The sequence below is a fragment of the Parahoeflea olei genome, assembly GCF_001703635.1.
Classification (GTDB): Bacteria; Pseudomonadota; Alphaproteobacteria; order Rhizobiales; family Rhizobiaceae; genus Hoeflea; species Hoeflea olei.
Genome location: NZ_LQZT01000048.1, coordinates 198,047 through 255,717 on the forward strand (window position 1 = coordinate 198,047; position 57,671 = coordinate 255,717).

Here is a 57,671-nt window from a genome sequence, read left to right on the forward strand (position 1 = left end):
GGGCCGAGGCGATCTGCGGTGTTCCCGCAAGCGAGATCCGGGCGCTGGCCGAGGAAGCGGCGCGCAAGCGCACGCTCGTCACCGTGGGCTACGGCCTGCAGCGCGCCGAGAACGGCGAACAGCCGATCTGGATGGGATTGGCGCTTTCGGCCATGCTCGGCGGCGGAAGCCGCAAGGGCGCGGGCTTCACCTATGCGATCGGCTCCATGGGCAACCATGGCAAGCCGCAGCTTTCCGTGCCGCTGCCGACGCTGCCGCAGGGCTACAACAAGTCGGGCGACTTCATTCCGGTGGCCCGCATCTCCGACCTGCTGCTCAACCCCGGCGCGGACTACACCTATCGCGGCAAGACCCGCCGCTATGCCGATATCCGGCTGGTCTACTGGGCCGGCGGAAACCCGTTCCACCACCACCAGGATCTCAGCCGCTTGCGCCAGGCATTTTCCCGGCCCGACACGGTCATTGTCCATGACAGCGTCGGCACGGCGACGACGGCCCATGCCGACATCATCTTCCCGGCGACGATCACCGCCGAACGCGACGATATCGGCGCCAGCGCCGGCGATCCCTATCTGATGCCGATGCAGCGCCTTGCCGCGCCTTTCGGCGAGGCCCGCGACGACTACGACATTTTCTGCGATCTCTCCGCGCGGCTCGGCTGCCGCGAGGCTTTTTCCGAAAACCGCAGCTCGCGCGAATGGCTCGCCCATCTCTATGGCAAGACCGAAGAGGCGATGCGCCGCCGCGGGTTCGACGTGCCCGATTTCGACGGGCTGATGCAGGGCGGTCCGCTGCCGCTGCCGGTCTCGGACACGCCGAGCATGATGGAAGCTTTCCATACCGATCCGGTGGCCAAGCCGCTCGACACCGAAACCGGAAAGATCCTGTTTCATTCGGAGCTGGTGGCCAGCAGCGGCCTACCGGGCCACCCGGCCTGGATCGAGCCGCAGGAATGGCTGGGCGGCGCGCTGGCGCAGACCCATCCCTTCCAGCTCGTCGCCAACCAGCCTTTCGGCCGGTTGCACAGCCAGCTCGATTTCGGAGCGACCAGCATGGCGGGCAAGATCGACGGACGCGAGGTCGCCCGCCTCAATGATGCCGATGCCGCCCGCCTCGGCATCGCCGAGGGCGACGTGATCCGGATCTTCAATGCCCGTGGCGCCACGCTGGCCGCCGCACGGCCGAGCGCCGAGGTCCTGCCCTCGGTGGTGCAACTGTCGACCGGCGCCTGGTACGCGCCGCGCGACATCGACGGCACGGGGCTCGCCTGCGTGAACGGCAACCCCAATGCCGTGACCGCCGACCGCCCGGCCTCGCCCTTCAGCCAGGGCTGTGCGGGGCAGATCTGCCTGGTGTCGATCGAAAAGCTGACGGGCGATATCCCGCCCGCCGTGCCGCATGAAGAGATCCTGCGCAAGCGCGGCGCCTGAGCGCGCGCGGCTGACTTCTGCAGCACGGGCAAAGACCCATGCAAAACGGCCCGCCCCATAGGGCGGGCCGCATTGGCCGAAGCAATGGATCCGAAGACCGCCGGGATCAGTCAGCGTCGTTAGCCCAGCCGGAAATTGCCTTGGCTTCGAGGAATTCCTCGATGCCCCAGACGCCGCCTTCGCGCGCCCGGCCCGAGGCCTTGACGCCGCCGAAGGGCGAGCCGGCGCCGCGGGACTTGCCGTTCATCTCGACCATGCCGGAGCGGAGCCGGCGCGCCATGCGGTTGCGCTTCGCGCCGTCCTGGCTCTGCACATAGTTGGTCAGACCATAGATCGTGTCGTTGGCGATCTCGACGGCGTGATCCTCGTTGTCGAACGGGATGATCGACAGCACCGGTCCGAAGATCTCCTCGCGGGCAATCGTCATGTCGTTGCTGACATCGGCGAAGATCGTCGGGCGGACGAAATAGCCGCGGTTGAAGCCTTCGGGACGGCCGGTGCCGCCGGCGACCAGCCGCGCGCCCTCGTCGATGCCCTTCTGGATCAGGCCCTGGATCTTGTCGAACTGGGCAGCCGAAACCACCGGGCCGATGTGCCGGCCGGGCTGGTCGGCGAGGCCGACCTTGACGGTCTCGGCGATCTGAACCGCCTTTTCCACCGCCTGGTCATAGACCGGGCGCTCGACCAGCATGCGGGTCGGCGCGTTGCAGCTCTGGCCGGAATTGTTGAAGCAGCGGCGGACGCCGCGCTCGACCGCCTTTTCATCCGCATCGGCGAAGATCACATTGGCGCCCTTGCCGCCGAGTTCCAGGCAGACGCGCTTGAAGGTGTCGGCCGCGGCCTTGGAGATCGCAGCGCCTGCCCGCGCCGAGCCGGTGAAGCTGATCATCTCCACGTCCTTGTGGGTGGACAGATCCGTACCCACGCCGACGCCGTCGCCATTGACCATGTTGAACACGCCCTTGGGCAGGCCGGCGGCGTGGACGATCTCGGCAAAGACGATCGAGGAGAGCGGGGCGACTTCCGAGGGCTTGAGCACCATGGTGCAGCCCGCGAGCAGCGCCGGGATCACCTTGAGCGTGACCTGGTTCATCGGCCAGTTCCACGGGGTGATGAGCCCCACGACGCCGATCGGCTCCATGGCGATCCGGTCCTCGGGCGCATGCGGGCCGAGCGGACGGATGAATTCGATGTGATCGAAGGCCTTGATGAAGTTGTCGATGTGCCAGGTTCCGGCCGGAACCTGGTCGCTGCGCGCCATGTCGATCGGTGCGCCCATCTCCATGCTGATGGCCTGCGCCATGTCCTCGGCGCGCTCGGCATAGATCTCGCGGATCTTCTTGACGTAGCCGAGCCGGACCTGGGGGTCGGTCTGCGACCAGTCCTCGAAGGCGGCCTTGGCAGCGGCCACGGCCGCGTTGGTGTCGGCGGTGGAGCCGAGCGAGATCACCGCGCAAGCTTCTTCGGTCGAGGGGTTGATGACCTCGCAGTCCCGGGTGTGGGTCGGCGCGACCCATGCCCCATTGATGTAAAACTCGCGCTTCTCGATCATGTCCTACTCCACGTTGCGGTGACACGGCCGCACCTGCCGGCGGGCCGCCAATATTCGTCGTCATACCGGACCCACATATGTGGTTCCGGAACTCATGCAAGGTCCAGACAGCCCGGCATCGCAATGCCAATTGCGCAGCATCGCCGGATCGCATGCTGATGTTTAGAGGGCGAGCCGAGGCGATGGCAACCACCCGCACGGAAAATTCGCGGGCTGACGGCGGGCACGGCAGCTCCCGCAGTCAGTCAAGCGACTTGAGCAAGTCGGGGCTCGGGAAGCAGGTGGGCTTCAGGCCCTTCTTCCCCTGCCACTCGCCGATCGACCGCCGGGTCTTGTAGCCGGGCAGGCCGTCGGCGCCGCCCACGTCATAGCCCTGCCGTTCGAGCGAGGATTGCAGTTTCGCGATATCCGAGCGCAGCATCGTACCGGTGTTGCTCCACGGCGTGACGAAGGCGCCGCCGCCATGGGCGATGCGATCGGCCAGATTGCCGATGAACAGCGCGTAGAGATCGGAATTGTTGTATTCCTTGATCACGTAGAAATTGGGCGTGACCACGAATTCCGGGCCGAAGTTGCCGGCCGGAACCAGCACCATGCCGGGCGCGGAACGCTCGTGCTCCGGAAACGGCCGGCCGGAAATGCGGATGATCCCCATTTCGGTGAGCTTGCCGATCGGCTGCGCCCGGTCGGGGCCTTCGAGCGCACAGGTCACCCTTTGCGGGATGACCGCCTCGAAACCCCAGTCGCGGCCGCGCACCCATCCCTTGTCCGCGAGATAATTGGCGATCGAAGCCAGTGCGTCCGCCGTGGAGTTCCAGATGTCGCGCTTGCCGTCGCCATCGAAATCGACCGCATGGGCGAGATAACTCGACGGCAGGAACTGGGGCTGGCCCATGGCGCCCGCCCAGGACCCCTTCATCGCCGAAGCCGGGACATCACCTCGTTCGAGGATCTGCAGGGCGGCGAGGATTTCCTTTCGGAACAGCTCGGGCCGGGTCGACATGAAGGCCTTGGTGGAGAGAACCCGAACCGCCGAATGCGGGATCTTGGCGCGACCGAAGCCCGATTCCCGGCCCCAGATCGCGACGATGATTGATGCCGGCACGCCGTAGCGCTGCTCGATCTTGCGCAACAGGCTGGAATGGCGCTGCATCAGCGAGCGGCCGGAAGCCGCCAGCCCCTGCAGGCTCTTTTCACTGAAATAGGCGCCGGGGCTCTTGAATTCGGCCTGGCTCTGGGCGCGCTTTTTCGGCTTCGGAAAGCCCGGCGGCGCCAGATCCGGCAGGTCCCAATCGAGAGAGACGCCCTGAAAGGCTTGCTCGAACACGGATTTCGAGACGCCCAGACGCTTCGCCTCCGGCCACAGGTCAGCGTCGAGCCACTGGCGGAACTGGGCCTCGACACCGGCCTTGGTGGCGGCATGGGCCTGCAGCACCCCTCCGACGGGGAACGTCAGGGCGCAGAGGAGAATCACGAGCGAGGCGAGATGCGGGAGGCGAATCATGGCGTCAGCCTAACCCGGCCGGTCGCACAGGAAAACGGCCGTTGCCGCCTGCCACGGCATCAATCTTGGCGAAACGCCTCGACTTCGATCTCGGTCAGCAGGTTCTCGTGCGCGAGCCCCGCGACAATCACATAGGTCGACGCCGGGGCATGTCCCCCGAGCATGCGGTCGCGGATCTCGCGGTAGGCGGCGACATTGCCGGGCGCGACGTCATAAACCCGGATGGCCACGATATCGGCAATGTCGAAGCCGGCAGCGGCAACAGCCGCCAGCGCATTGCGCCAGGCCTGCTCGGTCTGGGGGCCGTAGCCTTCAACCATCCGGCCCTCGGGCGTCACGCCGATCTGGCCGGAGACGATCAGGCGGCGGCCGGGGCCCGACATCTCCACCGCCTGCACATAGTTCGACGCCGGCTTCGGCAGGCTGTCGGGATTGAAGAAACGCGGCATGGCGGGCCTCGCTAAAATGCGGTGCGGGCGCGGATGGCGGCCGCGAGCGTGCCTTCGTCGAGATAGTCGAGTTCACCGCCGACCGGAACGCCATGGGCGAGACGGGTGATCTTGACGTCGAAACCTGCCAGCTGATCGGTGATGTAATGGGCGGTGGTCTGGCCTTCGACGGTGGCATTGACCGCGATCAGGATCTCACGCACGCCGCCCTGGGCGACGCGATCGACGAGCTTGCCGATCGTCAGGTCGTCGGGGCCGACGCCATCGAGCGGCGACAGCGTGCCGCCGAGCACGTGATAGCCGGCATTCATCGCCGCGGCCCGTTCCAGCGCCCACAGGTCGGCGACATCCTCGACGACGATCAGCACGCTCTGGTCGCGCGTCGCGTCACAGCAGACCGCGCAGGGGTCGGAGGTGTCGGCATTGCCGCAGGTCGAGCAGATGCGGACCTTGTCGAAGGCCTCGGTCATGGCCAGCGCCAGGGGACCCATCAGCTGGTCCTTCTTCTTGATCAGGTGCAGCGCCGCGCGCCGTGCCGAACGCGGCCCGAGCCCCGGCACGCGGGCAAGAAGCTGGATCAGGCGCTCGATCTCGGGGCCGGTCACACGTTTTTGCATCTTTACCTCCGGCCTCGGCCCGTCGCCGTCAGAACGGCAGCTTCATGCCGGGGGGGATCGGCAGGCCGGCGGTCAGTTCCTTGGTGCGCTCGGCCATCGCCGTCTCGACCTTGGCCTTGGCGTCGTTGTGGGCGGCAAGGATCAGGTCCTCGAGGATCTCGACATCGTCTTCCTTGAACAGCGAGCGATCGATGGAAATGCCCTTCATCAGGCCCTTGCCCGACAGGCGCACGCTGACCATGCCGCCGCCGGCCACGCCTTCGCATTCGAGTTCGGCAAGCTCTTCCTGCATGCGTTCCATCTTGGCCTGCATGTCCTTGATCTTGCCCATCATGCCCATGATGTCTTTCATCGCAATCTCTCCTTGTTGAATTCAGGGATGGCCGGCGCCGGCCATGCGCGCTGCCCGCGTCCGGGCCGCCTAGTCCGCCTCGTCGCCGCCATCGGGGTCGTCCGGCAGGATGTCACCGTCCTCGGACGGGGTCACCGCCCCGTCGAGCAGCGTTTCCTCGGTGACGGCAATGCGCACGTCGGTGATGCGCGCGCCGGGGAATTTCGCGAGAATCGCCGCAACATCGGGGTCCTGGCGGGCGTCGCTCACGAGCGCGTCGCGCTTGGCGGCCTCGCGCTCGGAAATCGTCGGCGCGCCCTCCTCGCGGCTCAGCGCCACGCTCCACTTGGCTCCAGTCCAGTCGGTCAGCTTCTTGACCAGTTCGCCGGGCAGGCTCGAGCTCGCATCGGGGGTCAGGCTGATTTCCAGCCGACCCGGCTCGATCCGGACAAGCCGCACATTGGTGCGGATCTGCACCTTCATGGCGATGTCGCGGTATTTCTCCGCAAGCGCCACCATGTCCTCGAGCGAGGCGACGGCAATGGTTTCCACCGGCTCGGCCACGGCCGGCGCGGCGATTGTGGGTTCGGCGGAATGGGCGAGACGCATCGACGGCTGCCCGGCGGGGCCGGCGCCCTGCGGCATCCGGCGGTCGCCGACAGCGCGCGCGGTGGCGCCTCCGCCCGATGGCGCCTGACCGCCTGCCGGGCCAGGAGCGCCGGTCATCGAGCCGCCGGCATTCTGTGCCGCCTTCGCCGCGTCCTCGGGCGAGGGCAGGCTCGCGGCATGGGCGATGCGGATCAGCGCCATCTCGGCCGCGGCCGCGGGCCGGCTCGAGGTGTCGGTCTCGGTGATGCCCTTGAGCAGCATCTGCCAGACGCGCGACAGCACCACGGTCGACAGCCTGTCGGCGAAATCCGCGCCGCTTTCGCGCTCGGTTTGCGTCAACGACGGGTCTTCGGCCGCTTCCGGCACGAATTTGAGCCGGGTGACGAGATGGGTGAAATCCGCCAGATCCGTGAGGATCACCGGCGGGCTGGCGCCCGAATCATACTGGTCGCGGAAACTTGCAAGCGCGGCCGCCACGTCCCCCTCCATCAGCGCGCCGAACAGGCCGACGATGCGCGACCGGTCGGCAAGGCCGAGCATGGAGCGGACAGCCTCGGCATCGACCGCGCCGCCGCCATGGGCGATCGCCTGGTCGAGCAGCGACAGCCCGTCGCGCACTGACCCTTCGGCGGCGCGGGCGATCATGGCCAGCGATTCGTCGTCGATGGAAATGCCTTCCTGGGCGGAGACATTGCGGAAATGGGTGACGAGCAGGCCCGAATCGATACGGCGCAGATCGAAGCGCTGGCAGCGCGACAGCACCGTGATCGGCACCTTGCGGATCTCGGTGGTGGCGAAGATGAACTTCACATGCGCCGGGGGCTCCTCCAGCGTCTTGAGCAAGCCGTTGAAGGCCTGGTTCGAGAGCATGCTGAAGGTCGACGGCCGCGCCAACCCGAAATCCGCCTTCACCGTGATCGGCCATGACTTGCGGCTCGGGCAGGTGATCACCAACCTGATCGAGAATGCCCGCTCCTTCGTGCCCGAGACCGGCGGCCGCATCACCATCCGCCTCGGCCGTCGCAAGTCGACGGTGCGGATCCTGATCGAGGACAACGGCCCCGGCATCCGCGCCGAGGTGATCGACCGGGTGTTCGAGCGGTTCTACACCGACCGCCCCGACGGCGAGGATTTCGGCCAGAATTCGGGCCTCGGCCTGTCGATCAGCCGCCAGATCATCGAGGCCCATGGCGGCCACCTGACCGCGGAGAACATCCCCGGAAAGGAAGAGGGCAAATGGGCCGGCGCGCGCTTCATCATCGAGCTTCCGGGCGAGCGGACGTGACCGGAGAGGCGGCGTCCGGCACGGTCAACCTGCATGCGACCGCGATCGTGGTCGGGGCAACCGGGCTTCTGTTCCTGGGGCCGTCCGGAGCGGGCAAGAGCCGCACCGCCTTTGCCTGCCTCGCCCAGGCGCGGGCGCGCGGCTGGCATGCGGCGCTGGTCGCCGACGACCGCACCCTGGTAACGCCCATGCTGACACCTGGCCGCACGCCCGGCGCCGGCCGCCTGATCGCCTCCTGTCCGGCGCCGCTCGAGGGGCTCGTCGAGCTGCGCGGCACCGGTATCGTCACCGTGCCCCGGACCCCGCGGGCGGTGCTCGACCTTGCCGTGGCGCTGGAGGCGCCGTCGGCCGAGGGCAGGCTGCCGCCCGAAAATGAAACCTTTTCGTGCGCCGGGACGGCCTTGCCACTCCTGCGTCTGTGGGCTGACGGTGCTGCCGATCCGCTTTCGCGGATTCTGGCCGGCCGACCGGCGCTGTTTTCGGCACGATGACGCGCCATTGCACATTATTGCTGCAAATCCGGCGTTTTTTGGCTTGAACTTCGCCGGCTTCTGGCCAAGATGAAATCTTGAAGATTTCGCAGCTGCGAAGCAAGAACCGGCGCCTGGTGATGGACGGGCCGGTCGAAATGCTGCTGGAGGCACTATGATCGGATTGGTGCTTGTCACCCATGGCAAGCTCGCGGAGGAGTTCCAACATGCGCTGGAGCATGTGGTCGGACCGCAAACCGCAATCGAAACAGTCTGTATCGGGCCCGAGGATGACATGGACCAACGGCGGCTGGATATCGTCGGCGCGGTGTCGCGCGTCGATTCCGGCCATGGCGTGATCATCCTGACCGACATGTTCGGCGGCACGCCGTCCAACCTGTCGATCTCGGTGATGGATGCCGGCCGCATCGAGGTGATTGCCGGCATCAACCTGCCGATGCTGATCAAGCTCGCCGGCGTGCGCGGCTCCAACGACATGCAGAAGGCGCTGGCCGACGCCCAGGATGCGGGCCGCAAATACATCAACGTGGCAAGCCGCCTGCTGACGGGCAAGTGATGGACACGCCAGTGGCCAGGTCGCGATCCTTCATGATCGTCAACAAGCGTGGCCTGCATGCCCGTGCCTCCGCCCGCTTCGTCCAGACCGTGGAAGGTTACGACGCCATCGTCCGCGTCACCCGCGAAGGCTCCACCGTCGGCGGAACCTCGATCATGGGCCTGATGATGCTGGCCGCCAGCCCCGGCTGCTCGATCCATGTGGAAGCCGAAGGCCGCCAGGCCGACGAGGTGCTCGATGCGCTCGGCGCCTTGATCGCGGACCGGTTCGGCGAAGACGCCTGAACAGCACATAAAGACATCTTTATATCGTGTTGCCAGTTTCGGCGATTTCTGCTATGGCAGCGGCCATGCAATCCAGCCTGTCCTGTCTGGATCTCAAAACGTTCGGGAAAATCATATGACTGACACGCAAGACTACGTCGTCGCCAATATCGACCTGGCCGATTTCGGCCGCAAGGAACTCGACATCGCCGAAACCGAGATGCCGGGTCTGATGGCGCTGCGGGAGGAATTCGGTGCGGCCAAGCCGCTCAAGGGCGCGCGCATCGTCGGCTCGCTGCACATGACCATCCAGACTGCGGTGCTGATCGAGACGCTGACGGCGCTGGGCGCCGATGTGCGCTGGGCATCCTGCAACATCTTCTCCACCCAGGACCATGCCGCCGCCGCGATCGCCAAGAGCGGCGTGCCGGTGTTCGCGGTCAAGGGCCAGTCGCTCACCGAGCACTGGGATTATCTCGACCGCTCCTTCATGTTCCCCGAAGGCGCCAACATGATCCTCGACGATGGCGGCGACGCCACGCTCTATGTCCTTCTGGGCGCGCGCGTCGAGGCCGGTGAGACCGGCCTGATCGAGACGCCGACCTCCGAGGAAGAGGAAGTCATCTTCGCCCAGATCAAGAAGCGCATGAAGCAGAGCCCGGGCTGGTTCACCAAGACCCGCGAAGCGATCAAGGGCGTGTCGGAAGAAACCACCACCGGCGTGCACCGGCTCTACGACCTTCAGAAGAAGGGCCTGCTGCCCTTCCCGGCCTTCAACGTCAATGATTCAGTCACCAAGTCGAAATTCGACAACAAGTATGGCTGCAAGGAAAGCCTGGTCGACGGCATCCGCCGCGCCACCGACACGATGATGGCCGGCAAGGTCGCCGTGGTCTGCGGCTACGGCGATGTCGGCAAGGGCTCGGCAGCGTCGCTGCGCGGCGCCGGCGCCCGCGTCAAGGTCACCGAAATTGACCCGATCTGCGCGCTGCAGGCGGCGATGGACGGCTTCGAGGTGGTGCTGCTCGAGGATGTGGTCAAGACCGCCGACATCTTCATCACCACCACCGGCAACCGTGACGTGATCCGGCTCGAGCACATGCGCGAGATGAAGGACATGGCGATCGTCGGCAATATCGGCCACTTCGACAACGAGATCCAGGTCGCAGCCCTCCGGAACCACAAGTGGACCAACATCAAGGATCAGGTGGACATGATCGAGATGCCCTCGGGCAATCGCATGATCCTTCTGAGCCAGGGTCGCCTGCTCAATCTCGGCAACGCCACCGGCCACCCGAGCTTCGTGATGTCGGCCTCCTTCACCAACCAGGTCCTGGCCCAGATCGAGCTGTGGACCCGCGGCGAGCAGTACCAGAATCAGGTCTATATCCTGCCCAAGCATCTCGACGAAAAGGTCGCACGGCTGCACCTCGACAAGATCGGCGCCAAGCTGACGTCGCTGCAGCAGAACCAGGCAGACTATATCGGCGTCACCGTCGAAGGCCCCTACAAGCCGGAACACTACAGGTACTGATTTTCCGTTCAGTACCCACAACATATTGAAGCCGCATCCTTGACATTTCGGGTGCGGCTTCTTTTTGCGCATCTTTCCCCTTCACCGTGATTCGTGAAGCAGCTATGTTTTGAGCGTTGATTCGTTTTGCGTTGTGGCGGCGCGACGGCGGGTCGGGATGTCTGGTCAATAGGACGGCAAGGGGACGAGGACATGCCGGTGAACACAGATTCACACGGTCCGGACCGGACGGTCGGTATCGGACGCTCCGTGACATCGACCCTCGCCCTCTTCCGCCGCAGGATTCTCACCGCAACCGCTCTGGTCGGCGGAATTTTCGGCTCCGCCGGCGCCGCGCTGGCCCAAACCACGGTCGTGGGCGGGCTGTCGGTCTCCTCCCTGGAAGTGATCAATTTCGCCATGGTCATCGGCGCCATCTCGGCCGCGATGATCTCGGCCATCTGGCTGATCCGCGAGCGCGCCAAGATCGACCTCGAAAATGCCGGCCTGCGCACCGCGCTCGCCGACGTCAATGCCAAGCTGTCGCGGCACCAGGCGCTGATCGTCGATCGCGACCGGCGGATCGTGGTCTGGGATGGCGTCGGCCTGCCGGCGGAAATGCTCGGAAACCTCGCGCCAGAGACCGGCGCACCGGACAAGCTGAGCGATTTCCTGGCCTTCGGCCGCTGGCTGGAGCCCCGGTCCGCCGCCAGCATCGACGACGCCATCGACCGACTCCGGGCCCAGGCCGAAAGCTTCGACCTGATTGTCGAAACCACGCGCGGCCACGTGATCGAGGCGCAGGGCCGGGTTTCCGGCGGCCGCGCCTTCGTCCGCTTCCTGACGCTATCGAATGTCCGCGCGGAACTTGCCGAACTCCAGACCGAGCGCGAGCGCCTGCTCAGCACGCTCGATACCTTCCAGTCGCTGTTCGACGTCATCGACATGCCCGTCTGGCTGCGCAGCCCCGACGGGCGCCTGCTGTGGGTCAACAATGCCTATGCCCGCGCCGTCGAGGGCGAGGATCGCGAAAGCGTGCTGAACCGCGGCCTGGAGCTGCTCGGCACCGCCGCGCGCGAACGCGTGCGCGCCACGGTGACACCGGAGCGGCCGTTTCTCGACAAGGTCTCGACCGTCATTCACGGCCATCGCCGTTTTCTCGAGGTCGCCGACGTCAAGACCCAGGCCGGCACCGCAGGGATCGCGCTCGACGTGTCTCTCGAAGAGGATCTGCGCGAGGAACTCAGGCGCACGATCCAGAGCCACGCCGAAACGCTCGACCATCTGGCGACCCCGGTGGCGATCTTCGATCGCGACCAGCGGCTGCAATTCCACAACCAGGCGTTCCAGCGCCTGTGGGAACTCGACACGCCGTTCCTCGCCCGCAGGCCCGACAATGCCGAATTTCTCGAGCGGCTGCGCGCCGAGGGCAAACTCCCCGAGCCGCACAACTGGCGGGAATGGAAGGAACAGATGCTCTCGGTCTACCGGGCGGTGGAGACCACGCCGCATCTGTGGCACCTGCCCGACGGCCAGACGCTCAATGTGTTTGCCAATGCCCATCCCCAGGGCGGGGTGACCTGGGTGTTCGAGAACCTGACCGAGAAGGTCGATCTCGAGACCCGCTACAACACGCTGCTGCAGGTTCAGGGCGAAACCATCGACAATCTCGCCGAAGGCGTGGCGGTGTTCGGTCCCGACGGCAAGATCAGGCTGTCGAACCCGTCCTTCCGGGCGCTCTGGGGCTTGAACGATCAGCAGGTCAAGCCCGGCACCCATATCCGCTCGATTGCCGAAGCCTGCGAACCCTCGCACCGCGAGCCTGACGGCTGGAAACTGTTTGCCGCCGCCATCACCGGCTTCGAGGACGAACGCCGCACCCGCGAGGGCCGCATCGAACTCACCACCGGCCTGATCCTCGACTACGCGATCGTGCCGCTGCCGAACGGGCAGACCATGATCGCCTTCGTCAATGTCACCGACAGCGTCGGCGCCGAGCGCATGCTCACCGAGAAGAACGAGGCGCTGCGCAAGGCCGACGCGCTCAAGAACGAGTTCGTCCAGCACGTCTCCTACGAGCTGCGCTCGCCGCTCACCAACATCATCGGCTTCACCGAACTGCTCCGGACCCCCGATTTCGGTGCGCTCAACGAACGCCAGTCGGAATATCTCGACCATATCTCGACCTCGTCCTCGGTGCTCCTGACCATCGTCAACGATATTCTCGACCTTGCCACCGTGGATGCCGGCATCATGCGGCTCGAACCGGAAGAGGTGGATATCCCGGCGCTGTTCGCGGAGGCCGGCGCGCAGATTTCCGACCGGCTCAAGGAAAGCGGCCTCACGCTCGAAATCGACACGGCGCAGGCGCCTGGCCACATGACCGGCGATCCGCAGCGCCTCAAGCAGATCCTGTTCAAGCTCCTGATGAACGCCGCCAATTTTGCGCCGGATGGCTCGGTGGTGCGGCTCGCCTGCACCCAGGACGACGAGGCGATCGTCTTCTCCGTCTCCGACCAGGGGCCCGGAATCCCCGAAAACGCCCGCAAGGACGTGTTCGCCCGCTTCGAGACCAACGGCCAGTCCGGCCGCCGCCGCGGCGCGGGGCTCGGCCTGTCGATCGTCCAGAGTTTTGTCGGATTGCACAATGGCACCGTCGCCATCGAAGGCGGCGACAGCGGCGGCGCGACCGTCGTCTGCCGGTTCCCGCAATCCCGCCCGCTTGCCCGCGACGCGGCGGAGTAACGGCCCGTGGGTCAGGCCCCCTTGCGCGTCGAACTCACCGGTCTGGATGAAACCCGGCTCTTTGCCGAAGACGTCGCGCTCGCGCTGAAGCCGGGCGACTGCCTTTGCCTGTCGGGTGACCTGGGTGCCGGCAAATCGACCTTCGCGCGTGCCCTGATTCGCGCGGTGGCCGACGATCCTGAACTGGAAGTGCCGAGCCCGACCTTCACCCTGGTGCAGAGCTACAGGTTCAGGTTGCCGATTGCCCATCTCGATCTCTACCGCATCGGATCGCCCGAAGAAGTCGACGAACTCGGTCTCGACGACGCGCTCTCGGAAGGGGCTGCGCTGATCGAATGGCCGGAACGGGCGCTCGAGGCCTTGCCGGAGGACCGGATTACCTTCGGCTTCGAAGGCCTTGGCGACAGCCGGGCTGTGACCGTGACGGCGCCCTCGGGTTTCGCGGCCCGGCTCGCGCGCTCGCGCGCCGCGCGCCAATTTCTCGCTGACGCCGGCTATGGCAGCGCCGCCCGCCGGCACCTGCAGGGCGATGCCTCCGCGCGCAGCTACGAGACCATCCGGTCCGAGGGGCGTGAGCCGGTGATCCTGATGAATTCGCCGCGCCAGCCCGACGGCCCGCCGATCCGCGACGGCTTGCCCTATTCGCAGATCGCGCATCTGGCCGAGGACGTGGTGCCCTTCATTGCGATCGATCACTGGCTCAGGGCGCAGGGCCTTTCCGCGCCCGAGATCTTCGCCGCCGATGCCGCCCAGGGGTTCCTGCTGATCGAAAACCTCGGATCCGAAGGGGTTGTCGATGCGGACGGCCACCCCGTTCCCGAGCGCTATGGCCTGGCGATCGATTGTCTCGCCGACCTGCATGGAAAGTCGCTTCCGCCGGTGCTAGCCGTGGGCGAATCCCGGCATCGTGTGCCGGCTTACGATCCGTGCGCCATGCAGATCGAGGTCGAGCTTCTGACCGACTGGTACCTGCCCCACCGACGCGGCGCAGCCGTGCCCGACGCGGAGCGCGCGGCCTATTTCACGATCTGGCAGGATCTGTTCGCGCGGCTTCAGGGCGCGGAACAGGCGCTGGTGCTGCGCGACTATCACTCGCCCAACCTGATCTGGCGCGGGGACCGCGAAGGCCTCGACCGGCTCGGCATCATCGATTTCCAGGATGCGATGATCGGCCCCTCGGCCTATGACGTGGCCTCGCTGTGCCAGGACGCGCGCGTGACCGTGCCCGAAGCGCTCGCCGACCAGCTGCTCGCGCGCTACATCGCCGCGCGCCGCGCCGCCGATCCCGGCTTCGATGCCGACAGCTTCCGCGAGGCCTATGCCATTATGGCGGCGCAGCGGGCGGCGAAGATCCTCGGCATCTTCGTGCGCCTCAACAAGCGCGACGGAAAACCCGGCTATATGCGGCATCTGCCGCGAATCGAGGCCTATATCGCCGCCTCGCTCGCCCATCCGGTGCTGCAACCCTTGCGCTTCTGGTTCACACAGGCTGGTATCGGCGAACCCGAATCATAATCCGGAACCGCCGCGCCGATGACCGTTCAATCCGCCATGATCCTTGCCGCGGGGCTTGGCACCCGCATGCGCCCGATCACCGAGACCCTGCCCAAGCCGCTGGTCGAGGTCGCGGGCAAGCCGCTGATCGCCTACAGCCTCGAAGCGCTCGACCGGGCGGGCATCGGCCGCGTGGTGGTCAATGTCCATCATCTGGCGCCGCTGCTGATCGACTGGCTCGCGCGTCGCGCGGGCGCCGAAATCCTGATCTCGGACGAAACCGAAGCCCTGCTCGATTCCGGCGGCGGCGTGGTCAAGGCGCTGCCGCTGCTCGGTTCCGGTCCGCTGATCCTGCTCAATGCCGATACGTTCTGGATCGAGGATCATGCCTCCGGGCGCGATAATCTTGCGGAGATGGTGGATCGTTTCGATCCCGAATCGATGGATATGCTGCTGATGACCGCGCGCCTCGACCAGGCCACCGGTCACACCGGCGGCGGCGATTTCACTCCGGACAGCGAAGGCCGGCTCACCCGCTATCGGGGCACGGGTGATGGCGTGATCTATGCCGGCGCGCTCGTCCTGCATCCGCGCATCTTTGCCGGAATCTCGGAGCCCAAATTCTCGCTGAACCGCTGTTTCGATGCCGCCGCCGCCGCGGGCCGCCTGTTCGGATACGCGATGCGCGGCCACTGGCTCACCGTCGGCACGCCCGAGGCAATCGGCGAGGCGGAAGCGGCGATTGCCGCCTATCGCGGCGAGCACGCCGGCGGCGAAAGCGAAGCCGCGCCGTGACGCGCGCCGCGCCCCGGATCGTCACCATTCCGCCGGGCGCGGCCTTCCTGCGCACGCTGGCCGATGCGATCCTGTCGGGCGGTCTGGTGCCGGGGCTCTCCTATCGTGCTGACGATCCGCTGTCGCTGGCGAGCGCCACGGTGTTCGTGCCGACCCGGCGCGCCGCGCGCGCGCTGCGCTCGGAACTCACCGACCTGATCGGCAAGGGCTCGGCGCTGCTGCCGGCAATCCGGCCGCTTGGCGAGACCGACGACGACACCGGTTTCTTCGAGGCGGAGGACCCGGAAACGCTCTCCCTCGATCCGCCGATCCCGCAGCTGGCCGCCACCTTGCGGCTTGCCGATCTGGTGCTCGCCTGGAAGCAGGCGCTGCCGCAGGCCGTGCGCGATCATCTGGGCGGCATGCCGCTGGTGGCGCCGGCCAACCCGGCTGACGCGATCTGGCTCGGCCGCGCGCTGTTCGACCTGATCCAGGCAATCGAGATCGAGGAACGCGATTTCGCCGGCCTCGACACGGTGGTTTCGGAAGACCTGCAGCAATGGTGGCAGCTGACCGGCGAATTCCTCAGGATCGCGCGTGAATTCTGGCCGGCGCTGCTGGCCGAGATCGGCCGCTCCAGCCCCGCGTATCACCACAACCGCATGATCGATGTCTTCACCCGCAGCCTTGCGGCCGCGCCCGCCGGCCGTCCGGTGATCGTCGCGGGCTCGACGGGCACGCGACCTTCGACCGCAAGGCTGATTGGGACCGTGGCGCGGCTCGACCAGGGCGCGGTGGTGCTGCCCGGGCTCGACCAGGTGATGCGGCCCTCGCATTGGCGCGCGCTGGCGCTCGCCGCCGGCGGCCCTGCGCCGCAACCGGGTTCGATCCCGGCTTCCGGTTCGCCATCTCCGGACGTGGCGATCCGCAGCCATCCCCAATACGGGCTGTTGCGGCTGCTTCAATCCTGCGGGCTTGGGGCGGATCAGGTTGCCGACATCCCCGCACTTGGCGATGTCGCGCCCGCCCTGGGCGACCGCCGGGCCGTGGTCTCGGCGGCGTTGTTGCCGGCGGCCACCACCGAGGCCTGGGGCGAGCCCGGGTTCCTGCCCGATGTCGCCGCGATCAGCCGCGGTCTCGACCATGTGAGCCTGATCGAGGCCGCCAACGAGCGCGAGGAGGCGGCCGCGCTGGCTGCGGCAATGCGCCGGGCGCTGGAGCCGCGTGAAGACCTTGCCGAACCGACCGCGGCGCTGGTGACGCCCGACCGCAACCTCGCCCGCCGGGTGGTGATCGAACTCGCGCGTTACGGCATCGAAGCCAATGATTCGGGCGGCATTCCGCTCACCTCGAGCCCGCAGGGCAGCCTCGCGCGGCTGGCGGTCGAGGTGGCCTTCGCGCCCGGCGACGCCATGGCGATCGCGGCGCTGATCAAGCATCCGCTCTCTCGTTTCGGGCTGTCGCGGGAGCGTGCCCGGACCGGCGCCGGTCTGGTCGAGCGCATCGGCTTGCGCGGTGGCAGCGGCTCGGCGGCCATCGCCGATCTGGTGAGCCTGGTAACGCAGCGCCAGTCCTCAAGGCTCGAGCGCCACGCGCCGCGCTGGCTTGCGCGCATCGGCGAGAAGGACCTCGACCTGGCGCTCGATTTTGCCGGGCGTGCGGCCGACGCGCTCTCGCCGCTCACCTCGGCGTTTTCAGCCGCTCCCGGCGAGGATACCCCCGCCCCCCTTCCGATCGGGACGCTCGCCGATGTCACCGCCAGGGCGCTGGAACGGATCTGCGCCGATGACACCGGCGCGCTTGATGCGCTCTGGGGCGACGAAGCCGGCTCCGACCTTGCCGGGCTGCTGCTCGAAACCCGCGACAGTGATTCGACCTTGTCGCTCGGGGGCCGCGAATGGATCGGCGCGTTCGAAGCGCTGGTTTCGGGCCGGATGGTGAAACCGCGCGGCGGCGGCCATCCGCGCGCCTTCATCTGGGGCGCGCTCGAAGCGCGGCTGCAGCATGTCGACACGTTGGTGATGGGCGGGCTCAACGAAGGCGTCTGGCCGCAGGCCGGCCAGGAAGACCCGTTCCTGTCGCGCTCGATGAAGGCGGCGATCGGGCTCGAACCGCCCGAACGGCGCATCGGCCAGGCCGCCCATGATTTCGAAATGGCGATGGGCGCGCCTGAAGTGGTGCTCTCTCGCGCCTTCCGCTCCGGCAAGGCGCCGACGGTCGCTTCGCGCTGGCTGCAACGGCTGCTGGCGGTCGCAGGCAAGGAGCCCGCAGCCGCGATGCGGGTGCGCGGCGCGGCGCTGCTCGCCCATGCGCGGGGTCTCGACCAGGGGCCGTCCACGCCGGCGGCGGCCCGGCCCGAACCGCGCCCGCCGGCCGAACTGCAGCCGGACAGCTACTCCTTCTCGGAGGTCAAGACGCTGCGCCGCGATCCTTACGCAATCTATGCGAAACGGGTGCTCAGGCTCGATCCGCTCGATCCCTTCCTCGCCGAGCCCGGCCCGCGCGAGCGCGGCACGCTCTACCATGCGATCCTGGAGGATTTCGTTTCGCAGGCGCAACAAGGCCCGCGAACGCTGGAGGTGCTTCACGGGATCATGGATCGCCACTTTGCCGCAGCTGAGCTGCCCGATGCGCTGGCGCTCACCTGGCGGCTCCGCTTCGCCAAGGCGGCCGAGGCCCTGATCGCGTGGGAAGAGACCCATGCCCCAACGCTGACGCGTTCGCTGGTCGAGGCACGCGCCGCGCTCGACTTGCCGCTCGCCGGCGTCCGGCTCACCGGCATGGCCGACCGCATCGACCTGCGCGCCGACGGCTCCGCCTGGATCATCGATTACAAGACCGGCAGCGGACCCTCGCGCAAGGAAGCGCGGGTTCTGCTCGACCCGCAGCTGGCGCTCGAAGCCCATGCGCTGATGCAGGGCGGCTTTGCCGATCTCGGCAAGCTGCCGGTTTCGGGCCTCATCTACCTGCGTCTGACCGGCAAAGCGGAGATCGCCGACCGGGTCGAAGACGATCCGGTAAAGAAGGGGAAGGACGAGCCGCTCGATGCGGCGACGCTCGCCGACAAATCCGTCGAGGAACTGGGGCGGCTGGTGGCCCTGCTGCGCTCCGGCAAGCGCGGATTCCTCTCGCGCGCGATTCCCGAAAGCGCGCGCTCGGTCGGCGGCGATTACGATCATCTGGCGCGCGTGGCCGAATGGCAGACCGCGGTCGATGCCGAGGGAGGCGACGGCGATGACTGAGCCGGGCGGCATCAGTACAATTTCCGATACCACGGCACGGCAGAACCTCGCGGCGACGCCGACGCTGTCGGCCTGGGTGTCGGCCAATGCCGGCTCGGGCAAGACCCATGTGCTCTCGCGCCGGGTGATCCGGCTCTTGCTGCGCGGCGCCCGCCCCTCGGCGATCCTGTGCCTGACCTACACCAAGGCGGCCTCTGCCGAGATGTCGAACCGGGTGTTCCGCACGCTCGGCGACTGGGTCCGGCTCGACGACGAGGCACTGGCCGAAAGGATCTCCGAGCTCGAGGGCGGCGGGCCGGTCGAGCCGCAGCATCTCACGCTTGCCCGCAGGCTGTTCGCGACCGCGCTCGAAACCCCCGGCGGCCTCAAGATCCAGACCATCCACGCCTTCTGCGAGGCGGTGCTGCACCGGTTTCCGCTGGAGGCGAACATTCCCGGTCATTTCGCCGTGCTCGACGACCAGAAGGCCGCCGAACTGCTGGCGGAAGCCCGCCGGCAGCTGATGTCGGCCAGGGGCTTTGCCGAAGATCCGGAGCTTGCCGCGGCCGTCACGTCCGCGCTCGAACTCGGCGGCGAAGCCGGCTTCGACAAGCTCCTGTCCGGGCTCTATGCGCGCCGCCGCGACTATCTCGCCTTCGAGGCCCGCGCCCGCGGCGCGGGCGGTGCCGAACCGCTGTTCCGCAAGGCCCTTGGCCTTGAGGTCGACGAAGACGAGGCCTCCGCCTTGGCCCGCGCCTGGCCTTTGGCCGCGATGCCGGTCGATTATGTGCGGGTGCTGCACGATTTCGCCGAATCGGCCAAATCCGCCGCCAAGGCGCACAACCTCGCTTACGGATTGCTGCAATGTGGGTCCGAAGCCGATCCGGGCCGGCGCTTCGATCTCCTCCGGCAGGTGTTCTTCACCAAATCCGGCGATCCGGCGAAGCTCGGCAGTGCCATGACCAAGACCGTGGCCGAGCGCTTTCCCGATCTCGCCGAGCGGATCGCCGCAGCGCAGGATCAGGTGAGCGACGCTGTCGATCGGCTTGCGCGGCTTCGGGCGCTGACCGCTTCGCTTGTCGCCTTCCGGCTGGCGCGGCGCTATCTCGGCGTGTTCGAGGCGCTCAAGACCCGCCAGGCCCTGCTCGACTATGACGACCTGATTGCCGCCACCGAGGCGCTCCTGTCCAGGAGCGGCGCCAGCGCCTGGGTACACTACAAGCTCGACCAGGGCATTGACCATATTCTCGTCGACGAGGCGCAGGACACGGCGCCGCTGCAATGGAATGTGATCGGTGCGCTGTCGGACGAATTCTTTGCCGGCGAAGGATCTCGGCCGGCAAACCGCACCGTCTTCGCCGTGGGCGACGAGAAACAGTCGATCTACTCGTTCCAAGGCGCCCGGCCGGAGCGCTTTGCCGAGGAACGCCGGCGCATCGCCCGGCGCGCGGACGCAGCCGAGGCCGATTTCCGGCAGGTGTCGCTGCGCGTGTCGTTCCGCTCGTCGATGGAAGTGCTGCATCTGGTCGATTCGGTGTTTGCCGATGACGATGCGCGCCGCGGCATGGGCGCGGATGACGAGCCGGTGGTGCACGAGACCGCGCGGCTTAAGGCCCCGGGCCTGGTCGAGATCTGGCCGATGATCGCCAAGGAGAAGACCGAGGGCGACGAGGACTGGACGGCTCCCTTCGACGACGTGCCCGAATCCGCACCTGCCGCGCGGCTTGCGCGCCGCATCGCCGGCCTGCTTGGCCAGTGGGTCGGCCATGAGACGATCATGGACCAGAAATCGGGGTTGATGCGTCCGGTGGCACCCGGCGACATCCTGGTGCTGGTGCGCAAGCGCGACGGCTTCGTGCCGACGCTTCTGCGCACCTTGAAGGCAACCACCGACATCCCGGTGGCGGGAGCCGACCGCTTGCGCCTGACCGATCACATCGCAGTCCAGGACCTGATGGCGCTCGGCCGCTTCGCCGTGCTTGAGGAGGACGACCTGTCACTGGCGGCGCTGGTCAAGAGCCCGCTCTTGGGTCTTGACGAGGATCAGTTGTTCCGGCTCGCCGCGACCCGGCCCGAGGGCATGTCGGTGTGGCGTGCACTGGGCAAGCTGGCCGCGAGCGAAGGCGCTTTCGCCACGGCGCGCCGCAGGCTCGAACGCTGGGCGAAACGTGCCGCAGAGCTGCCGCCGCATGATTTCTTCGCCTCCGTGCTCGGCCCCGACGGCGGCCGACGCGCCTATCTGGCAAGGCTGGGCCACGAGGTCGGCGACGTGCTCGACGAATTCCTGGGGCTTGCGCTCGATCACGAGCAGGCGGGCCTGCCCGGGCTGCAATCCTTCCTCGCCATGCTCGAAACCGAAGCGCCCGAGATCAAGCGCGAGATGGAAGGCGAGTCGGGCGCCGTCAGAATCATGACCGTGCATGCGGCCAAGGGTCTGGAGGCGCCGATCGTGTTCCTGGTCGATTCGGGTGGAGAGGCGTTTCAGCACACCCACCAGCCGCGATTGTGGCTGCTGCCGCCGGCGCCGGACCAGGACGCGCCGCTGTCGGTGCCGGTGTGGCTGCCCGACAAGGGGAGCGAGAACGGCGCCACCGCGCCGGTGCGCGAGGCGATGCGCAACCAGGCCGAGGAAGAATACCGCCGGCTGCTCTATGTCGGCCTCACCCGCGCCGCCGATCGGCTTGTGGTCTGTGGCTATCGCGGCCTGCGCGAGGTGAAAACGCCGACCTGGCACACGCTGGCGCTGGCCGGGATCGAGACCGCGAGCAGCGACGAGGCCTATGCGGTCGAAGACGTGGTGCATGAGGCCGGCGGCGAGGTGTTCGAGGCGCGCCGGCTCAGCCGTAAGGGCCGCACACCGGCCGAAGCCGGAGATCCGGCCCGGCAGGAAAGCGGCGCAGCGTCTGAAATCGCGGGGATCGATGTGCCGTCTGACCCGCTGCCCCGGCCCACGCGGTTGCCGCGGCCGCTGGCCCCCTCGGGCGTGAGCGCGGTGCTCGAGGAGCAGGGCGGAGTGGCCTCGCGGTCACCCTTTTCCGACAGCGCGCCGTCTTCTTCGACCGCGGCACTCGAACGCGGAACCCTGATCCACCGCCTGCTGCAGGCCCTGCCGGCGGCGCCCGCCGCTGACCGGCCGGCGCTGCTCGACCGCTATCTCTCCCGCGCCTGGCGCGCGGATCAGGCCGATGTCGCGGCGAAAATCCGGGACCAGGTGCTTGCGGTGCTGGACGATGCGCGATTCGCGCCGATCTTCGCGGCCTCCGGCCAGGCCGAGGTTTCGGTGATGGGCACTCTGCGGATTGGCGGCGAGGAGCGCGCCGTCTCCGGCCGGATCGACCGCATCGCCGTGGAGGACGACCGCGTGCTGATCGTCGATTACAAGACCGGGCTCGCGCCGGCGCCGGGCGAGGGGCCTCCGGCCGGTCATGTCGCCCAGCTTGCGATCTACCGGGCACTGCTCGGGCCGCTCTATCCCGGCCGGCGGATCGAAGCCGCGCTGATCTATGTCTCGGGCCCGGTGCTGGTCGAGATTTCCCCCGAGACGCTCGACAGGGCGTTGGAGACGCTCGACAAACAGGTCTCGGCGGAGGATTAGAAAACGGTGAGGCGCCATCACGGCTCGGTGATCCGGATCTAAACCCCCTTGAACAGGATGGAATGAAGCCTCACATTAGCCCCAACCCGAATATCCATCAAAGGAGTGCCCGAACATGGCGACCGTGAAAGTAGACAGCGCCAATTTCCAGAGCGAAGTGCTCGAATCCACCGTCCCGGTCGTCGTCGACTTCTGGGCGGAATGGTGCGGCCCGTGCAAGATGATCGCCCCCAGCCTCGAGGAAATCTCCAACGAGATGGCCGGCAAGGTGAAGGTCGCCAAGCTCAATATCGACGAAAACCCCGAACTTGCCTCGCAGTTCGGCGTCCGCTCGATCCCGACGCTTGCGATGTTCAAGGGCGGCTCGGTCGCCGACATCAAGGTGGGCGCCTCGCCCAAGACCGCGCTGTCGAGCTGGATTGCCGGCGCCGCCTGAGCCGGATCGGTATCCCGCACATCCTGAACCCGTCCGGACGCTCCGGGCGGGTTTTTTGATGGCGAACGGGGAGAGCGGTCAGACCGGCGGCGTGCCGTTGATGCGGAGCACGTGGCCCAGGAGATAGAGCGACCCGCCGATCAGGATGCGCGGCGGCAAGGTCGATCCGTCCCGGGAGCGGCAGATGGCCGCGAGCGCGGTCTCCACATCCGGCGCCGGGCCGGCGCGCAGCCCTGCCTGGCCTGCGGCATCGGCCAGGTATCGGGGGTCGAGCCCCGCCTCGCAATCGGGCACCGGAACGGTGAAGACCTGCCGGGCCATGCCGGCAAAGGCCTCGAAATAGCCGATCGGATCCTTGGTGTTGATCATGCCGGAGACGAGAAACAGCGGTCGCGATTCGCGGTCGTTGAGCGTGGCCATGGCCTCGGCGATCACCCGCCCGGCACCGGGATTGTGGCCGCCGTCGATCCAGATCTCGACGCCCTCCGGCAGGTTCTCGACAAGCCGGCCATAGGTCAGCCGCTCCAGCCGCCCGGGCCAGGAGGCGGATGTGAGGCCGCGGCCGATGGCCTGCTCCTCAAGCTTGAAGCCGGCCGCCTTGAGCGCGCGGATGGCCGCGGCCGCATTGGCCTGCTGGTGCCGGCCCGCGAGCCTTGGCTGCGGCAGGTCGATCAGCTCGTCCTCGTCCTGGTAGACCATGCGGCCGTTTTCCTCGAAGGCGATGAAATTCTGGCCGTAGACATCGAGCGGGCAGGCAAGCCGCTCGGCGGTTTCGATCAGCACGTCGCGGGCAATCTCTTCCGACTGCTCGCCGATCACCACGGGCACGCCGCGCTTGATGATGCCGGCCTTTTCCGCCGCGATCAGCTCCACACGGTCGCCCAGATAGGCCTGGTGGTCGAGCGAGATCGACATGATCACCGCGGCGGCCGGATGGGGGATGACATTGGTCGCGTCGAACCGGCCGCCCAGGCCCACTTCGATCAGCGCCGCATCGGCGGGGTGCTCCGAAAACAGCACGAACATCACCGCGGTCAGGATTTCGAAGACGGTGATCGTCTCGCCCTGGTTGGCCGCAGCCACCCGGCGCACCGCGTCGGCCAGGACTGCATCCTCGACCAGGCGCCCGCCGCCTTCGGCGCCGAGCCGGAAGCGCTCGTGCCAGTTGACCAGATGCGGCGAGGTATGAACGTGGACCGTGAGCCCGTGGGCTTCGAGAATGGCGCGGCAGAACGTGCTGGTCGAACCCTTGCCGTTGGTGCCGGCGACATGGATCACCGGCGGCAACTGCTCATGCGGATTGCCCAGCCGTTCGAGCAGGCGGGTGATCCGGCCGAGAGAGAGGTCGAACCCCTTCGGATGCAGCGCCAGCAGCGCGTTGATTTCCTGTTCCGCAGCCGACACCACCGCTCCTTCCGCCGAGACCCTCGGCATCCATGGCTTGGCCATGCGCTGTTTTTTCAATGCACAGCCCGACTGGCTCTCCGGCTGTCCCGGCGAATGATTACTGTCCGGCTCCGGCGGGTTCGGCTTCCGCTTCGTTGACCGGTGCGGGGGCTGCGGGTTCGGGCTCCGAAACCGGTGCGGCTTCGGCCGCATCCATCTTGAGCAGGATGCGGAGCAGTCGCGCAAGCGTGTCGGGCAGGTCGTGGCGGTGAACCACCATGTCGATCATGCCATGGTCGAGCAGGTATTCCGAGGTCTGGAAGCCTTCGGGAAGCTTCTCACGGATGGTCTGTTCGATCACCCGTTTGCCGGCAAAGCAGATTTCCGCACCGGGCTCGGCCAGGTGCACGTCGCCCAGCATCGCATAGGAGGCCGACACGCCGCCGGTGGTCGGGTTGGTCAGCACCACGATATAGGGCAGACCCGCTTCTTTCAGCATCTCGACGACCACGGTCGTGCGCGGCAGCTGCATCAGCGACAGGATGCCTTCCTGCATGCGCGCGCCGCCGGAGGCCGGGAACATCACCAGCGGGCATTTCCGCTCGATGGCGGCCTCGAAGGCCTGGATGATGGCCTCGCCCGCGGCGATGCCGAGCGATCCGGCCATGAAGGCGAAATCATGCACGCAGGCGACGATCTTGACGCCCTTGACCGTGCCGTGGGCAGCCACGACGGCATCTTCGAGCCCGGTCTTGGTGCGGCTGTCGCGCAGCCGGTCGACATATTTCTTGGAATCGCGGAACTTGAGCGGATCCTGCGGCACTTTCGGCGACGGCAGCAGGTCGTATTTGCCCTCGTCGAAGATGTGCTTGAGGCGCGCCTCGGCCGACATCTTCATGTGGTAGCCGGAAGCCGGGATCACGAAATGGTTTTCTTCCAGATCGTTGTGGAACACCATTTCCCCGGTCTCGGGGCACTTGATCCAGAGATTTTCCGGAACCTCGCGGCGGCCGAGCATCGAATTGATCTTGGGCCTGACGTAGTTGGTAATCCAGTTCAAGGTGCTGTCTCCGGTTTGGTCCGTCTAATGTGGGGGCGCTACTCGGCCGGCGCAAGCCTTGCCGCGCGCACCCCGGTTGCGAGCCCGCGCACCATGGTGGCGACGCTCTCGACGGTGTCGGTCGTTGCCGCGCCCTTGGCGTCGAGCGTGTTGGCGATCTGGTTGACGATGGCCGTGCCGACCACGACGCCGTCCGCGGCCTGGCCGATGGCGCGCGCCTGCTCGGCGGTCTTGACGCCGAAGCCGACGCAGACCGGCAGGCCGGTATGGCCCTTGATGCGCTCGACGGCGGCGTTGACTTTCGAGGTGTCGGCAATCGCCGAACCGGTAATCCCGGTCATCGACACATAATAGACAAAGCCCGATGTGTTTGACAGAACCCGCGGCAGTCGCTTGTCATCGGTGGTGGGGGTTGCCAGCCGGATGAAGTTGATCCCGGCCTTGATCGCCGGCAGGCACAGTTCCTCGTCCATTTCCGGCGGCAGGTCGACCACGATCAGCCCGTCGATGCCGGCTTCGCGCGCGTCGGTCAGGAACCGGTCCACGCCATAGACATAGATCGGGTTGTAATAGCCCATCAGCACGATCGGTGTTTCGGGGTCGGTCTTGCGGAAATCGCGCGCGAGATCGAGCGTCTTGACGAGCGTCTGCCCGCCCTTGAGCGCGCGCTGGCCTGCCATCTGGATCGCCGGGCCGTCGGCCATCGGATCGGAAAACGGCATGCCGAGCTCGATCACGTCGGAGCCCGCACCGGGCAGCGCCTTCATGATCCTGAGCGAGGTATCGTAGTCCGGGTCGCCGCCCATGAAATAGGTCACCAGCGCCGGCCGGCCCTCGGCCTTCAGCTTATCGAAGCGGGTATCGATGCGTGTGGTCATGGTCAGAGCTCCACTCCGAGGATCTTGCCGACGGTGAAGATGTCCTTGTCGCCGCGGCCGCACAGGTTCATCACGATGATCTGGTCCTTGCCCATCTTCGGCGCGCGCTTGATCACCTCGGCGAGCGCATGGCTCGGCTCCAGCGCGGGAATGATGCCTTCGAGGCGGGTCAGCAGCTGGAAGGCCTCGAGCGCTTCGGTGTCCATGATCGGCACATATTCGACCCGGTTCGAGTCCTTGAGCCAGGAGTGCTCCGGCCCGATGCCCGGATAGTCGAGCCCGGCCGAGATCGAATGGCCTTCCTTGATCTGGCCGTCGGTGTCCTGCAGCAGATAGGTGCGGTTGCCGTGCAGCACGCCCGGCGCACCGGCGGTCAGCGACGCGCAGTGCTCCTCGCCGTCGAGCCCCTTGCCGCCAGCCTCGACGCCGACGATCTGCACGTCCTTGTCGTCGAGGAAGGGATGGAACAGGCCGATGGCATTGGAGCCGCCGCCGACGGCGGCAATCAGCATGTCCGGCAGCCGGCCTTCCATGGCGAGCATCTGCTCGCGCGCTTCGCGGCCGATCACCGACTGGAAGTCGCGCACCATTTCCGGATAGGGATGCGGGCCCGCCGCGGTGCCGATCAGGTAATAGGTGTCTTCGACATTGGTCACCCAGTCCCTGAGCGCCTCGTTCATCGCGTCTTTCAGCGTGCCGTGGCCGGAGGTCACCGGGTGCACCTTGGCGCCGAGCAGCTTCATGCGGAACACGTTCGGCGCCTGCCGTTCGACATCGGTCGCGCCCATGTAGACTTCGCACGGATAGCCGAAACGGGCGGCCACGGTGGCCGAAGCCACGCCATGCTGGCCCGCGCCGGTTTCGGCGATGATGCGGGTCTTGCCCATGCGCTTGGCGAGCAGGATCTGGCCCACGCAATTGTTGATCTTGTGCGAACCGGTGTGGTTCAACTCATCGCGCTTGAAATAGATCTTGGCGCCGCCCAGGTGCTCGGTCAGCCGCTCGGCGAAATACATCGGCGAGGGTCGGCCGGTGTAATGCGCGTTGAGATGCTCGAGCTCGGCGCGGAATTCCGGATCGGCCTTGGCCCTGGTCCATTCCTCCTCCAGTTCGAGGATCAGCGGCATCAGCGTTTCGGCAACGAAACGGCCACCGAAAATGCCGAACATGCCTTGTTCGTCGGGACCGGTGCGGAATGAATTCGGCGGTGTCGTCTGGTTCACGTCAGTTACTCCTCAAACCGTCCCTTTGGCGGATGCTTCCGCGTCGCGGACCGCGCGCACGAAACCGTCCATCATGGCAAGATCCTTGATGCCCGGCGCGCTTTCCACGCCCGACGAGACATCGATGCCGGGTGCGCGGGTGATCTCGAGCGCCTCGCCGACATTGTCCTTGGTCAGGCCACCGGAAAGCATGTAATCGAGGCCCGCGTCAAGGCGCGCGAGCAGCCGCCAGTCGAAGCTCACGCCGTTGCCGCCGGGCAAGTCTGATCCCTTTGGCGGCTTGGCGTCAAACAGAAACCGGTCGGCGATGCCGACGTAAGGCGCGATCCGGTCGAGATCGGCGGCTTCGCGAATGGCGAAGGCCTTCATCACCTTAAGCCCGAACCGGGCCTTGACGTGAGCCACCCGCTCCGGGCTCTCGGCGCCATGCAACTGCAGCCAGCCGGGTTTCACGTGGGACACGATCTCATCCAGTCCGGCATCGTCCATGTCGACGCTCACCGCCACGGTCTCGAGCCCGCGCGCTTGCGCCCGTACGCCGAGTATGGATGCGGTTTCAACCGCCACATGCCGTGGGCTCTTCGCAAAGAAGATGAAACCGGCCATGCCGGCTCGGAGATCGGCCGCGCGATCCACCGCCTCCGGGGTGCTCAGGCCGCATATCTTGATGAGCGTTGTCATGGCGGCTGACCTCGCACAAAACCGGGTGGGAGTCGAGATATCCATGCTGCGATTGCGGTCCGCAGATCAAAATGTCACGGCGAACAGGCGCGATCCGTTCTGCTTGAGCCAGCGCTTGGCTTCCTTGGTGCGCGGGCACAGCGCCGTGCAGGTGGCCCAGAAGTCGGGGCCGTGGTTCATTTCCTTCAGATGCGCCACTTCGTGCGCGGCGAGATAGTCGATCACGAAGGGCGGCGCCATGGCGATGCGCCAGGAAAACGACAGGTTGCCCTCCGAGGTGCACGAGCCCCAGCGGCTTTTGGTGTCCTTGTAGGCGATCGCCCGGACCGGCTTGCCGAGGCTGGCGGCGTGCTTGCGCACCAGCGGCTCGAGTTCCTGCCGGGCGACCCGCTTGAGATGGTCCGCGACGCGCCGGCCGGTATGCTCGGGTGATCCGGACACCCTCAGCGCCGGCATGCCGTCGATCTCGGTCTCCTCGGCGAGCCCGCGCAGCTTGCCGGTCAGCACGATGCGGTGGTCGATCCCCTTGATCGGGATGGTCGAGGTGTCGGACAGCGGACCGGTGTCGGCCACCCGCGCCAGCTTCGTCATCAGCCAGCCCTGGTGGCGGGTCAAGAACGCGTCGATCTCGCGGCCGGGCAGGCCCTTCGGGATGGTCAGTTTCAGCGCCCGTCCGCCGGGCTCGATCCTCAGCGTCATGCGCGTGGCCCGGGCATTTTCGCGAATCGTCAGCGGCAGCGCCCGGCCATTGACCGTGACCGCGTCGGGACGCGGCGTGGCCGGGCGTGAGGGTGGGCGTCGAAATCCGAACATGGCTGGGTTTTATCCGATTCGCCGCGCATGCACGGCGTGAAAATCATTCGCTTCCACGCCCTGTCGCCGACACGGGGCAAGAAAAAAGGGCGGCGCCGGAGCGCCACCCTTTCCGGAGGTCATGCGAATGCGGATCAGCCGTCGATTTCGGGAACCGAACCGCCCTTGCGGGTCCTGGCCTGGCTCGCTTCGCGGGCTGCCATGAACTGGTCGAATTCCTTGCGGTCGCGGGCCTTGCGCAGATCGCGCATGTGGTCGTCGAATTCGCGGCGCATCTCATCGAGCTTGCGGCGTTCCTCGTCGAGCCGTGCCAGCTCGGCGTCGCGCCATTCGTCGAAGGCAGCGTTGCCGCTGCTGGTGCCGCGCATGCCGCCGGTGCTCTTGCGGAACGAACCCGCGAACTGGTCGGTCGCACGGTTGACATCGGCCTTGAACGCGTCGAGCCGTTCGCCCCAGATGATGTAGGCGAGCATGGCCAGGCCAAGCGGCCAGAAAACCATGAAGCCCAGAACCATCAGGGCGATGGTCGCCGGCGTCCAGGCGGGGCGGATCAATGCGGACTGTGTCATCGGTCAAAACCTCATCTGGTAAGGGAAGCGGGGATCGTTCCCTCGTGTCATGGATGTGGTATGTGCCGCGGCGCGATTCAAGAAAATGCCCGCTGGAAACCGGTATACTGTTGTTTTTATTGAAAAATATCGATGGCTAAAATGCCATATACCCGCTCGGCGAAACACGCCCGCGCAGGCTCCGCTGCGCAAGCCTCACCGCACCCTTCGCAGGCGCCCCGGCCCCGCCTTCAGGACCGGCCCTTCCGGCCCCGATCAGTCGCTCAGTCCACCGCGGATCAGCTTCGGCGCCGCCTTCTTGGAGCGGTTGGCGCGGGCGTGGGTGCGGATGAAATCGAGGATCCGCGGCGCGATCTCGGCGCGGAAGCGCGAGCCGTTGAAGACGCCGTAGTGGCCGACCTTCGGCTGCACATAGTGGTGGCGCATGTCGTCGGGGATATTGGGGCAGATGGTCTGCGCGGCCTGGGTCTGGCCGAGGCCGGAAATGTCGTCGTTCTCGCCTTCGACGGTCAGCAGCGCCACATTGCGGATCGCGGTGGTGTCGACCTTGCGGCCGCGATGCATCATCTCGCCCTTGGGCAGCGAATGCTTGATGAACACCGTATCCACGGTCTGCAGGTAGAACTCGGCGGTCATGTCCATGACCGCGAGATATTCGTCGTAGAAATCCCGGTGGCGTTCGGCGGAATCGCCGTCGTCCTTGACCAGATGCAGGAAGAAATCCTTCTGCGCGATCATGTGGCGGTCGAGATTCATGGTCATGAAGCCCGACAGTTGCAGGAAGCCGGGATAGACCTCGCGGGTGAAGCCGGGCAGCGGCCACGGCACCTGCATGATGACATTGTCCTCGAACCATTCGAGCGGCTTGGTCTGCGCCAGCTCGTTGACGCCGGTGGGATTGATGCGGGTGTCGATCGGCCCGCCCATCAGCGTCATCGAGGAGGGGGCGAAGCTGTCGCCGCGCTCTTCCATCACCGCGACCGCGGCCAGCACCGGCACCGACGGCTGGCAGACGGCCACGACATGGGTGTCGGGGCCGAGCGCGTGCAGCATCGAGATCACGTAGTCGATATAGTCGTCGAGATCGAACCGGCCTTCGGTCACCGGCACCATGCGCGCGTCGGTCCAGTCGGTGATATAGACCTCCGCCTTGGGCAGCAGCGCTTCCACCGTCCCGCGCAACAGCGTCGCGTAATGGCCCGACATCGGCGCCACGATCAGGATCTTCGGGTCGGGCCGGTGGTTCGACGGCAGGGTCCGCTCGAAATGAATGAGGTTGCAGAACGGCCGTGACCAGACCACGCGTTCGTGCACCGACACCTTGCCGGTGTTGAGTGTGGTCTCGTCGAGCCCGAAGGCCGGTTTGCCGTAGCGGCGGGTGGTGCGCTCGAACACTTCGAAGCCGGCGCCCATGGCGCGGCCGAAGGCGGTGTGCGACAGCGGGTTGATCGGATTGCGGAACGCCAGGCGCATGGCGTCGGCATAGGCCCGCATGGGCGCAATTGCCGCATGGTTAAGTTCGTACATCTGGTAGAACATGAGATGATGCCCTTCTCGTTCCGGCCGCCCCGGGCTGCCTGGTCCGTGCCACTATGCCTGCCAGATTCTTGCCAGAGTCTGACTTGTCGCCTGTGCGAAGACAGGGGGGAAGCCTAGCATGCTTTTGTTGCATTGCAACAACGGCGCTGCGCCCGCGGGCCTGAAATCACGCCGCCACCGCCTGAAATCAGCGGTTTTCGCCAAGCCGGCTGCGCCCCGGCCGCAGGTGTCCCTATCCATGCGCCCGAACTGGCAGTAGGTGGCAAGCGCCGGCGCGCCTATGCCGGGTGCAGTCCACGCGCACGGAGCCCCGCCGTTGAAACCGTTCACAGGCAGTTTTACCCAGCAGGAAGCGCTCGATGGCGAGGCGATCGCGGCCGCCACCGCCGTGCTCCAATCCGGCCGGCTGCACCGCTACAACACCGATCCCGGCGAACTGTCGAAAGCTTCCGAGCTCGAACAGGCCTATGCCGCCTACCAGGGCGCGCGCTATTGCCTGGCCTGTGCCTCGGGCGGCTATGCGCTTGCGATCGCGCTCCGCGCGGCGGGCCTCAAGCCCGGAGAGGCGGTGCTCACCAACGCCTTCACCCTCGCGCCCGTGCCCGGCGCCATCGCCGCCGCCGGCGGCAGGCCGGTGCTGGTGGAGATCACGCAGGACCTGGTGCTCGACCTCGATGATCTTGCGCGCAAGGCGCAAGCCTCCGAGGCGCGCTTCCTGCTCCTGTCCAACATGCGCGGGCATCTTGCCGACATGGAGCGGCTTGCCGAGATCGTGCGAGAGGCAGGCCTCACGCTGATCGAGGATTGCGCTCACACCATGGGGGCCGCGTGGAACGGCCGCAAGAGCGGCTCCTTCGGGCTGGCGGGCTGCTTTTCGACCCAGACCTACAAGCATCTGAATTCAGGCGAAGGCGGGCTGCTCACCTCCGACGATGCCGAGTTCATGGCCCGCGCCATCATCCTGTCGGGCTCCTACATGCTTTACGAGCGCCATGGCGCGGCTCCGGCCAGGGACGTGTTCGAGCGCATACGGCTCGAAACCCCCAACATGTCGGGCCGCATGGACAATCTGCGCGCCGCCATCCTGCTGCCGCAGCTTGCGCGCCTCGAGGGCAATATCCGCCGCTGGAACGAGCGCTACCGGGCGCTGGAAGAGGGGCTTGCCGGGGTCGAGGGCCTGGTGTTGCCGCACCGTCCGGCCGGGGAATCCTATGTCGGCAGTTCCATCCAGTTTCGCCTGCCGGGGCTCGGGCCGCATGGGTGCGAAGCCTTCGTCGCCGCCTGCCGGGCGCTTGGCGTCGAGCTCAAATGGTTCGGCGCGCCCGAGCCCCAGGCCTTCACCTCGACGCACCGCAGCTGGACCTATGTCGATCCGCAGCACCTGCCCGAAACCGACCGGGTGCTTGCCGGCCTGTTCGACATGCGCCTGCCGCTCACCTTCTCGCTGGATGATTGCCGTCATATCGCCGCCATCATCGCGCTGTGCGCACGCCGTGTGCTGGCGGGAGACGTCGCAGAGGCTGCGCAGGGAGCTGCGACAGCCGGGCATGCGGATTGATCTGGCGTGGTCAAGCGGCCAAACTGGCTCTAGGGGCGATCGGGCCAGTTGTGGTTCTTGTCGTCAACTAAGGAGGATTAGCCATGCCCAGAATGACCACCGAAGAAGCCTTCGTCAAAGTTCTCCAGATGCACGGGATCGAGCATGCCTTCGGCATTATCGGTTCGGCGATGATGCCGGTGTCCGACCTGTTCCCGAAGGCCGGAATCACCTTCTGGGACTGCGCCCACGAGACCAATGCCGGGCTGATGTGCGACGGATTCATCCGCACCACCGGCAAGATGGCGATGGCGATCGCCCAGAACGGCCCCGGCGTGACCGGCTTCGTCACCCCGGTCAAGACCGCCTACTGGAACCACACGCCGATGCTGCTGATCACGCCGCAGGCGGCCAACAAGACCATCGGCCAGGGCGGCTTCCAGGAGATGGAGCAGATGCGCCTGTTCGCCGATTGCGTCTGCTACCAGGAAGAGGTGCGCGACCCCTCCCGCATTCCCGAGATCCTCAATCGCGTGATCATGAAGGCCTGGCGCGGCTCGGCCCCGGCGCAGATGAACATTCCGCGCGACATGTGGACCCAGGTGATCGATGTCGAGCTGCCGCAGATGGTCCGCTTCGAGCGCCCCGCGGGCGGCGAGGAGGCGATCGCCAAGGCCGCGGAGCTGCTGTCGAAGGCGAGTTTCCCGGTGATCCTGTCGGGCGCCGGCGTGGTGCTGTCGGGCGCGATCCCGGATCTGGTCAAGCTCGCCGAACGCCTCGATGCGCCGGTCTGCTCCAACTACCAGCACAATGACAGCTTCCCCGGCTCGCATCCGCTGGCCGTCGGCCCGCTCGGCTACAACGGCTCGAAGGCCGCCATGGAGCTGATCGCCAAGGCCGATGTGGTGCTCGCGCTCGGCACCCGGCTCAATCCGTTCTCGACGCTGCCGGGCTACGGCATCGACTACTGGCCGAAGCAGGCCGAGGTGATCCAGGTCGACATCAATGCCGACCGCATCGGGCTCACCAAGAAGGTGACCGTCGGCATCGAGGGCGATGCGGCCAAGGTCGCCCGCGCGATCCTGGCGCAGCTGTCCGACAGCGCAGGCAATGCCGGCCGCGACGAGCGCCGCAACCTGGTTTCGGTCACCAAGTCGCGCTGGGCGCAGGAACTCTCCTCGCTCGACCACGAGGAGGACGATCCCGGCACCGTCTGGAACGAGGAATCGCGGGCACGCGACGCCGACCTGATGTCGCCGCGCCAGGCCTGGCGGGCGATCCAGTCGGCGCTGCCGAAGAACGCCATCATCTCGTCCGACATCGGCAACAACTGCGCCATCGGCAATGCTTATCCCAGTTTCGAGGAAGGCCGCAAATACCTGGCGCCGGGCCTGTTCGGCCCCTGCGGCTACGGATTCCCGGCGATCATCGGCGCCAAGATCGGCCAGCCGGACATTCCGGTGGTGGGCTTTGCCGGCGACGGCGCCTTCGGCATTTCCATGAACGAAATGACCGCCTGCGGCCGCGACAACTGGCCGCCGATCACCATGGTGATCTTCCGCAACTACCAGTGGGGCGCGGAAAAGCGCAACACGACGCTGTGGTACGACAACAATTTCGTCGGCACCGAACTCGACCGCGACACCTCCTATGCCAAGATCGCCGAGGCCTGCGGCGCCAAGGGCGTGGTGGTCCGGGACCAGCAGGGTCTTACCGAGGAACTCGCCAAGGCCGTCGAGCGGCAGATGAAGGAGAAGCAGACCACCTTCATCGAAGTGCTGCTCAACCAGGAACTGGGCGAACCCTTCCGCCGCGACGCGATGAAGAAGCCGGTGGTTGTCGCCGGCATCGATCCCGCCGACATGCGCCCGCAACAGGGCGCGCTCTGAGGCGACCTTTCAGGACCTTGGATCGGGCCACGCTTCGGCGTGGCCCTTTTCATGCGCGCCCGAACTCGGCGATCGTGTCGGCGATGATGTCGATGCCCGCGGGAATCCGGCTGCTGTCGATCGAGGAATAGGCGATCCGGAAATAGTGGTTTCCGTCCTCGGGGTTCTCGAAGAAGAAGTGCCCCGGCTCGATCAGCACGCCGCGCTGCTTGACCGCCAGCGACAGGTCGCGCGCGTCGATGCCGTCCGGGGTCCTCATCCAGAAGCTGGAGCCGCCGGATACATCCGAGCCGGCAATGTGCAGCCCGCGCCGGTCGATCGCCTCCTGCATCACCTCGCGCCGGCGCCGGTAGGCCTGGCCCATGCGCGCGACCAGCGCATCGAAATGGCCGAGCGACAGGAAATTGGCGACCGTGCGCTGCAGGTGCCCCGGCGGATGCCTGACGATCACCATGCGCAGGGCGCGCGCCTCGCGGATGAAGGTCTCCGAGCCGACCATGTAGCCGAGCCGGAGCCCGGGAAACAGCGATTTGGAGAACGAGCCGACATAGATCACCCGGCCCTCCTCGTCGAGCGACTTGAGCGCCGGCGCGGGCGGGTTCAGGAACGACATCTCGAATTCGTAGTCGTCCTCGACGATCAGGAAATCCTCGCTCGACGCCCGCTCCAGCAGCGCCTGCCGCCGTTCGAGCGGCATCGTCACGCTGGTCGGGCAATGGTGGCTCGGCGTGGTGAACACCACGTCCACGTTCTTCGGCAGCGCATCGAGCCGCATGCCGGCATGGTCGACCGGCACATTGACCACGTTGCAGCGCGCGAGATTGAGCGCCACCCGGAGCCCCGGATAGCCCGGATTTTCCATCACCGCCGTGCGCCGCTGGTTCAAGAGCACCTGCGCTGCCAGCCACAGCGCGTTCTGCCCGCCCAGGGTGATCAGGATCTGCTCGGGCTTGGCCTGGATGCCGCGCCGCGGCAGCGAGTTGAGCGCGATATACTTGACCAGTTCCGGATCGTCGCGCTCGTAGCTGTCGGCGGTCACGGTCGCGAATTCGCGCTTGCCCAGCGCCTGCAGCGCGCATTGCCGCCAGTTGGAGTGGTCGAAGATGCGCTCGTCGGCCTGGCCATAGATGAAGGGATAGGGATAACTGCGCCAGTCGACCGGCTTTTCGACGAGCGACTGGCCGGAGAAGCGCTGGCCGATCGCCCGCGTCCAGTCGACCTTGTCGGCGATCACGCCGCGCGGCGCGTCGAAACGCGTGCGCTGCGGCGCGGTCGGCGAGACATAGTAGCCCGAGCGCCCCTTGGCGATCAGATAGTCGTCCGACACAAGTTCGCTATAGGCCAGCGTCACGGTGATGCGGCTGATCGCCAGATGTGCCGCCAGCTTGCGGCTGGAAGGCAGTTTCGCGCCCGGAACGAAACGGCCGGAGAGGACGCCCTCGCTGATCATCCTCTGAATTTTCTGCTGCAGTGTTCCCTCGAATTTGGGATCGAGAAAAAACGTGTCTATGGGTATGGACATTCGCTCGCCCGGCCGGTTTCGGCCAGGCTATCGAAAGACTTATGACGGCGAAAGAGGCAGCGGCGACCGCCCGGTCCGCCTGCGGGGACCGGGCGCGCCGTCCTGCCGGAGGGTCAGCCGAACACCCGGCCCAGCGCCTGGTCGACGCTGTCGGTGATGCGGTCGATGTCGTCCGCGGTGGCGATCAGCGCGGGGCTGAAGCACAGCGTGTTGTTGAAGCCCGGCAGCGAGCGGTTGGTGGCGCCGATGATCACGCCCTGTGCCATGCAGTCGGCCACCACCGCCTGCACCCGCTTCTCCTCGATCGGCTCCTTCGAAGCCCGGTCGCTCACCAGTTCGGCGCCGAGGAACAGCCCCTTGCCGCGGACATCGCCGATCACGGCGTGCTTGTCCTGCAGCGCGCGCAGATTGTCCATCATGCGCTCGCCCATCGCCGCGGTGTTCTCGATCAGGTTCTCGTCCTCGATGATCCGCATGTTCTCGAGCGCCGCGGCGGGACCGGCGGCGCAGCCGCCGAAGGTCGAGATGTCGCGGAAATAGGACATCGGGTCGGAGGCGTCGTCCTTGAACTGCTCGAACACCGCTTCAGTGGTCACGGTGCAGGAGATCGCCGCATAGCCGGAAGCCACGCCCTTGGCCATGGTCACGAAATCCGGCTTGACGCCGTAGTGCTGGTAGCCGAACCAGGCCCCGGTGCGGCCCACGCCGCAGACCACTTCATCGACATGCAAGAGGATCTGGTACTTGGCGCAGATTTCCTGCACCCGCTCCCAGTAGCCCGCGGGCGGGGTGATCACGCCACCGCCGGCGGTGATCGGCTCGAGGCAGAGGCCGCCCACAGTGTCGGGCCCCTCGCGCAGGATCACCTCTTCGATGGCATTGGCCGCGGCCAGGCCGTAGCTTTCGGCGTCGGGGAACTGGTTGCGGTATTCGAGGCAGTGCGGCACCTTCACGAAGCCCGGCGCCAGCGGTCCGTACTGGTCGACGCGCTGCGGCTGTCCGCCCGCCGAAAGGGCTGCCAGCGTGGTGCCGTGATAGTCGCGGTCGCGGTACAGGATCTTGTATTTGCGGCCGCCATGATGCCGGTGCGAGATCTGGCGGATCATCTTGAACGCCTTCTCGTTGGCCTCCGAGCCGGAGTTCGAGTAATACACCCGGCTCATGCCCGGCATCTTCTCGATCAGTTTCTGCGCGAACAGCGCGCCGGGGATAGAGCCAGCGGAATTGGCGAAATAGTTCATCTTGACGAGCTGGTCGCGCACCGCGTTGGCGATGCTTTCCCGGCCGTAGCCGACATTGACGGTCCACACGCCGCCCGAGACGGCGTCGAGATGTTCCTTGCCGGTGGCGTCCCAGACGCGCATGCCACGGCCTTCGACCATGATGCGCGGATCGATGGTCTCGAACGGCTTGTGCTGGATCAGATGGTGCCAGACGTGGTTCCGGTCGGCCTCAATGACCGCCTGGATATCGTTGGGCTGAATGGGTAGGTTCATGAGGGGTCCCTCCCGGGAGAATGACGACGACCGGAACTCGGCAGTATCAGCATCGCCGAAGTCCCTGACAAGAGAGTAGGGCCAGAGGATACTCAGCCATATGGCCAGAAAAAGGCCAATAAAACCAACCCGCTGGATGCGGATTCCAAAACTGGTACAATGCGGTTTGTCAATGTGGCGCTATGGGATCGCCCTGCGACTTGATCGACTTCAACGCCTTGGCGCGATATAAACATTTTAAAAACTGCCAAGAAGACGGGAACAGTGCCCCAGACAAAAGTCTGTCCGGCGATAGAGTGCAAACGATCGGCTGGCGTCCCGCCGGCCCGCACAGGGAGCATGACATGAGATCAGCATCAGGACTTTCCGCAGTGTTGGCCGGCATCGCGATGGTTGCCACCGCCTCCGTCGCCAAGGCCGAGGAAATCACCGTCGCCTACTTCCTGGAATGGCCGATGCCGTTTCAGTACGCCAAGGCCAAGGGCCTTTATGACGAAGCGCTCGGGATGAAAGTGAACTGGAAATCCTTCGACGCGGGCACGGCCATGTCCGCCGCCATGGCATCGGGCGACATCCAGATCTCCGTGAGCCAGGGCGTTCCGCCCTTCGTGGTCGCCACCTCCGCCGGCCAGGACCTGCAGGTCGCCGACATCGCCGTGGTCTACAACGACAACGACAATTGCGTGGTCAAGACGGAGCTGGAAATCACCAAGGACAACGCCAAGGAGCTCGAGGGCAAGAAGGTGGGCGTGCCGATCGGCACCGCCGCCCATTACGGCTTCCTCAGGCAGATGGAGCATTTCGGCGTCGATGTCTCGACCATGGAAGTCGTCGACATGGCGCCGCCGGACGGCGCGGCAGCCTTCGCCCAGGGCAGCCTCGACATGTTCTGTGGCTGGGGTGGCTCCCTGCGCCGCGCAAAGGAACACGGCAATGTGCTGCTGACCGGTGCCGAGAAGGACGAAATCGGCATCTCCGTCTATGACGTGACCTCGGTCCCGGCCTCTTTCGCCGCCGAGAATTCGGAAGTCCTGGCGAAGTTCCTCAAGGTGACCGCCGACATGAACGCCAAGTGGCTCACCGATTCGGCGGAAATGCTGCCGGTGATCGCCAAGGACGCCGGCATGAGCGAGGAAGACGCGGCCGACACGCTCAAGGGCTTCCAGTTCCCCACCATCGAGGCGCAGCTGTCGGACAAGTGGCTCGGCAAGGCGACGCCGGACTTCCTCAAGGCCGTCGGCGACTTCTTCAAGGAACAGGGCAACATCCCCGAATCGCGCGACACCTATGAGGGCGCGGTCAATACCGGCCCGCTCCAGGCCGCCTCGCAGATGTAGGCTCGAATGCCGTTCGACCGCCGGCCGGCCATCAATGCCGGCCGACGGTCCGCCACCCACATCTCCCCGTGATTGGAGCACCGATGGGCAACCTGGTGATCGATGACCTTTCCATGCGCTTCGACCTTCCCAATGGCGGATCGGTGCAGGCGCTCAAGAATGTGTCGCTGCAACTGGCCAAGGGCGAACTTCTGTCCGTGCTCGGACCCTCGGGGTGCGGCAAGACCACCCTTCTCAACATCGTCGCGGGCTTTCTCGCCCCCACCGGGGGCAAGGTCACCTTGAACGGCGAGACCGTGACCGGCCCCGGGCCCGAGCGCGGCATGGTGTTCCAGCAGGGCGCGCTGTTCGAATGGATGAACGTGCGCCGCAACATTTCCTTCGGACCGGACATGGCCGGGCGCCCCGCCGCCGAAACCAAGCCCGTCGTCGACACTCTCCTGCGCACCGTCGGCCTGCAGGATTTCGGCGAGAAGATGATCTACGAATTGTCGGGCGGCATGCAGCAACGCGTGGCGCTCGCCCGCTGCCTCGCCAACGATCCCGACGTGATCCTGATGGACGAGCCGCTCGGCGCGCTCGATGCGCTGACCCGCGAGAAGATGCAGGGCCTGGTGCTCCGGCTCTGGAAGGAAACCGGCAAGACCATCATCCTGATCACGCATTCGGTCGAGGAAGCGCTGCTTCTGGGCGAACGCCTGGTGGTGATGGCGCCGCGTCCGGGCCGCATTCACAAGGAATACCGCCTGCCCTTTGCCGAAATGGGCGTCGGCCGCGACCTCCGGTCGGTCAAGAAGGAGCCCGAATTCGCCCAGCGCCGCGAGGAAATCCTCGGCATGATCTGGGACATGGAAGAGGAAATCATGGGCCGCCAGGAGGAACAGGCATGATCGTGCTGCTGATCTATCTGGCCTGTTTCGCGGCGGCCTTCGCCCTCTACCGGCTCTGGGAGCGCAAGCGGCATCACATCCATGATTTCGCGAGCCTAAAGACCGTCACCTTCGGCGACGAGAGCGCGGTCTCGCCCAACCGCTTCGCCTCGGTGATTTCGATCATCGTGCTGTTCGCGATCTGGGGCGCCTTCACCGGGTCGGTGATCACGCCGCTGCATGTCCCCGGCCCCTTCGTCGGCGACACCAGCTTCACCTATACCGCCCGCAACGCCGCCGGCGAGACCGATGACGCGACGGTGCGGATGCGGGTCTACCGGATCGGCGAGGAGGTCGAGCTGCCGGAGGTCTCCTCCGAGCCGCAGGGGTTTGCCGTCGACGACGCGCTCAAGATCGGCGCCTGGCGCTCGGCGCTCAGCCGCCCCAACGACAACGACATCGGCGGCAACGAGGACGGCTATGCCATCACCGCCATCGACGGACAACCGATCGCCCCGGGCGGCAGCGTGCGGTTCGCCCATGGCGAGGTGACGATGACCTCGAAGGGCAGCCTGTCGATCAAGCCCGACAAGGGCTGGCAGATGGAGCCGATCTGGCTGCCCGCGCCCGAAGCGGTGGTCGATCGCCTGGTCGAGATTGCCTCCGAAGGCTACAAGAACGTCTCGCTGTGGGAGCATCTGGGCTATTCGCTCGGCCGCGTGGTCGCCGGCTTCGTGATCGGCTCGATCATCGGCATCCCGCTCGGCTATGCCATGGGCCTGTCGAACTGGTTCCGCGGCTGGTTCGATCCGATCGTCGAATTCATGCGGCCGGTCCCGCCGCTGGCGCTGATCCCGCTGATCATCATCTGGTTCGGCATCGGCGAACAGGGCAAGGTGATCCTGCTGTTCCTCGCCGCGCTCTGGATCATGACGATTTCCGCGCGCGCCGGCGTGTCGGGCGTGCGCATTTCCAAGGTGCACGCGGCCTATTCGCTGGGCGCGTCCAAATGGCAGATCCTGTGGCACGTGATCGTCCCCAATTCGCTGCCGGAGATCTTCACCGGGGCCCGGGTGGCGATGGGCGTGTGCTGGGGCACGGTGGTCGCCGCCGAGCTGGTGGCCGCCGACCGCGGCGCCGGCATGATGATCGTCAACGCCTCGAAGTTTCAGCTCACCGACATCGTCATCCTCGGCATCATCCTGATCGGCATCATCGGCTACGGCATCGATATCCTGATGCGGCTTGCGGAACGATGGCTGGTGCCCTGGAAGGGCCGCGGCTGAGGGAGCCGCGCCGGACGCGAAAAGGCCGCCGCCCAGGGTCCGGGCGGCGGCCTTTGATGGTCAGTCCTTGAGCGCGGGGGCGCCCGGGGCGTCAGATATCGAGATTGGCCACCGACAGCGCATTGTCCTGGATGAATTCGCGCCGCGGCTCGACCTCGTCGCCCATCAGGCGCGAGAACAGGCTGTCGGCATCGACCGCATCGTTGACGCGCACCTGCAGCAGCGAGCGAACCGACGGATCGAGCGTGGTTTCCCACAATTGCTCGGCGTTCATTTCGCCAAGGCCCTTGTAGCGCTGCAGCGTGAGACCCTTGCGGCCCACGGCGAACACGGCCTTGAGCAGCTCGCGCGGCCCGGAAATGCGGGTTCCGCCTTCCTTGCGGCGCAGCACCGGCGGTTCGGTGTAGACGTCGCGCAGCTTGGCCTTCATCTGGTCGATCATCCGCGCATCCTGGCTGCCGATCAGCCCGGCATCGATATGCACCGATTCCTTCACGCCGCGCACGGTGCGCTCGAACCGGAACCCGCCATTGTCCGTGGGCGTGCCGGTCCAGCCGCGCTCGGACTCTTCGGCGATCATGTCGAGCCGGCGGGCGACTTCGGCGGCCATGGCGGTGGCAGCGGCGGGATCGTTGATCCGTTCGGGATCGAGCGCGCCGGCGATCGCGGCCTGTTCGACGACTTCGTGGTCGTAGCGCGAATGCAGGCCCTCGAGCAGGGTGCGCACCCGGAGCGCATCGTTGATCGTCTCCCGCAGGTCGATGCCGGTGCGCACTTCGCCGGTCGACAGCTCCAGCGCCGCTTCCTCGAGGCCGCTGGTGATCAGGTAATCCTCCATCGCCTTTTCGTCCTTGAGGTACTGGCTGGATTTGCCGCGCGTCACCTTGTAGAGCGGCGGCTGGGCGATATAGAGGTGCCCGCGCTCGATCAGCTGCGGCATCTGCCGGAAGAAGAAGGTCAGCAGCAGGGTGCGGATATGGGCGCCGTCGACATCGGCGTCCGTCATGATGATGATCTTGTGATAGCGGAGCTTGTCGGCGTTGAACTCGTCCTTGCCGATGCCGGTGCCGAGCGCGGTGATCAGCGTGCCGATTTCCTGGCTCGAGAGCATCTTGTCAAAGCGCGCCCGCTCGACGTTGAGGATCTTGCCTCGAAGCGGCAGGATCGCCTGGTTCTCGCGCGAGCGGCCCTGCTTGGCCGAGCCGCCAGCCGAATCACCCTCCACCAGGAACAGTTCGGACTTGGCCGGATCCCTCTCGGAACAGTCGGCGAGCTTGCCGGGCAGCGAGGAAATGTCGAGCGCGCCCTTGCGCCGGGTCAGTTCGCGCGCCCTGCGCGCGGCTTCGCGGGCCGCCGCCGCCTCGATCACCTTGCCGACAAGCGTCTTGGCTTCGGCCGGGTGTTCTTCAAGCCAGGCGCTGAGCGTGGAATTGACGAGGTTCTCCACCACCGGGCGGACTTCCGACGAGACCAGCTTGTCCTTGGTCTGCGAGGAGAATTTCGGATCTGGCACCTTCACCGACAGCACCGCGGTCAGGCCCTCGCGGCAATCGTCGCCGGTGAGCGAGACCTTTTCCTTCTTGGTCATGCCCGAGGAGTCCGCATAGGCCACCACCTGGCGCGTCAGCGCCGCGCGGAAGCCGGCCATGTGAGTGCCGCCGTCGCGCTGCGGAATGTTGTTGGTGAAGCACAGCACGTTCTCGTGGTAGCTGTCGTTCCACCACATCGCCAATTCGACGGTGATGCCGTCCTTTTCGCCCAGCAGCGTCACCGGATCGGCGACCAGCGGCTTCTTCGACCGGTCGAGATAGCGGACGAAGGCCTCGAGCCCGCCGTCGTAATAGAGCTCCAGCTCCTTGGGGTCGGAATGGCGCTTGTCGGCGAGCAGGATCCGCACGCCGGAATTGAGGAAGGCCAGTTCCCTCAGCCGGTGCTCGAGCGTGCCATAGTCGAAATCGACCATGGTGAAGGTCTCGCTGCTCGGCATGAAGGTGACTTCGGTCCCGGTTTCCTCGCCGCAGTCGCCGAGCACCTTGAGCGGCGCATCGGCCACCCCGTGGGTGAAGCGGATCTCGTGGATCTTGCCCTTGCGCCGGATCACCAGCTTGAGCCAGACCGACAGCGCATTGACCACCGAGACGCCCACGCCGTGCAGGCCGCCCGAGACCTTGTAGGAATTCTGGTCGAACTTGCCGCCGGCATGCAGCTGCGTCATGATCACTTCGGCCGCCGAAATGCCTTCGCCCTGGTGAATGTCGGTCGGAATCCCGCGGCCATTGTCCGTCACCGTCACCGATCCGTCGGCATTGAGCGTCACGGTCACGCGGTCGGCATAGCCGGCCAGCGCCTCGTCGATGGCGTTGTCGACCACCTCGTAGACCATGTGATGCAGGCCCGAGCCGTCGTCGGTGTCGCCGATATACATGCCGGGCCGCTTGCGTACGGCATCCAGGCCCTTGAGAACCTTGATCGATTCGGCGCCGTATTCGGCCGCCACGGTCGGGTTTGTCTCGGGCGTTTCGGTCATCAAGCAGGTCTTTCGATGCAGAGCGGCAAAGCCGGGCAGAAAAGGCAGGAGAATGCGGCAGCGAATCACCGCCACGACGAGTCTCCAGTATAGGCGGGCGGGTGGTGAAAACCAAATCCGCGCCGCCATGGAATTGTGGGTTTCGGAATACATATATGGGATAGGCACGCCGCAATCCAAAGGCCCCGGCCGATCGGCCCGAAACAGGTCCTGCGCGGCCTGAACCGCAGAGGAAGAGAGAATGCCCCTCGTCACCCAACCGTTCGTGCCCCCGGCGCCGGTGCCGCGCACCCGGCCGCCCTCGCGGCTCGAGATCATCCGCACCGTCATGCGCAATCCGCTCGAACTGTGGGGCGAGCCGTCCTTCCGGCTGGAGTGGATGAAGACCAAGTTCTTCACCGAGCGCACGCTGATCGCCAATCATCCCGGACTTGTGCGCCATGTGCTGGTCGACAATGCCAGAAACTACCGCATGGCGACGATCCGCCAGCTGATCCTGCGGCCGATCCTGCGCGACGGGCTGCTGACCGCCGAGGGCGAGACCTGGAAGCGGTCGCGCAAGGCGATGGCGCCGGTGTTCACGCCGCGCCATGCGCAAGGCTTCGCCGTGCAGATGCTCGAGCAGTCGCGTGCCTTCACCGCGCGTTACGATGCGGCCGCCCAGAGCGGCCGGATCCGCGACATTGCCGTCGACATGACGGAACTCACCTTCGACATTCTCTCGGCCACGCTGTTCTCCGGCCAGGTGGCCGGCACCGAGGAAGATTTCGCCGGCGACATCGAGCGGCTGCTGTCGACCATGGGACGGGTCGATCCGATGGATCTGCTCAAGGCGCCGGCCTGGGTGCCGCGCTTCCGGCGGATCCTGGGCCAGAACGTGCTTGAGAAGTTCCGCGGCATCGTCAAGCAGACCATGGAAGACCGGCAGCGGCTGATGGCCAGGGATCCGGAGGCCGCGCCCGAGGATTTCCTGACCCTGCTGATCCGTCTTCACGGCCCCGACGGGCTGACCATCGACGAGATCGAGGACAACATCATCACCTTCATCGGCGCCGGCCACGAGACCACGGCGCGCGCGCTCGGCTGGACGCTCTATTGTCTCGCCAATTCGCCATCGGACCGCGACCGCGTCGAGGCCGAGATCGACGAGGTGCTGGCCTCCGAGCCCGATCCGGTCAAATGGCTCGACAAGATGCCTTGGACGCGCGCCGCCTTCGAGGAGGCGATGCGGCTCTATCCGCCGGCGCCGTCGATCAACCGTGCCGCGATCGAGGACGACCGCTGGGACAACGGCAAGGGCGAGACCGTGGTGATCGAGGCCGGCACCACGGTGCTGGTGATGCCCTGGACGCTGCATCGCCACACCAAGTTCTGGGACCGGCCCGAAGCCTTCATGCCGCAGCGCTTCCTGCCCGAAAACCGCGGCAGCATCGATCGCTTCCAGTACCTGCCCTTCGGCGTGGGTCCGCGCATCTGCATCGGCGCCACCTTTGCGCTGCAGGAAGCGGTGATTGCGCTCGGGGTGCTGCTGTCGCGCTTCCGGTTCGACTGCGTGCCCGGAACACGGCCCTGGCCGGTGCAGAAACTCACCACCCAGCCCGAGGGCGGACTGCCGATGCGCGTGACCCTGAGGTAACGGCAGGACGGACGCGCGCCAGGCCCCTGCTCCGCCTCGCCTGCCGGCCGGCGGCAGTGGCGCCGTCGGCAAATCCGTCATATGACGCATCGAGTATGCGGGTTTGCCCCGCCATCCCACGGGACCGTGCACATGACATCAGCTCTCTATCTCGGCATCGACACCGGCGGCACCTATACCGATGCCGTGCTCTACAGCGAAACCGAAGGCGTGCTCGCCTCGGCCAAGGCGCTGACCACCCGCCACGACCTGGCGGTGGGCGTGTCGGGTGCGGTCGAGGCAGTGCTCGCGGAGATCGGCGGGGCCACCGCGCGCATCCGCCTCGTCTCGCTGTCGACGACGCTCGCCACCAATGCGCTGGTCGAGGGGCAGGGCGGGCGCGCCGGGCTGGTGATGATCGGGTTTGCGCCCGACGATCTCAAGCGCGACGGTCTCGCCGAGGCGCTCGGCGGCGACCCGGTGATCTTCTTGACGGGTGGCCACGATGTCCACGGCCGCGAAACGCCGCTCGACCTCGCACCGCTTCAGGCCCGGCTCGACACGCTCTCGAAGGAAGTCTCCGCGGTGGCGATCGCTGGCTATTTCGCCGTCCGCAATCCGGCCCACGAAGTCGCGGTGCGCGCGCTGATCCGGGAACGGACCACACTGCCGGTTACCTGCAGCCACGACCTGTCGTCCCGGCTCGGCGGCCCGCGCCGGGCGCTGACGACCCTGCTCAACGCCAGGCTGATTTCCATGGTGGCGCGCCTGATCGACGCCACCGGCGGCTATCTCGCCAAGCGCGGCATCAAGGCGCCGCTGATGGTGGTGCGCGGTGACGGTGCGCTGATCTCGGCGGACGAGGCGCTGCTGCGGCCGATCGAGACCATCCTGTCGGGGCCGGCGGCAAGCCTGGTCGGCGCGCGCCACCTCACCGGGCTTGCCGATGCGGTGGTCTCCGACATCGGCGGGACGACCACCGACATCGCGGTGCTCGACGGCGGCCGGCCGCGGCTCGATGCCGAGGGGGCCACGGTCGGGCGCTACCGCACCATGGTCGAGGCCGTGGCGATGCACACATTCGGGCTCGGGGGCGATTCCGAAGTGCGGCTGGAGGAAGGCGGGCTCGACACCGGGCTCACGCTCGGCCCGCGCCGGCTGATGCCGCTGAGCCTTGCCGCGCATCTGTGGCCCGATGCGGTGGTGCCGGTGCTCGAACGGCAGCTGCGGGCGCCGTTTCCGGGCCGTCACGACGGCCGCCTCGCGCTGCGTACCGGACTGCCCGATGCCATGGCCGCGGGCCTGGCGCCGCAGGAGGCTGCGCTTTACGCAAAGCTTGCCGCCGAGCCCGAGCCGCTCGACCGGCTGCTTGCGAGCACGGCCCAGCGCGCCACGCTCGACCGGCTGGTCGGCCGCGGCCTGGTGCTGATCTCGGGCTTCACCCCGTCCGACGCCATGCATGTGCTCGGCCGCCAGGACCAGTGGAACCGGGAGGCTGCCAGGCTCGGCGCGGAGATCTTCGCGCGCCGCAAGAGCGGAGCGGGCCGCGCGATCGCAGAAACGCCCGAACAGCTGGCCGAGCTGGTCTCGGCGCGGCTCACGCGGCAAAGCGCCGAGGCGATCCTGACCGCGCTGATGGCGGAAGAGAACATTTCCGGCATCGATGCCGCCCAGTCCGAATTCATCGACCGCGCCTTGCGCAAGGCGTCGGGGTTCGTGCGCTTCGGCGTCGGGCTCGACCGGCCGCTGGTGGCGCTCGGCGCCTCCGCCCCGGTGCATTATCCGGCGATTGCCGCCATGCTTGATGTCGAGAGCTACGTGCCGGTGCATGCCGGGGTCGCCAATGCGGTGGGCGCCGTGGTGGGCCAGGTGCGCGAGAGCGTGACCGTGTTCGTCACCGAGCCCGAGGATGGCCGCTACGCCGTCAATGGCGGCGGCGAAAGCCTGATGCTCAGGGACCGCGAACAGGCCTTTGCGCGTGCCCGCGAGATCGCGCTTGCAGAGGCGAGCGCGGCTGCGCTGCGCAGCGGCGCCGAAAGCCCGGCGCTGGAACTGACGGAACATGTCGACATGCCGGTGATCGAGGGGCTCGAAAAGCTGATCGAAGCCCGGTTCGTGGCCTCCGCCTCCGGGCGCCCGCGCATTGCCACCGGCTGATTTGTTCCCCTGTGGAATAAATCATTTGCATCTTCGATAAATTGACAGGCAATGGCCGGGACGTCAGGTTCGGCGCATTCAACGCCCGACGCCCTCCGCCCGGAACCTTTCGGGATGGGGCGGGTTCGCCGTGTGGCGGGACCGGGTCCTATGCCCGGGCAATGGCTTGCGGGCATCTGCCCGAACCAGAGAAATGCCGGAAACAGGAGACTGGCTGTGACGACAATCGAAAAGAATGGCCTCCGGATCAGCGCCGACCTGCATGCCTTCCTGGTGGAGGAAGCGCTGCCGGGAACCGGCGTCGAGGCGGACGGGTTCTTTGCAGCCCTTGCTGCGGCCGTCGAGGATCTCGCGCCGCGCAACCGCGCGCTGCTGGCCAAGCGCGAGGATCTTCAGGCGCGCATCGACGCCTGGCACCGCGACAACGGCGCGCCGCACGATCTCGGCGTCTACAAGGATTTCCTCAAATCCATCGGCTATCTTCTGCCGGAAGGCGGTCCGGTCAAGGTCTCGACCGAGAATGTCGATCCCGAGATCGCCACCGTCGCCGGCCCACAGCTGGTGGTGCCGGTGATGAATGCGCGTTTCGCGCTCAACGCCGCCAATGCCCGCTGGGGCTCGCTCTATGACGCGCTCTACGGCACCGACGCACTCGGCGACCTGCCTGAAGCCGGCGGTTACGATCCGGAGCGCGGCGCCCGCGTGATCGCCTGGGCCAAATCCTTCCTCGATGACAGCTTTCCGCTGGCGGACGGCAGCTGGGCCGAGGTCACCGGCTTCGATTTCGACAACGGCGAACTCAAGCTGAAGACGGCAGGCGGTGCAACCGCCCTTGCCGATCCGGCGCAGTACACCGGCTTCAAGCGCGAGAACGAGACGGCCTACCGGCTCTATTTCGTCAAGAACGGCCTGCATGTGCTGGTCTTCGTCGACCCGGACAGCATGATCGGCAAGACCGACCCTGCCGGCATCGGCGACATCGCGCTCGAATCCGCCCTGACCACGATCATGGATTGCGAGGATTCGATCGCGGCCGTCGATGCGGCCGACAAGACCGTGGTCTACCGCAACTGGCTCGGCCTGATGAAGGGCGATCTCGAGGAAGAGGTCGAGAAGAACGGCAAGCGCTTCACCCGCAAGCTCAAGGGCGATCTCGAGCTGACGACGCCCGAGGGCAAGGCCGCCACGCTCAAGGGCCGTTCGCTGATGCTGGTACGCAATGTCGGCCACCTGATGACCAATCCGGCGATCCTCGACAGCGAAGGCAACGAGATTCCGGAAGGCCTGATGGACGCCTTCGTCACCGCGCTGATCGCGTTGCACGACATCGGGCCGGACGGTCGCCGGGCCAACTCGGCCACCGGATCGATGTATGTGGTCAAGCCGAAGATGCATGGCCCCGAGGAAGTGGCCTTCGCGGTCGAGATCTTCTCCCGGGTGGAAGATGCGCTGGGGATGAAGCGCAACACCATCAAGATGGGCATCATGGACGAGGAGCGGCGCACCACCGTCAATCTCAAGGAGTGCATTCGTGCCGCCAGCGAGCGCGTGGTGTTCATCAACACCGGCTTCCTCGACCGCACCGGCGACGAGATCCACACCTCGATGGAAGCCGGACCGATGATCCGCAAGGGCGACATGAAACAGGCCGCCTGGATCTCCGCCTACGAGAACTGGAATGTCGATGTCGGGCTCGAATGCGGCCTGACAGGCCACGCCCAGATCGGCAAGGGCATGTGGGCCATGCCCGATCTGATGGCGGCGATGCTCGAACAGAAGATCGGTCATCCCAAGGCGGGCGCCAACTGTGCCTGGGTGCCCTCGCCGACGGCCGCGACGCTGCACGCCACCCATTACCACAAGGTCGATGTGGCGGAGGTGCAGGCCACGCTCAGGAACCGCACCCGCGCCAGCCTCGATGACATCCTCTCGGTGCCGGTCGCGAAAAACCCCAACTGGACGGCCGACGAGATCCAGCGCGAGATCGACAACAACGCGCAAGGGATCCTCGGCTATGTCGTCCGCTGGGTCGACCAGGGCGTGGGCTGCTCCAAGGTGCCCGACATCAACGATGTCGCGCTGATGGAGGATCGCGCCACGCTCCGCATCTCCTCCCAGCATATGGCCAACTGGCTGCATCATGGCGTCATCACCGAGGATCAGGTGATCGAGACCATGAAGCGCATGGCCAAGGTGGTCGACGGGCAGAATGCCGGCGATCCGGCCTATCGCCCGATGGCGCCCGATTTCGAGCATTCGGTGGCGTTCCAGGCCGCGGTTGACCTCGTACTCAAGGGTCGCGAGCAGCCGAGTGGCTACACCGAGCCGGTACTGCACCGTCGCCGCCTCGAACTCAAGGCCGCGATGTCGCGCGGAACTTCCGGCGCCTGAGCCTGAAGAGCGCTTCATGGCGCAATGAAAAACCCGCCCGGAGCGCTCCGGGCGGGTTTTTGGTGTCTGCGGCGTGCCTTGGTTGCGGCGCGCCCGGTGCTACTGCTTGACGACGACGCGGGCGCCCTTGCCGGGACGGACGCGCTCGTAAAGGTCGATGATGTCCTGGTTCATCAGCCGGATGCAGCCCGAGGAAGCCGCGGTGCCGATCGACTGCCATTCCGGCGTGCCGTGCAGGCGGAACAGCGTGTCTTCGCCCTTGTCGTTGAACAGGTAGAGCGCGCGGGCGCCGAGCGGGTTGGTCAGGCCGGGCTTCATGCCGTCCTGGCCGTATTTGGCGAGCTCGGGCTTGCGGTCGATCATTTCCTTGGGCGGCGTCCAGGTCGGCCACTGCTGCTTCCAGGCGATATAGGCTTCGCCTTCCCAGGCAAAGCCGGCCTTGCCCACGCCGATGCCGTAGCGCACGGCCTTGCGACCGGGCAGCACGAAATAGAGGAACCGGTTGGGGGTGTCGACGATGATGGTGCCGGGCTTTTCGCTGGTGCTGTAGTTGACGATCTGGCGGTGGAACCGCTTGTCGACCTTGCTGATCGGCACCGCGGGAACCGAATAGCCCGCATCCTTGATCGTGCCGTACTCGGACGTGAAAATCTGGTTGGTGGAGCTCGAAGCTCCTTCCTCCGAACTCGGAGAGCAGCCGGCGAGCGCGAGCGCTGCAACCAGACCTGCGATGGTAAGCGTAAGGCGAGACGTCATGGTGGGATCATCCGAGAAAAAAGGTTGGCGCGGGGTATGATTCGCGCGCAACATCGCCCGCGTTATTTTAAACAATTGATAACTAAGCAACGGGTGGCGTGCAAAAAACGCGCGCCTGTTGCCTGCAATCTCCGGCGTCATTGCTTTTCTGCAACAAAACGCCGGTCCGGCGTTGCCGCGGCGCCCGAATCGGGGTTCCCTGAGCCCATGCCCATCGTCTCTCCCCACCTGGACAATCCGTTGATCGACGGCCGCCAGTCGGTCCGCGCGATGATGGTTCGCCGCGGCGTGCAAAGGCTGTTTTCCGACCTGCGGCTGTCGGTGGTGCCCGAACTCACGCTCGCCTCCGGCCGGCGCGCCGATCTGGTGGCGCTCGCCGAAAACGGCGAGATCTGGATCGTGGAAATCAAGACCTCGATCGAGGATTACCGGACCGACCTGAAATGGCCTGACTACCGCAGGCACTGCGACCGGCTGCTGTTCGCCACCCATGCCGGCGTTCCGATGGAAATCTTCCCGCCCGACTGCGGCCTGATCCTCGCCGACGACTGGGCCGGGCATCTGGTGCGTGAGGCGCCGGAACACAGGCTCGCGCCCGCCACGCGCAAGGCCATGCTGGTGCGCTTCGCGCGCGCCGCGGCCGACCGCCTGCTGCAGGCGGAACTGCTCGCCGGGCAGGTCTGATGTTCGGAGCGGCGGCGCGTCGCCTCAGCGCGGCGCGCGCTTGGCGAGAATCCGCTGCAGGGTGCGCCGGTGCATGTTGAGCTGTCGCGCGGTCTCGGAAACATTGCGTTCGCACATTTCGTAGACCCGCTGGATGTGCTCCCAGCGAACCCGGTCCGCCGACATCGGGTTTTCCGGCACTTCCGCCTTCTCGCCCGGCTTGCGGGTGAGCGCCGCGTAGACCTCGTCGGCATCGGCCGGCTTGGCCAGGTAATCGATCGCTCCGAGCTTCACCGCGGTCACGGCGGTGGCGATGTTGCCGTATCCGGTCAGCACGATGACATTGGTGTCGTCGCGGCGTTCGCGGATGGCCTCGATCACGTCGAGCCCGTTGCCGTCCTGCAGCCGCATGTCGACCACGGCATATTTCGGCGGGTTGCGCTTGGCCTTGGCGAGCCCCTCGGCCACGCTTTCGGCGCTCTCGACCGAAAAACCGCGGGTTTCCATGGCGCGGGCAAGCCTGCGCAGGAACGGGCCGTCGTCGTCCACGAGCAGAAGCGAGGTGTCCGGCCCGAGGGGGTGATTGTCCGTGGCATCGGCAATGGTATCGGTCATTGAATTCACCTTAAATCCGCGCGCGCTAGAGGAAGTCTATCTCCAATTCGAAGCGCATTGCAATTTATCCGGCCCCGGCGGGATAGCCTTCCAGCTTGCCCGAGCCGAACAGATCCATTTTTTCCCGTGGCCAGCTGATCTGGACCACGGCTCCGCTTTGCGGCTGCGACTTGTTGGAAAACCGCAGCTGCGCGCCCGACCGTTCGAGCAAAGTCTTGGCGATGAACAGGCCGAGGCCAAGTCCGCCCCCCTTCTTCCGGTCGACCCGGTTGCGCCGGTGCATGAACGGCACCCCGATCCGGGCGAGCACGTCCGGCGCAAATCCCGGCCCGTCGTCCTCGATCACGATTTCGACCCTCTCGCGGCCATGGGTGACCGTCACGGTGACATGGTCACGAGCGAAATCTACAGCATTTTCGACCAGATTGCCGAGCCCAAACAGAATACCGGGGTTGCGTCTGCCGACCGGCTCGCGCATTTCGGTGTTCCCATGGACCACGTCGATGGCGATTCCGAACTCCCGGTGAGGCGCGATCACTTCCTCGATCAGCGAATCGAGCGGCAAGCGCACCATATGCGCCTCGTCGTCGGAATTGAGCGTCGACAGCCGGCGCAGGATGTCGCGGCAGCGTTCGCTCTGGCTGCGCAGCAGCATCAGGTCGTCGGTGAAACGGGGGTCCCCGCCAAGCGTCTTTTCCATCTCCTTGGCGACCAGCTGGATGGTGGCGAGCGGCGTTCCCAGTTCGTGCGCCGCCGCCGCCGCCAACCCGTCGAGCGCGGAGAGATGCTGCTCGCGCTGCAGCACCAGCTCGGTCGCCGCCAGTGCATCGGCCAGCTGGTTGGCTTCGGCGGAGACCTGGTAGGCATAGAACGCGGCGAAGGCGGTGGTCGAGACGATCGAGATCCAGGCGCCGACGATCAGCAGGTAGGGCACCTCGAAGCTCGAGCCTGGATACCAGGGAAGCGGCAGCGAGTGAAAGGCGAGAAAGGTGACGACCACGCCCGAAAGCGCGCCGAGCACCAGCGTGTGGCGCACCGGCTGGGACGCCGCGGAAATGATCACGGGCACGCAGGCGAGCACCGAGAACGGATTGGCGAGCCCTCCGGTCATGTACAGAAGCCCGGCCAGCTGCGCCACGTCGAAGGACAGCACCACCGTCGCGCTCAGCGGCGGCAACCGGTGCGCCGCCGGGAACCGGAGCGCCATGTAGATGTTCAGGAAGGCCGAGCAGGCGATCAGCGCAAAGCAGGCGAGCTCGGGAAACTCGAAATTGTAGACATGGGCGATCACCAGGACGGTGACGCTCTGGCCCAGCACCGCCAGCCACCTGAGCCGGGTCAGGGTCTGCAGTCGCAAACGGTATCGGGTGGAGCTATCGTCAAGATAGGTGGGAAAGTCAGTCATGTTCCTTGCCTACTCCATCAGGGCAATGCTCGACAATCCGTTTTGACAGATTCATCTGTCAGTATTGCGTGACTTTGCGCGCCGGGTGGGGTCGGCTGCCGCCGGATCTTCGGGCCAGGGGTGGCGCGGATAGCGCCCGCGCATCTCCGCGCGCACATCGGCCCAGGAGCCGCGCCAGAAACCGGGCAGGTCGCGCGTCGTCTGGATCGGCCGCTGCGCCGGCGACAGAAGCTCGAGCGTGAGCGGCAGCCGTCCGCCGGCGATCGCCGGATGGCGGGTCTCGCCGAACAGTTCCTGCACGCGGATTGCCACCACCGGGGTTTCCGCATCATAACGGATCGGCAGCCGCGATCCGGTGGGCGCCTCGTAATGGGTCGGCGCGAGCCGGTCGATCTCGCCCCGCGCACCCGCGCCGCACAGCGACAGAAGCCACTGGTTGAGGCCGTCCCGGTCGATCTCGCGAAGCGAGACGATCCCCGGCTGATAGGGCGCAAACCAGCTCTCGAGCGTGGCGAGAAGCGCGCTCTCCGACACATCCGGCCAGGGCGCGCCGATGCTCCGGTGCAGGAAGCCGATCCGGTCGATGAGCTGCTGTCCCGCAGGCGAGAATGGCAGCGCCTTCAGCCCGGCCTTGCGGATCGCCGCGCACAGCACGACCATCGCCTCTGCCGCGCCGGGCCGGGGCAGCGGCGTTTCGGCAAGCACGATTGCGCCAAGCCGGCGGATGCGGCGCGCCCGCACCGAACCCGAGGGCGCATCGAAGACGCATTCATCAGCCTGGACCGCGTGGTCGGCGAGCACCTCCTCCAGTGCGCCGCCGGCAAGTTCGGCTGCGGCAAGCACCCGCGCGGCCTGCGCCCGGCCGCTCAGATCGGCGATCACCAGATATTCGGCGCCGGCCAGCCGGTCGGTCTCGTCGATCACCGCGCCACGGCCATTGGCGAGCACGAACCGGCCCCTGCCGCCCCTTTGCCGGGCGATCCGGTCTGGAAACGCGTGCGCGAGCAGGGCGGCGGGCACCGCCGTTTCCGCTCTCGTCTCGCGCCGCTCGCCGCCGGCAATCCGTCCGGCAAGCGCGCGGGCGGCCCTGGCGCGCTCGGAGCGGTCGGCGCGGAACCGCGACAGCCGGGTTTCGAGATCCGCATCCTGCCCGCCGAGCCCCTGCTCGGTCAGAAGCACCGCCAGTTCCGCGGCGGCAAGCCCGTGCCCGTCTTCTGCGCCCGCGACCACCATCGAGGCAAGCCGCGGCGGCAGCGCCAGCGCGCGCATGCGTTGGCCCCGCGCGGTCAGGCCGCCATCCGCATCGGTTGCACCGAGTTGGTGCAGCAGGCTCCGTGCCTCATCAAGCGCGGGCGCAGGGGGAGGGTCGATGAACCTGAGCCGCGACGGATCGCTCACGCCCCAGGCGAGGCAGTCGAGCATCAGCCCGGAAAGGTCGCTGGCGAGAATCGAGGGCGTGGCGAAGGCCGGCAGGGCCTTGGTCTGTTCGGCGCGCCACAGCCGGACGGCGATGCCGGGCGCGGTGCGGCCCGCGCGGCCGGCGCGCTGGTCGGCCGAGGCTTGCGCGGCGCGGATGGTTTCGAGCCGGGTGATGCCGGTTGAGGGCTCGTAGACCGGCTGGCGCACCAGCCCGCTGTCGATGACGATCCGCACGCCGTCGATGGTGATCGAGCTCTCGGCCACCGGCGTCGCCAACACCACCTTGCGCCGGCCCACGTGTGCGGGGCGGATGGCGGCATCCTGCTCGGCCGAGGTGAGCCCGCCATAAAGCGGCTGGATGTCGGTGCTCGGTCCGAGCCGCCCCTCGAGCCGTGCCGCAACCTGCCGGATCTCGCCCTGGCCGGGCAGGAAGGCGAGGATCGAGCCGGTTTCGCACGCATGCAGGTTCTCGATCGCGGCCGCCATGGCGCTGTCGATCCGCTCCGAGGGCGCGCGGTCGAGATGGCGCAGCTCGACCGGATGGCTCCGGCCCTGGCTTTCGATCACCGGGCAATCGTCGAGCAGGGCCGCCACCCTTTCTGTGTCGAGCGTCGCCGACATCACCAGGAGGCGCAGTTCCTCGCGCAGGCCCGACTGGATGTCGAGCGCCAGCGCCAGTCCGAAATCGGCGTCGAGCGCACGTTCGTGAAACTCGTCGAAGATCACGCAGCCGATGCCCTCGAGATCGGGCGAGGCGATCGCCATGCGCGTGAACACGCCCTCCGTCACCACCTCGATCCGGGTCCGCGCGGACACCCTGGTGTCGAGCCGCATGCGGTAGCCGACGGTCTCGCCCACCTCCTCGCCGAGCATCGCCGCCATCCGCCGCGCCGCCGCCCGCGCGGCCAGCCGGCGCGGTTCGACAAGGATGATCTTGCCCTCGAACCACGGCTCCTCGATCAGGGTGAGCGGCACCAGCGTGGTCTTGCCCGCACCGGGCGGTGCGGCGAGCACCGCACAAGGATTGGCGCGCAGGGCGGCATGAAGCGCGGGGAGCGCTTCGAACACCGGCAGATCGGCATGGCGCGCGGCGATCCCGCTCATGGCTGGCCGACCCTGTGCACCGCTCCGCCGGCGGCGCGGGCGTCGTCTTCGTCATGGGTGACGAGCACCACCGGCAGTCCGGCGCGGCGCGCCCGGTCGAACACCATCTGCCGGGTCTGTTCGCGCAGATGCGCATCGAGCTTGGAGAAGGGTTCGTCGAGCAACAACAGCCGCGGCCGCGAGGCGAGCACGCGCTGCAGCGCCACCCGCGCCTTCTGTCCGCCCGACAGCGTGTCGGGATCGCGGTCGCCGAACTCCGCCAGATCCACATCCGCGAGCGCTTCGAGCGCCAGCGCCCGCCGCTGCCCGCGGCCGCGGATATCCTCGGGCAGGGCGATGGCGATATTGTCGGCGACGCTGAGATGCGGAAACAGGAGCGGATCCTGGAACAGGAGGCCTGCGCGGCGCTTCTCGGCCGGAAGCGCGGTGATCTCGACGCCATCGACGACCACGCTTCCGCTTGCGGAAAAGACCGGATCGAGAAACCCGCCCAGACAGGCGAGCAGGGTGGATTTGCCCGAACCGGAAGGCCCCATCACCGTCAGCGTCTCGCCACGGCCGATGCGGGCGTTGAGCGCCACCAGCTCGCGCGCCCCAAGACGGATCTGCACGCCGTCGAGCACCAGTCCCTGATTGTCGGTCACGCCGTCCATGTCACACCCGCAAGCCCCGCCGGTTGCGGAATAGCAATCCGGGCACTGCGGTTGCAATGGCAAAGGCGAAGAACGGCAGGATCGCCTGCAGGAAGGCATAGACGCCGATCACGCGGCGGTTGCCGCCCGCCGCCAGTGCCACGGCCTCGGTGGTCACGGTCGTGAGCCGCCCCGCGCCGATCAGCACGGTCGGCAGATACTGGCCGACCGAGACCGAAAACCCGACCGCCGCCGCCGTCAGGATCGCGCGTGTCAGCATCGGCAGCCGGATCGCGATGAGCGCCCGGGTCCGGCTCATGCCGAGGCCTGCGGCGATCAGGTCATGGCGGCGGTCATGCGCCCGCCACGGATCGCTCAGCGACAAAAACACGTAAGGCAGCACGAAGACGAGATGCGTGAGCACCAGCGCGGCGAAGCTCGCGTGCAGCCCGAGCCGGATCGACAGCACCTGCAGGCCGAACATGAACGAGATCTGCGGCACGATCAGCGGCAGATAGATCAGAAGCAGCGCCCCCCGGCCGCTGCCGCGCCCGGTCTCGTATTCGCGTTCGAGGCACAGGATGGTCAGCACCAGCGCGATCGCCGTCGACAGCCCGGCCACCGCGAGCGTGGTGGCAAGCGGTGCTGCCAGGCGCGGCAAGGCCTGCATCCAGCTGCGCAGGCTGACGGCGGAGGGCAGCGCATCGGGAAACTGCCACAGGCCCGAGACCGACCACAGCGCCAGCACCGCAAGCCCGCCGAACACCACCGCGACCGAGGCCAGCATGACCGCACGGGAGGCAAGCCGCACCGGCCAGTCGCGCCTGAGCCGCAGGCCCCTGTCGCGGGTGAGCCGCACAAGCCAGCCGCCGATCCGCTCCAGCCCGACCCAGGCGACGAGCGCCGCCGCGGTGACGGCGAGCTGCAGCAGCGCGCCGGCGGAGGCGAGGAACCGCGCGGTGAGATCCGGGTCGTTCATCCAGTCGATCAGCCGCACCGGCAGCGTCGGCGGCAGATGCGGGCCGAGGATCAGCGCCACATCGACCACCGAGGTGGCATAGGCCACCACCGCGAACACTGCGAGGCGTATCTGCCGGTAGAGCGGCGGCCACAGCAGGAAGGCGAAAGTCGCCATTCGCCCGTAGCCGAGCGAGCGGCCAAGCTGCATGGTCTCGGCATGCCGGGTTTGCGGGAGTGCTGCGAGCGTGACCAGGAACAGGAACGGGATTTCCTTGACGATCAGGCCCGCCATCATCGTCAGCGCCATCGGATCGTTGACGATCAGCAGGTCGGGCGGCCGCTCGAGGCCGGTCAACCAGGGCGAGACCAGCCGCATCAGCAGGCCCGAGGGCGCGATCAGGAAGGCGAGCCCGAAGGCCGCCGCCGCATGCGGCACCGACAGAAGTGGCGAGATCATCCGCCGCATCCGCGCGAACC

42 protein-coding genes and 2 pseudogenes (2 of these 44 running past the window's edge) are annotated in these 57,671 nt (G+C 66.7%); 21 read left to right on the top strand and 23 right to left on the bottom strand.

Going from position 1 to position 57,671, the window contains the following annotated elements; all coding sequences use genetic code 11:
* On the top strand, window positions 1-1,430 hold the 3' portion of the coding sequence (locus AWJ14_RS19395) for a molybdopterin-dependent oxidoreductase (RefSeq protein ID WP_066183296.1). It extends 895 nt beyond the left edge of the window; the window shows 1,430 of its 2,325 coding nt (coding positions 896-2,325); its start codon lies off the left edge, out of view; the stop codon is at window positions 1,428-1,430.
* Window positions 1,431-1,536: 106 nt separating this feature from the next.
* On the opposite strand, the gene AWJ14_RS19400 is transcribed toward AWJ14_RS19395, so the two are convergent.
* The 6 genes and pseudogenes from AWJ14_RS19400 to AWJ14_RS19425 all read right to left on the bottom strand — a co-directional run.
* Complete coding sequence (locus AWJ14_RS19400) at window positions 1,537-2,982, bottom strand: aldehyde dehydrogenase family protein (RefSeq protein WP_066183298.1); 1,446 nt, start codon at window positions 2,980-2,982, stop codon at window positions 1,537-1,539.
* A 241-nt stretch (window positions 2,983-3,223) separates the two neighbouring features.
* Window positions 3,224-4,486, bottom strand: coding sequence for a lytic murein transglycosylase (locus AWJ14_RS19405; RefSeq protein WP_083220378.1), 1,263 nt, complete (start codon window positions 4,484-4,486; stop codon window positions 3,224-3,226).
* A gap of 59 nt (window positions 4,487-4,545) precedes the next feature.
* On the bottom strand, window positions 4,546-4,935 hold the full coding sequence (locus tag AWJ14_RS19410; protein WP_066183300.1) for a RidA family protein: 390 nt from the start codon (window positions 4,933-4,935) through the stop codon (window positions 4,546-4,548).
* Window positions 4,936-4,946: 11 nt separating this feature from the next.
* The gene (gene recR / locus AWJ14_RS19415; RefSeq protein ID WP_066183305.1) at window positions 4,947-5,552 is read right to left on the bottom strand and encodes a recombination mediator RecR; all 606 of its coding nucleotides are present in this window, start codon (window positions 5,550-5,552) and stop codon (window positions 4,947-4,949) included.
* A gap of 28 nt (window positions 5,553-5,580) precedes the next feature.
* Window positions 5,581-5,904, bottom strand: a complete 324-nt coding sequence (locus tag AWJ14_RS19420; RefSeq protein ID WP_066183308.1) for a YbaB/EbfC family nucleoid-associated protein — start codon at window positions 5,902-5,904, stop codon at window positions 5,581-5,583.
* Window positions 5,905-5,973: 69 nt separating this feature from the next.
* Window positions 5,974-7,362, bottom strand: a pseudogene (locus AWJ14_RS19425) (DNA polymerase III subunit gamma/tau); the annotation flags it as partial.
* 7 nt (window positions 7,363-7,369) lie between these two features.
* Between AWJ14_RS19425 and AWJ14_RS19430 the strand changes: the two are divergent.
* From AWJ14_RS19430 to trxA, 11 genes and pseudogenes are all read left to right on the top strand, one after another.
* Window positions 7,370-7,777, top strand: a pseudogene (locus AWJ14_RS19430) (ATP-binding protein); the annotation flags it as partial.
* Complete coding sequence (locus tag AWJ14_RS19435) at window positions 7,774-8,268, top strand: HPr kinase/phosphorylase (RefSeq protein WP_066183313.1); 495 nt, start codon at window positions 7,774-7,776, stop codon at window positions 8,266-8,268. The pseudogene AWJ14_RS19430 and the gene AWJ14_RS19435, both read left to right, overlap by 4 nt.
* Before the next feature lie 154 nt (window positions 8,269-8,422).
* The gene (locus AWJ14_RS19440; protein ID WP_066183315.1) at window positions 8,423-8,824 is read left to right on the top strand and encodes a PTS sugar transporter subunit IIA; all 402 of its coding nucleotides are present in this window, start codon (window positions 8,423-8,425) and stop codon (window positions 8,822-8,824) included.
* Complete coding sequence (locus tag AWJ14_RS19445) at window positions 8,824-9,108, top strand: HPr family phosphocarrier protein (protein WP_066183319.1); 285 nt, start codon at window positions 8,824-8,826, stop codon at window positions 9,106-9,108. Before AWJ14_RS19440 ends, AWJ14_RS19445 begins: the two co-directional genes overlap by 1 nt.
* Before the next feature lie 115 nt (window positions 9,109-9,223).
* Window positions 9,224-10,621, top strand: coding sequence for an adenosylhomocysteinase (ahcY, locus tag AWJ14_RS19450; RefSeq protein WP_066183321.1), 1,398 nt, complete (start codon window positions 9,224-9,226; stop codon window positions 10,619-10,621).
* Between the two features lie 192 nt (window positions 10,622-10,813).
* Window positions 10,814-13,345 (top strand): ATP-binding protein, encoded by a 2,532-nt coding sequence (locus AWJ14_RS19455; RefSeq protein ID WP_083220379.1) that lies wholly within the window; start codon window positions 10,814-10,816, stop codon window positions 13,343-13,345.
* Window positions 13,346-13,351: 6 nt separating this feature from the next.
* Window positions 13,352-14,860, top strand: a complete 1,509-nt coding sequence (tsaE, locus tag AWJ14_RS19460; protein ID WP_245304380.1) for a tRNA (adenosine(37)-N6)-threonylcarbamoyltransferase complex ATPase subunit type 1 TsaE — start codon at window positions 13,352-13,354, stop codon at window positions 14,858-14,860.
* An 18-nt stretch (window positions 14,861-14,878) separates the two neighbouring features.
* Entirely contained in the window at window positions 14,879-15,634 is a 756-nt protein-coding gene (locus tag AWJ14_RS19465) for a nucleotidyltransferase family protein (RefSeq protein ID WP_066183328.1), read from the top strand.
* Window positions 15,631-18,855: a double-strand break repair protein AddB gene (gene addB, locus AWJ14_RS19470; protein ID WP_066183603.1), complete on the top strand. Its 3,225-nt coding sequence runs from the start codon at window positions 15,631-15,633 to the stop codon at window positions 18,853-18,855. Before AWJ14_RS19465 ends, addB begins: the two co-directional genes overlap by 4 nt.
* Window positions 18,848-22,429, top strand: a complete 3,582-nt coding sequence (gene addA / locus AWJ14_RS19475; RefSeq protein ID WP_245304382.1) for a double-strand break repair helicase AddA — start codon at window positions 18,848-18,850, stop codon at window positions 22,427-22,429. The genes addB and addA overlap by 8 nt, the downstream gene beginning before the upstream one ends.
* A 115-nt stretch (window positions 22,430-22,544) precedes the next feature.
* Window positions 22,545-22,865, top strand: coding sequence for a thioredoxin (gene trxA / locus AWJ14_RS19480; protein WP_066183334.1), 321 nt, complete (start codon window positions 22,545-22,547; stop codon window positions 22,863-22,865).
* A 78-nt stretch (window positions 22,866-22,943) separates the two neighbouring features.
* Here the strand turns inward: trxA and AWJ14_RS19485 are convergent, their stop codons facing one another.
* The 8 genes from AWJ14_RS19485 to AWJ14_RS19520 all read right to left on the bottom strand — a co-directional run bounded on the left by AWJ14_RS19485 (window position 22,944) and on the right by AWJ14_RS19520 (window position 31,014).
* Complete coding sequence (locus tag AWJ14_RS19485) at window positions 22,944-24,314, bottom strand: bifunctional folylpolyglutamate synthase/dihydrofolate synthase (RefSeq protein ID WP_425349661.1); 1,371 nt, start codon at window positions 24,312-24,314, stop codon at window positions 22,944-22,946.
* A 55-nt stretch (window positions 24,315-24,369) separates the two neighbouring features.
* On the bottom strand, window positions 24,370-25,311 hold the full coding sequence (gene accD, locus AWJ14_RS19490) for an acetyl-CoA carboxylase, carboxyltransferase subunit beta (RefSeq protein WP_066183335.1): 942 nt from the start codon (window positions 25,309-25,311) through the stop codon (window positions 24,370-24,372).
* 38 nt (window positions 25,312-25,349) lie between these two features.
* On the bottom strand, window positions 25,350-26,189 hold the full coding sequence (gene trpA / locus AWJ14_RS19495; RefSeq protein ID WP_066183338.1) for a tryptophan synthase subunit alpha: 840 nt from the start codon (window positions 26,187-26,189) through the stop codon (window positions 25,350-25,352).
* Between the two features lie 2 nt (window positions 26,190-26,191).
* Window positions 26,192-27,412, bottom strand: a complete 1,221-nt coding sequence (gene trpB / locus AWJ14_RS19500; RefSeq protein ID WP_066183341.1) for a tryptophan synthase subunit beta — start codon at window positions 27,410-27,412, stop codon at window positions 26,192-26,194.
* A 12-nt stretch (window positions 27,413-27,424) separates the two neighbouring features.
* On the bottom strand, window positions 27,425-28,093 hold the full coding sequence (locus AWJ14_RS19505; protein ID WP_066183344.1) for a phosphoribosylanthranilate isomerase: 669 nt from the start codon (window positions 28,091-28,093) through the stop codon (window positions 27,425-27,427).
* Window positions 28,094-28,159: 66 nt separating this feature from the next.
* Entirely contained in the window at window positions 28,160-28,906 is a 747-nt protein-coding gene (locus tag AWJ14_RS19510) for a M48 family metallopeptidase (RefSeq protein ID WP_066183347.1), read from the bottom strand.
* A 134-nt stretch (window positions 28,907-29,040) separates the two neighbouring features.
* Entirely contained in the window at window positions 29,041-29,475 is a 435-nt protein-coding gene (locus tag AWJ14_RS19515) for a DUF2852 domain-containing protein (protein ID WP_066183350.1), read from the bottom strand.
* A gap of 255 nt (window positions 29,476-29,730) precedes the next feature.
* Window positions 29,731-31,014 carry a polyhydroxyalkanoate depolymerase gene (locus AWJ14_RS19520; RefSeq protein ID WP_066183352.1) on the bottom strand — a complete coding sequence of 428 codons (1,284 nt, stop codon included), beginning with the start codon at window positions 31,012-31,014 and terminating at the stop codon, window positions 29,731-29,733.
* Window positions 31,015-31,330: 316 nt separating this feature from the next.
* On the opposite strand from AWJ14_RS19520, the gene AWJ14_RS19525 reads away from it, so the two are divergent.
* Window positions 31,331-32,572 (top strand): DegT/DnrJ/EryC1/StrS family aminotransferase, encoded by a 1,242-nt coding sequence (locus AWJ14_RS19525; RefSeq protein ID WP_083220380.1) that lies wholly within the window; start codon window positions 31,331-31,333, stop codon window positions 32,570-32,572.
* A gap of 83 nt (window positions 32,573-32,655) precedes the next feature.
* Window positions 32,656-34,440 (top strand): sulfoacetaldehyde acetyltransferase, encoded by a 1,785-nt coding sequence (gene xsc / locus AWJ14_RS19530; RefSeq protein WP_139112708.1) that lies wholly within the window; start codon window positions 32,656-32,658, stop codon window positions 34,438-34,440.
* A gap of 49 nt (window positions 34,441-34,489) precedes the next feature.
* Here xsc and pdxR read toward each other — a convergent pair whose 3' ends face one another.
* Together pdxR and AWJ14_RS19540 are read right to left on the bottom strand one after the other, a co-directional pair.
* Window positions 34,490-35,962, bottom strand: coding sequence for a MocR-like pyridoxine biosynthesis transcription factor PdxR (gene pdxR / locus AWJ14_RS19535; RefSeq protein WP_066183358.1), 1,473 nt, complete (start codon window positions 35,960-35,962; stop codon window positions 34,490-34,492).
* A gap of 113 nt (window positions 35,963-36,075) precedes the next feature.
* Complete coding sequence (locus AWJ14_RS19540) at window positions 36,076-37,458, bottom strand: aminotransferase family protein (protein ID WP_066183365.1); 1,383 nt, start codon at window positions 37,456-37,458, stop codon at window positions 36,076-36,078.
* Window positions 37,459-37,802: 344 nt separating this feature from the next.
* On the opposite strand from AWJ14_RS19540, the gene AWJ14_RS19545 reads away from it, so the two are divergent.
* The 3 genes from AWJ14_RS19545 (at window position 37,803) to AWJ14_RS19555 (ending at window position 40,950) form a co-directional block, all read left to right on the top strand.
* A complete protein-coding gene (locus AWJ14_RS19545; RefSeq protein WP_066183368.1) occupies window positions 37,803-38,795 on the top strand; it encodes a taurine ABC transporter substrate-binding protein in 993 nt (330 codons plus the stop codon).
* A gap of 83 nt (window positions 38,796-38,878) precedes the next feature.
* Entirely contained in the window at window positions 38,879-39,685 is an 807-nt protein-coding gene (locus AWJ14_RS19550; RefSeq protein WP_066183375.1) for a taurine ABC transporter ATP-binding protein, read from the top strand.
* A complete protein-coding gene (locus AWJ14_RS19555; protein ID WP_066183377.1) occupies window positions 39,682-40,950 on the top strand; it encodes an ABC transporter permease in 1,269 nt (422 codons plus the stop codon). Before AWJ14_RS19550 ends, AWJ14_RS19555 begins: the two co-directional genes overlap by 4 nt.
* Window positions 40,951-41,041: 91 nt before the next feature.
* On the opposite strand, the gene gyrB is transcribed toward AWJ14_RS19555, so the two are convergent.
* Complete coding sequence (gyrB, locus tag AWJ14_RS19560) at window positions 41,042-43,477, bottom strand: DNA topoisomerase (ATP-hydrolyzing) subunit B (RefSeq protein WP_066183611.1); 2,436 nt, start codon at window positions 43,475-43,477, stop codon at window positions 41,042-41,044.
* A 241-nt stretch (window positions 43,478-43,718) separates the two neighbouring features.
* Here gyrB and AWJ14_RS19565 point away from each other — a divergent pair, with 241 nt between their 5' ends.
* The 3 genes from AWJ14_RS19565 to AWJ14_RS19575 all read left to right on the top strand — a co-directional run bounded on the left by AWJ14_RS19565 (window position 43,719) and on the right by AWJ14_RS19575 (window position 49,640).
* Window positions 43,719-45,113, top strand: a complete 1,395-nt coding sequence (locus tag AWJ14_RS19565) for a cytochrome P450 (protein WP_066183380.1) — start codon at window positions 43,719-43,721, stop codon at window positions 45,111-45,113.
* A gap of 132 nt (window positions 45,114-45,245) precedes the next feature.
* Window positions 45,246-47,249 (top strand): hydantoinase/oxoprolinase family protein, encoded by a 2,004-nt coding sequence (locus AWJ14_RS19570; protein ID WP_066183383.1) that lies wholly within the window; start codon window positions 45,246-45,248, stop codon window positions 47,247-47,249.
* Window positions 47,250-47,465: 216 nt separating this feature from the next.
* Window positions 47,466-49,640, top strand: coding sequence for a malate synthase G (locus AWJ14_RS19575; RefSeq protein WP_066183386.1), 2,175 nt, complete (start codon window positions 47,466-47,468; stop codon window positions 49,638-49,640).
* 99 nt (window positions 49,641-49,739) lie between these two features.
* On the opposite strand, the gene AWJ14_RS19580 is transcribed toward AWJ14_RS19575, so the two are convergent.
* Window positions 49,740-50,396 (bottom strand): L,D-transpeptidase, encoded by a 657-nt coding sequence (locus tag AWJ14_RS19580; protein ID WP_066183389.1) that lies wholly within the window; start codon window positions 50,394-50,396, stop codon window positions 49,740-49,742.
* Window positions 50,397-50,603: 207 nt separating this feature from the next.
* Here AWJ14_RS19580 and AWJ14_RS19585 point away from each other — a divergent pair, with 207 nt between their 5' ends.
* Complete coding sequence (locus AWJ14_RS19585) at window positions 50,604-51,080, top strand: MmcB family DNA repair protein (protein ID WP_066183391.1); 477 nt, start codon at window positions 50,604-50,606, stop codon at window positions 51,078-51,080.
* Between the two features lie 24 nt (window positions 51,081-51,104).
* Here AWJ14_RS19585 and AWJ14_RS19590 read toward each other — a convergent pair whose 3' ends face one another.
* From AWJ14_RS19590 to AWJ14_RS19610, 5 genes are all read right to left on the bottom strand, one after another.
* The gene (locus tag AWJ14_RS19590) at window positions 51,105-51,674 is read right to left on the bottom strand and encodes an ActR/PrrA/RegA family redox response regulator transcription factor (RefSeq protein ID WP_066183392.1); all 570 of its coding nucleotides are present in this window, start codon (window positions 51,672-51,674) and stop codon (window positions 51,105-51,107) included.
* Window positions 51,675-51,738: 64 nt separating this feature from the next.
* Window positions 51,739-53,079, bottom strand: coding sequence for an ActS/PrrB/RegB family redox-sensitive histidine kinase (locus AWJ14_RS19595; protein ID WP_066183396.1), 1,341 nt, complete (start codon window positions 53,077-53,079; stop codon window positions 51,739-51,741).
* 51 nt (window positions 53,080-53,130) lie between these two features.
* A complete protein-coding gene (gene hrpB / locus AWJ14_RS19600) occupies window positions 53,131-55,602 on the bottom strand; it encodes an ATP-dependent helicase HrpB (protein WP_066183401.1) in 2,472 nt (823 codons plus the stop codon).
* Window positions 55,599-56,255: an ATP-binding cassette domain-containing protein gene (locus AWJ14_RS19605; protein WP_066183404.1), complete on the bottom strand. Its 657-nt coding sequence runs from the start codon at window positions 56,253-56,255 to the stop codon at window positions 55,599-55,601. The genes hrpB and AWJ14_RS19605 overlap by 4 nt, the downstream gene beginning before the upstream one ends.
* A gap of 1 nt (window position 56,256) precedes the next feature.
* Window positions 56,257-57,671 carry the 3' portion of an ABC transporter permease gene (locus tag AWJ14_RS19610; RefSeq protein WP_066183406.1) on the bottom strand. 280 nt of this gene lie beyond the right edge of the window, so the window shows 1,415 of its 1,695 coding nt (coding positions 281-1,695); the start codon falls outside the window, past its right edge; its stop codon occupies window positions 56,257-56,259.

Bases quoted from the DNA above. Each gene is read 5' to 3' on its own strand.
- AWJ14_RS19400 (WP_066183298.1), bottom strand. From the start codon at position 2,982: ATGATCGAGAAGCGCGAGTTTTACATCAATGGGGCATGGGTCGCGCCG.
- AWJ14_RS19405 (WP_083220378.1), bottom strand. From the start codon at position 4,486: ATGATTCGCCTCCCGCATCTCGCCTCGCTCGTGATTCTCCTCTGCGCC.
- AWJ14_RS19410 (WP_066183300.1), bottom strand. From the start codon at position 4,935: ATGCCGCGTTTCTTCAATCCCGACAGCCTGCCGAAGCCGGCGTCGAAC.
- recR (WP_066183305.1), bottom strand. From the start codon at position 5,552: ATGCAAAAACGTGTGACCGGCCCCGAGATCGAGCGCCTGATCCAGCTT.
- AWJ14_RS19420 (WP_066183308.1), bottom strand. From the start codon at position 5,904: ATGAAAGACATCATGGGCATGATGGGCAAGATCAAGGACATGCAGGCC.
- AWJ14_RS19440 (WP_066183315.1), top strand. From the start codon at position 8,423: ATGATCGGATTGGTGCTTGTCACCCATGGCAAGCTCGCGGAGGAGTTC.
- AWJ14_RS19445 (WP_066183319.1), top strand. From the start codon at position 8,824: ATGGACACGCCAGTGGCCAGGTCGCGATCCTTCATGATCGTCAACAAG.
- ahcY (WP_066183321.1), top strand. From the start codon at position 9,224: ATGACTGACACGCAAGACTACGTCGTCGCCAATATCGACCTGGCCGAT.
- AWJ14_RS19455 (WP_083220379.1), top strand. From the start codon at position 10,814: ATGCCGGTGAACACAGATTCACACGGTCCGGACCGGACGGTCGGTATC.
- AWJ14_RS19465 (WP_066183328.1), top strand. From the start codon at position 14,879: ATGACCGTTCAATCCGCCATGATCCTTGCCGCGGGGCTTGGCACCCGC.
- addA (WP_245304382.1), top strand. From the start codon at position 18,848: ATGACTGAGCCGGGCGGCATCAGTACAATTTCCGATACCACGGCACGG.
- trxA (WP_066183334.1), top strand. From the start codon at position 22,545: ATGGCGACCGTGAAAGTAGACAGCGCCAATTTCCAGAGCGAAGTGCTC.
- AWJ14_RS19485 (WP_425349661.1), bottom strand. From the start codon at position 24,314: ATGGCCAAGCCATGGATGCCGAGGGTCTCGGCGGAAGGAGCGGTGGTG.
- trpA (WP_066183338.1), bottom strand. From the start codon at position 26,189: ATGACCACACGCATCGATACCCGCTTCGATAAGCTGAAGGCCGAGGGC.
- AWJ14_RS19505 (WP_066183344.1), bottom strand. From the start codon at position 28,093: ATGACAACGCTCATCAAGATATGCGGCCTGAGCACCCCGGAGGCGGTG.
- AWJ14_RS19510 (WP_066183347.1), bottom strand. From the start codon at position 28,906: ATGTTCGGATTTCGACGCCCACCCTCACGCCCGGCCACGCCGCGTCCC.
- AWJ14_RS19515 (WP_066183350.1), bottom strand. From the start codon at position 29,475: ATGACACAGTCCGCATTGATCCGCCCCGCCTGGACGCCGGCGACCATC.
- AWJ14_RS19520 (WP_066183352.1), bottom strand. From the start codon at position 31,014: ATGTTCTACCAGATGTACGAACTTAACCATGCGGCAATTGCGCCCATG.
- xsc (WP_139112708.1), top strand. From the start codon at position 32,656: ATGCCCAGAATGACCACCGAAGAAGCCTTCGTCAAAGTTCTCCAGATG.
- pdxR (WP_066183358.1), bottom strand. From the start codon at position 35,962: ATGTCCATACCCATAGACACGTTTTTTCTCGATCCCAAATTCGAGGGA.
- AWJ14_RS19540 (WP_066183365.1), bottom strand. From the start codon at position 37,458: ATGAACCTACCCATTCAGCCCAACGATATCCAGGCGGTCATTGAGGCC.
- AWJ14_RS19545 (WP_066183368.1), top strand. From the start codon at position 37,803: ATGAGATCAGCATCAGGACTTTCCGCAGTGTTGGCCGGCATCGCGATG.
- AWJ14_RS19550 (WP_066183375.1), top strand. From the start codon at position 38,879: ATGGGCAACCTGGTGATCGATGACCTTTCCATGCGCTTCGACCTTCCC.
- AWJ14_RS19555 (WP_066183377.1), top strand. From the start codon at position 39,682: ATGATCGTGCTGCTGATCTATCTGGCCTGTTTCGCGGCGGCCTTCGCC.
- gyrB (WP_066183611.1), bottom strand. From the start codon at position 43,477: ATGACCGAAACGCCCGAGACAAACCCGACCGTGGCGGCCGAATACGGC.
- AWJ14_RS19565 (WP_066183380.1), top strand. From the start codon at position 43,719: ATGCCCCTCGTCACCCAACCGTTCGTGCCCCCGGCGCCGGTGCCGCGC.
- AWJ14_RS19570 (WP_066183383.1), top strand. From the start codon at position 45,246: ATGACATCAGCTCTCTATCTCGGCATCGACACCGGCGGCACCTATACC.
- AWJ14_RS19580 (WP_066183389.1), bottom strand. From the start codon at position 50,396: ATGACGTCTCGCCTTACGCTTACCATCGCAGGTCTGGTTGCAGCGCTC.
- AWJ14_RS19585 (WP_066183391.1), top strand. From the start codon at position 50,604: ATGCCCATCGTCTCTCCCCACCTGGACAATCCGTTGATCGACGGCCGC.
- AWJ14_RS19590 (WP_066183392.1), bottom strand. From the start codon at position 51,674: ATGACCGATACCATTGCCGATGCCACGGACAATCACCCCCTCGGGCCG.
- AWJ14_RS19595 (WP_066183396.1), bottom strand. From the start codon at position 53,079: ATGACTGACTTTCCCACCTATCTTGACGATAGCTCCACCCGATACCGT.
- hrpB (WP_066183401.1), bottom strand. From the start codon at position 55,602: ATGAGCGGGATCGCCGCGCGCCATGCCGATCTGCCGGTGTTCGAAGCG.
- AWJ14_RS19605 (WP_066183404.1), bottom strand. From the start codon at position 56,255: ATGGACGGCGTGACCGACAATCAGGGACTGGTGCTCGACGGCGTGCAG.